48 protein-coding genes and 2 tRNA genes are annotated in these 56,395 nt (G+C 65.3%); 26 read left to right on the top strand and 24 right to left on the bottom strand.

The genetic code is table 11. From position 1 onward, the window contains the following. Positions 1 to 336 precede the first annotated feature (336 nt). Positions 337 to 1,146 (bottom strand): DUF1223 domain-containing protein, encoded by an 810-nt coding sequence (locus tag ACTIFK_RS18720; protein ID WP_439544529.1) that lies wholly within the window; start codon positions 1,144 to 1,146, stop codon positions 337 to 339. Between the two features lie 77 nt (positions 1,147 to 1,223). Beyond that, positions 1,224 to 3,953 carry an aconitate hydratase AcnA gene (gene acnA, locus ACTIFK_RS18715; protein WP_439544528.1) on the bottom strand — a complete coding sequence of 910 codons (2,730 nt, stop codon included), beginning with the start codon at positions 3,951 to 3,953 and terminating at the stop codon, positions 1,224 to 1,226. 215 nt (positions 3,954 to 4,168) lie between these two features. On the opposite strand from acnA, the gene ccmA reads away from it, so the two are divergent. Genes ccmA through ACTIFK_RS18690 form a run of 5 tightly spaced genes read left to right on the top strand, consistent with a single transcriptional unit; the run spans position 4,169 to position 7,115 of the window. Beyond that, on the top strand, positions 4,169 to 4,825 hold the full coding sequence (gene ccmA, locus ACTIFK_RS18710) for a heme ABC exporter ATP-binding protein CcmA (protein WP_439544527.1): 657 nt from the start codon (positions 4,169 to 4,171) through the stop codon (positions 4,823 to 4,825). Continuing rightward, the gene (gene ccmB / locus ACTIFK_RS18705) at positions 4,822 to 5,490 is read left to right on the top strand and encodes a heme exporter protein CcmB (protein ID WP_439544526.1); all 669 of its coding nucleotides are present in this window, start codon (positions 4,822 to 4,824) and stop codon (positions 5,488 to 5,490) included. Before ccmA ends, ccmB begins: the two co-directional genes overlap by 4 nt. Before the next feature lie 54 nt (positions 5,491 to 5,544). Next, positions 5,545 to 6,297 (top strand): heme ABC transporter permease, encoded by a 753-nt coding sequence (locus ACTIFK_RS18700; protein WP_439544525.1) that lies wholly within the window; start codon positions 5,545 to 5,547, stop codon positions 6,295 to 6,297. 4 nt (positions 6,298 to 6,301) lie between these two features. Further along, complete coding sequence (ccmD, locus tag ACTIFK_RS18695; RefSeq protein ID WP_439544524.1) at positions 6,302 to 6,496, top strand: heme exporter protein CcmD; 195 nt, start codon at positions 6,302 to 6,304, stop codon at positions 6,494 to 6,496. Next, positions 6,486 to 7,115: a DsbE family thiol:disulfide interchange protein gene (locus ACTIFK_RS18690; protein WP_439544523.1), complete on the top strand. Its 630-nt coding sequence runs from the start codon at positions 6,486 to 6,488 to the stop codon at positions 7,113 to 7,115. The genes ccmD and ACTIFK_RS18690 overlap by 11 nt, the downstream gene beginning before the upstream one ends. Positions 7,116 to 7,187: 72 nt before the next feature. Here ACTIFK_RS18690 and ACTIFK_RS18685 read toward each other — a convergent pair whose 3' ends face one another. Next, the gene (locus ACTIFK_RS18685) at positions 7,188 to 7,826 is read right to left on the bottom strand and encodes a carbonic anhydrase (RefSeq protein ID WP_439544522.1); all 639 of its coding nucleotides are present in this window, start codon (positions 7,824 to 7,826) and stop codon (positions 7,188 to 7,190) included. A 303-nt stretch (positions 7,827 to 8,129) separates the two neighbouring features. Between ACTIFK_RS18685 and ACTIFK_RS18680 the strand changes: the two genes are divergently transcribed. Beyond that, positions 8,130 to 9,665 carry a SulP family inorganic anion transporter gene (locus ACTIFK_RS18680; RefSeq protein WP_439544521.1) on the top strand — a complete coding sequence of 512 codons (1,536 nt, stop codon included), beginning with the start codon at positions 8,130 to 8,132 and terminating at the stop codon, positions 9,663 to 9,665. A 67-nt stretch (positions 9,666 to 9,732) separates the two neighbouring features. On the opposite strand, the gene nhaA is transcribed toward ACTIFK_RS18680, so the two are convergent. Both nhaA and ACTIFK_RS18670 read right to left on the bottom strand, forming a co-directional pair. Then, positions 9,733 to 10,941 carry a Na+/H+ antiporter NhaA gene (gene nhaA, locus ACTIFK_RS18675; protein ID WP_439544520.1) on the bottom strand — a complete coding sequence of 403 codons (1,209 nt, stop codon included), beginning with the start codon at positions 10,939 to 10,941 and terminating at the stop codon, positions 9,733 to 9,735. 68 nt (positions 10,942 to 11,009) lie between these two features. Continuing rightward, positions 11,010 to 11,792, bottom strand: coding sequence for a bifunctional hydroxymethylpyrimidine kinase/phosphomethylpyrimidine kinase (locus tag ACTIFK_RS18670; RefSeq protein ID WP_439544519.1), 783 nt, complete (start codon positions 11,790 to 11,792; stop codon positions 11,010 to 11,012). Between the two features lie 169 nt (positions 11,793 to 11,961). On the opposite strand from ACTIFK_RS18670, the gene ACTIFK_RS18665 reads away from it, so the two are divergent. The 7 genes from ACTIFK_RS18665 to ACTIFK_RS18635 all read left to right on the top strand — a co-directional run bounded on the left by ACTIFK_RS18665 (position 11,962) and on the right by ACTIFK_RS18635 (position 18,861). Continuing rightward, entirely contained in the window at positions 11,962 to 12,852 is an 891-nt protein-coding gene (locus ACTIFK_RS18665; RefSeq protein WP_439544518.1) for an HpcH/HpaI aldolase/citrate lyase family protein, read from the top strand. 236 nt (positions 12,853 to 13,088) lie between these two features. After that, entirely contained in the window at positions 13,089 to 14,156 is a 1,068-nt protein-coding gene (locus ACTIFK_RS18660; protein ID WP_439544532.1) for a MaoC family dehydratase, read from the top strand. Between the two features lie 162 nt (positions 14,157 to 14,318). After that, positions 14,319 to 15,293, top strand: a complete 975-nt coding sequence (locus ACTIFK_RS18655; protein ID WP_439544517.1) for an NAD(P)/FAD-dependent oxidoreductase — start codon at positions 14,319 to 14,321, stop codon at positions 15,291 to 15,293. Between the two features lie 140 nt (positions 15,294 to 15,433). Further along, positions 15,434 to 15,868 (top strand): succinate dehydrogenase, cytochrome b556 subunit, encoded by a 435-nt coding sequence (gene sdhC / locus ACTIFK_RS18650; RefSeq protein WP_439544516.1) that lies wholly within the window; start codon positions 15,434 to 15,436, stop codon positions 15,866 to 15,868. Further along, positions 15,868 to 16,248, top strand: coding sequence for a succinate dehydrogenase, hydrophobic membrane anchor protein (gene sdhD / locus ACTIFK_RS18645; protein WP_439544515.1), 381 nt, complete (start codon positions 15,868 to 15,870; stop codon positions 16,246 to 16,248). The genes sdhC and sdhD overlap by 1 nt, the downstream gene beginning before the upstream one ends. Before the next feature lie 7 nt (positions 16,249 to 16,255). After that, the gene (gene sdhA, locus ACTIFK_RS18640; protein ID WP_439544514.1) at positions 16,256 to 18,112 is read left to right on the top strand and encodes a succinate dehydrogenase flavoprotein subunit; all 1,857 of its coding nucleotides are present in this window, start codon (positions 16,256 to 16,258) and stop codon (positions 18,110 to 18,112) included. Between the two features lie 149 nt (positions 18,113 to 18,261). After that, positions 18,262 to 18,861 (top strand): hypothetical protein, encoded by a 600-nt coding sequence (locus tag ACTIFK_RS18635; protein WP_439544513.1) that lies wholly within the window; start codon positions 18,262 to 18,264, stop codon positions 18,859 to 18,861. 21 nt (positions 18,862 to 18,882) lie between these two features. On the opposite strand, the gene ACTIFK_RS18630 is transcribed toward ACTIFK_RS18635, so the two are convergent. After that, positions 18,883 to 20,262: an ATP-binding protein gene (locus ACTIFK_RS18630; RefSeq protein ID WP_439544512.1), complete on the bottom strand. Its 1,380-nt coding sequence runs from the start codon at positions 20,260 to 20,262 to the stop codon at positions 18,883 to 18,885. 214 nt (positions 20,263 to 20,476) lie between these two features. Here ACTIFK_RS18630 and ppk2 point away from each other — a divergent pair, with 214 nt between their 5' ends. Continuing rightward, a complete protein-coding gene (ppk2, locus tag ACTIFK_RS18625) occupies positions 20,477 to 21,403 on the top strand; it encodes a polyphosphate kinase 2 (protein WP_439544511.1) in 927 nt (308 codons plus the stop codon). Positions 21,404 to 21,489: 86 nt separating this feature from the next. On the opposite strand, the gene ACTIFK_RS18620 is transcribed toward ppk2, so the two are convergent. Beyond that, a complete protein-coding gene (locus ACTIFK_RS18620; RefSeq protein WP_439544510.1) occupies positions 21,490 to 21,930 on the bottom strand; it encodes a hypothetical protein in 441 nt (146 codons plus the stop codon). A gap of 225 nt (positions 21,931 to 22,155) precedes the next feature. Between ACTIFK_RS18620 and ACTIFK_RS18615 the strand changes: the two genes are divergently transcribed. Then, the gene (locus tag ACTIFK_RS18615) at positions 22,156 to 23,442 is read left to right on the top strand and encodes a hypothetical protein (protein WP_439544509.1); all 1,287 of its coding nucleotides are present in this window, start codon (positions 22,156 to 22,158) and stop codon (positions 23,440 to 23,442) included. A 44-nt stretch (positions 23,443 to 23,486) separates the two neighbouring features. Beyond that, on the top strand, positions 23,487 to 24,410 hold the full coding sequence (locus tag ACTIFK_RS18610) for a thermonuclease family protein (protein ID WP_439544508.1): 924 nt from the start codon (positions 23,487 to 23,489) through the stop codon (positions 24,408 to 24,410). A gap of 179 nt (positions 24,411 to 24,589) precedes the next feature. Here ACTIFK_RS18610 and ACTIFK_RS18605 read toward each other — a convergent pair whose 3' ends face one another. The 5 genes from ACTIFK_RS18605 to ACTIFK_RS18585 all read right to left on the bottom strand — a co-directional run bounded on the left by ACTIFK_RS18605 (position 24,590) and on the right by ACTIFK_RS18585 (position 31,395). Next, positions 24,590 to 25,444, bottom strand: a complete 855-nt coding sequence (locus ACTIFK_RS18605) for a CarD family transcriptional regulator (protein WP_439544507.1) — start codon at positions 25,442 to 25,444, stop codon at positions 24,590 to 24,592. A gap of 696 nt (positions 25,445 to 26,140) precedes the next feature. Further along, positions 26,141 to 26,479 carry a ferredoxin FdxA gene (gene fdxA, locus ACTIFK_RS18600; protein ID WP_439544506.1) on the bottom strand — a complete coding sequence of 113 codons (339 nt, stop codon included), beginning with the start codon at positions 26,477 to 26,479 and terminating at the stop codon, positions 26,141 to 26,143. 131 nt (positions 26,480 to 26,610) lie between these two features. Further along, complete coding sequence (locus tag ACTIFK_RS18595; RefSeq protein ID WP_439544505.1) at positions 26,611 to 27,021, bottom strand: RNA-binding S4 domain-containing protein; 411 nt, start codon at positions 27,019 to 27,021, stop codon at positions 26,611 to 26,613. Positions 27,022 to 27,034: 13 nt separating this feature from the next. Beyond that, the gene (locus ACTIFK_RS18590) at positions 27,035 to 30,310 is read right to left on the bottom strand and encodes a helicase-related protein (RefSeq protein ID WP_439544504.1); all 3,276 of its coding nucleotides are present in this window, start codon (positions 30,308 to 30,310) and stop codon (positions 27,035 to 27,037) included. 221 nt (positions 30,311 to 30,531) lie between these two features. Beyond that, entirely contained in the window at positions 30,532 to 31,395 is an 864-nt protein-coding gene (locus ACTIFK_RS18585; protein WP_439544503.1) for a DUF3108 domain-containing protein, read from the bottom strand. Between the two features lie 400 nt (positions 31,396 to 31,795). On the opposite strand from ACTIFK_RS18585, the gene rpmB reads away from it, so the two are divergent. After that, the gene (gene rpmB / locus ACTIFK_RS18580) at positions 31,796 to 32,101 is read left to right on the top strand and encodes a 50S ribosomal protein L28 (protein WP_439544502.1); all 306 of its coding nucleotides are present in this window, start codon (positions 31,796 to 31,798) and stop codon (positions 32,099 to 32,101) included. A 105-nt stretch (positions 32,102 to 32,206) separates the two neighbouring features. Here rpmB and ACTIFK_RS18575 read toward each other — a convergent pair whose 3' ends face one another. The 3 genes from ACTIFK_RS18575 to ACTIFK_RS18565 all read right to left on the bottom strand — a co-directional run bounded on the left by ACTIFK_RS18575 (position 32,207) and on the right by ACTIFK_RS18565 (position 33,847). Then, positions 32,207 to 32,704, bottom strand: a complete 498-nt coding sequence (locus tag ACTIFK_RS18575) for a VOC family protein (RefSeq protein WP_439544501.1) — start codon at positions 32,702 to 32,704, stop codon at positions 32,207 to 32,209. Positions 32,705 to 32,825: 121 nt separating this feature from the next. Continuing rightward, positions 32,826 to 33,170, bottom strand: a complete 345-nt coding sequence (locus ACTIFK_RS18570) for a hypothetical protein (protein ID WP_439544500.1) — start codon at positions 33,168 to 33,170, stop codon at positions 32,826 to 32,828. 431 nt (positions 33,171 to 33,601) lie between these two features. Then, complete coding sequence (locus ACTIFK_RS18565; protein WP_439544499.1) at positions 33,602 to 33,847, bottom strand: GlsB/YeaQ/YmgE family stress response membrane protein; 246 nt, start codon at positions 33,845 to 33,847, stop codon at positions 33,602 to 33,604. 344 nt (positions 33,848 to 34,191) lie between these two features. Here ACTIFK_RS18565 and ada point away from each other — a divergent pair, with 344 nt between their 5' ends. From ada to ACTIFK_RS18550, 3 genes are all read left to right on the top strand, one after another. Then, the gene (ada, locus tag ACTIFK_RS18560) at positions 34,192 to 35,277 is read left to right on the top strand and encodes a bifunctional DNA-binding transcriptional regulator/O6-methylguanine-DNA methyltransferase Ada (protein WP_439544498.1); all 1,086 of its coding nucleotides are present in this window, start codon (positions 34,192 to 34,194) and stop codon (positions 35,275 to 35,277) included. 202 nt (positions 35,278 to 35,479) lie between these two features. Then, entirely contained in the window at positions 35,480 to 37,042 is a 1,563-nt protein-coding gene (locus ACTIFK_RS18555; RefSeq protein WP_439544497.1) for a sensor histidine kinase, read from the top strand. A gap of 276 nt (positions 37,043 to 37,318) precedes the next feature. Next, positions 37,319 to 37,903 (top strand): hypothetical protein, encoded by a 585-nt coding sequence (locus tag ACTIFK_RS18550; protein WP_439544496.1) that lies wholly within the window; start codon positions 37,319 to 37,321, stop codon positions 37,901 to 37,903. A 109-nt stretch (positions 37,904 to 38,012) separates the two neighbouring features. On the opposite strand, the gene ACTIFK_RS18545 is transcribed toward ACTIFK_RS18550, so the two are convergent. Beyond that, a tRNA-Arg gene (locus ACTIFK_RS18545) sits at positions 38,013 to 38,089 on the bottom strand. Positions 38,090 to 38,256: 167 nt separating this feature from the next. On the opposite strand from ACTIFK_RS18545, the gene polA reads away from it, so the two are divergent. Further along, entirely contained in the window at positions 38,257 to 41,292 is a 3,036-nt protein-coding gene (gene polA, locus ACTIFK_RS18540) for a DNA polymerase I (protein ID WP_439544495.1), read from the top strand. Between the two features lie 260 nt (positions 41,293 to 41,552). Next, entirely contained in the window at positions 41,553 to 41,900 is a 348-nt protein-coding gene (locus ACTIFK_RS18535) for a GIY-YIG nuclease family protein (protein WP_439544531.1), read from the top strand. Positions 41,901 to 42,228: 328 nt separating this feature from the next. Here ACTIFK_RS18535 and ACTIFK_RS18530 read toward each other — a convergent pair whose 3' ends face one another. The 6 genes from ACTIFK_RS18530 to trxA all read right to left on the bottom strand — a co-directional run bounded on the left by ACTIFK_RS18530 (position 42,229) and on the right by trxA (position 51,263). Next, positions 42,229 to 45,018: a [protein-PII] uridylyltransferase gene (locus tag ACTIFK_RS18530; protein ID WP_439544494.1), complete on the bottom strand. Its 2,790-nt coding sequence runs from the start codon at positions 45,016 to 45,018 to the stop codon at positions 42,229 to 42,231. A gap of 24 nt (positions 45,019 to 45,042) precedes the next feature. Continuing rightward, positions 45,043 to 47,934: a DNA mismatch repair protein MutS gene (gene mutS, locus ACTIFK_RS18525; RefSeq protein ID WP_439544493.1), complete on the bottom strand. Its 2,892-nt coding sequence runs from the start codon at positions 47,932 to 47,934 to the stop codon at positions 45,043 to 45,045. Positions 47,935 to 48,270: 336 nt separating this feature from the next. Continuing rightward, positions 48,271 to 49,242: a GNAT family N-acetyltransferase gene (locus ACTIFK_RS18520; protein ID WP_439544530.1), complete on the bottom strand. Its 972-nt coding sequence runs from the start codon at positions 49,240 to 49,242 to the stop codon at positions 48,271 to 48,273. Between the two features lie 186 nt (positions 49,243 to 49,428). Then, on the bottom strand, positions 49,429 to 49,653 hold the full coding sequence (locus ACTIFK_RS18515) for a Trm112 family protein (protein ID WP_439544492.1): 225 nt from the start codon (positions 49,651 to 49,653) through the stop codon (positions 49,429 to 49,431). Between the two features lie 7 nt (positions 49,654 to 49,660). After that, on the bottom strand, positions 49,661 to 50,338 hold the full coding sequence (locus tag ACTIFK_RS18510; protein ID WP_439544491.1) for an LON peptidase substrate-binding domain-containing protein: 678 nt from the start codon (positions 50,336 to 50,338) through the stop codon (positions 49,661 to 49,663). A 16-nt stretch (positions 50,339 to 50,354) separates the two neighbouring features. Then, complete coding sequence (trxA, locus tag ACTIFK_RS18505) at positions 50,355 to 51,263, bottom strand: thioredoxin (RefSeq protein WP_439544490.1); 909 nt, start codon at positions 51,261 to 51,263, stop codon at positions 50,355 to 50,357. 347 nt (positions 51,264 to 51,610) lie between these two features. Here trxA and ACTIFK_RS18500 point away from each other — a divergent pair. Beyond that, a tRNA-Gly gene (locus ACTIFK_RS18500) sits at positions 51,611 to 51,685 on the top strand. A gap of 127 nt (positions 51,686 to 51,812) precedes the next feature. On the opposite strand, the gene ACTIFK_RS18495 is transcribed toward ACTIFK_RS18500, so the two are convergent. Together ACTIFK_RS18495 and ACTIFK_RS18490 are read right to left on the bottom strand one after the other, a co-directional pair. Beyond that, complete coding sequence (locus ACTIFK_RS18495; protein WP_439544489.1) at positions 51,813 to 52,745, bottom strand: ParA family protein; 933 nt, start codon at positions 52,743 to 52,745, stop codon at positions 51,813 to 51,815. A gap of 252 nt (positions 52,746 to 52,997) precedes the next feature. Then, complete coding sequence (locus ACTIFK_RS18490) at positions 52,998 to 53,576, bottom strand: hypothetical protein (protein WP_439544488.1); 579 nt, start codon at positions 53,574 to 53,576, stop codon at positions 52,998 to 53,000. A gap of 234 nt (positions 53,577 to 53,810) precedes the next feature. Between ACTIFK_RS18490 and ACTIFK_RS18485 the strand changes: the two genes are divergently transcribed. The 3 genes from ACTIFK_RS18485 (at position 53,811) to ACTIFK_RS18475 (ending at position 56,271) form a co-directional block, all read left to right on the top strand. Continuing rightward, positions 53,811 to 54,434: a LemA family protein gene (locus ACTIFK_RS18485; protein ID WP_439544487.1), complete on the top strand. Its 624-nt coding sequence runs from the start codon at positions 53,811 to 53,813 to the stop codon at positions 54,432 to 54,434. Positions 54,435 to 54,606: 172 nt separating this feature from the next. After that, on the top strand, positions 54,607 to 55,545 hold the full coding sequence (locus ACTIFK_RS18480; RefSeq protein ID WP_439544486.1) for a TPM domain-containing protein: 939 nt from the start codon (positions 54,607 to 54,609) through the stop codon (positions 55,543 to 55,545). A gap of 99 nt (positions 55,546 to 55,644) precedes the next feature. Next, positions 55,645 to 56,271, top strand: a complete 627-nt coding sequence (locus tag ACTIFK_RS18475; RefSeq protein WP_439544485.1) for a TPM domain-containing protein — start codon at positions 55,645 to 55,647, stop codon at positions 56,269 to 56,271. Positions 56,272 to 56,395 lie beyond the last annotated feature (124 nt).

Raw genomic sequence — 56,395 nt, 5'->3', positions numbered from 1 at the left:
GCGTGTTGTGGTGTTTTTTTAACCTGTCCCTGGGTCTCCGGTGTTTTGCCCCCCCCCCGGGGGGGGGGGGGGGGGGGGGGGGGGGGGGGGGGGGCCCACGCCAGAAAACAACGTTGGCTTTGTATCTCCCCCCACCCCTAACCCCTCCCCGCTAGGGGGAGGGGGAAAGCGCTGCGATTCCGTATGATCGGATTTGCCGTGCTTCTTACCGGACACGTTGCTGGCATGGCTTCGCCATGACCGGTTCCCACTTTCCGGAAGCACTGTAAGCACAAGGCCGGATGAAAGTAGAGGTTGTCGCTCGTCCGGAGAGATGGCCGGCGGATTGCTACAGCCTCAATCACCCAATCGGGCGGCGCCGATGATGGGGCCGGAGTCGGGTTCCTGAATGAGCACGATCAGGTCTTCACTCTCCGGGCGCATGATCGCGGCGCGCGCCAAGCGTATCGTGGCGGGACGGCCATTCCACAAGCCGACGGGTGTCAGCTCGCGCACGACGTTGTAGTAGGTCAGCGTCTTGCCCTTGTTCTCGCCGCCCTTGATCGTCACGTTCACCGACTTCTGCACCACCGCCAGCCAGATCGTCGATTCCTTGGGTTCGGCATCGCGCGGGGCTGAGCCGGTCTCGATGATGATCGCGTTGCCGTAGTGCCAGAAGTGCAGCGGCACGCGGCTGCTGGCGAGCGCCGTGCCGGTGGCGCTGATGGCGCGCTCGATCTCCGACGGGCTGGACCCCAGAACTTCCGCCGCGCCGTTGACGATGGCCTGCGGCGTGTAGACGGTGCCGGTGCCGAGGCGTTGGGCGTATTGGCGCTGGCGTTCAGCGTTGCGCGGCGCGGCGAGCGTGTCGCTCCAGCCGAGATAGTCCCAGTAGTCGACGGGAAGCGTCAGCCCGACGATGTTTTCCTTGTCGAGATAGTCCTTCAGAAGTGCATCCGCCGCCGGACAGTCGGCGCATCCCTGGCTCGTGAACAGCTCGATGACGGCGCGGGGAGGATCCGGCCGGAGCGACGACTGGGGGGACGCCCCGGAGGGCATTGTGTTGTCTTGAGCGGCGGCGCTGAACGCCACAATGGCAAGCCCCGCCGCCACGGCGAGCGTGCGGCTGAGGACGGCGATGGCATTCCACGCGTGTGCTTGCTGCATGATCCCGCCGAAGGAAGCTTCGGAGCGAGTCATAGGATCAGCCCGCCGCGCGGTCCAGTCCAGAGGCGCCCCTCCGGTTAAGCGGCGAGGTTGCGGAGCACATACTGGAGGATGCCCCCGTTGCGGTAGTATTCGAGTTCATCGAGGGTATCGATACGGCAGATCAACGGCACGGTCAGGCTGCTGCCGTCCGCTTTTTCGATCTCGGCCTCCACGATCTGGCGCGGCCGCAAGTCGGCGAGGCCCCGGAGCGTGATCTTTTCGCTGCCGTCGAGCCCCAGCGCCTCCCATCCCGAGCCCGCCTGGAAGACGAACGGAATGATGCCCATGCCGACCAGGTTGGAGCGGTGGATGCGCTCGAACGACTGGGCGACGACCGCCTTTACGCCGAGCAGGTTCGTGCCCTTGGCCGCCCAGTCGCGCGACGAGCCGTTGCCGTATTCGATGCCGGCGAAAACGACGAGGGGAACACCCTCCGACGCATAGCGCTGCGCGGCGTCATAGATGGCCAGGCGCTCGCCGGTCGGCTGGTGGATCGTGTAGCCGCCCTCGACGACGTTGCCGGAGGCGTCGCGCACCATGTGGTTCTTGATGCGGATGTTGGCGAACGTGCCGCGCATCATCACTTCGTGGTTGCCGCGGCGCGTGCCGTACTGGTTGAAGTCGGCCGGCTGGACGCCCTCGTCGAGCAGGTACTTGCCGGCGGGAGACGCCGCCTTGATGGAGCCCGCGGGCGAGATGTGGTCGGTCGTGATCTTGTCGCCAAAGAGCGCGAGCACGCGCGCGCCCTCTATGTCCTTAAGAGGCACCGCCGTTTTCGTGATGCCCTGGAAGTAGGGCGGGTTCTGGACGTAAGTGGACTTGTCGTCCCAGCCGTAGGTGAGGCCGGTGCTGGTGCGGATGGTCGCCCACATGTCGTCGCCACGGAACACGTCGGCGTACCGCGCCTTGAAGAGATCGCGCGTGATGTTCTCGGCGATGAACTGCTGCACCTCCTTGTTCGAGGGCCAGATGTCTTTCAGATAAACCGGATTGCCATCGCTGCCGGTGGCGAGCGGCTCGGTCGAGAGATCGCGGACCACGGTGCCGGCGAGCGCGTAGGCGACGACGAGCGGCGGCGAGGCCAGATAGTTCGCCTGCACGTCCGGGCTGACGCGACCTTCGAAGTTGCGATTGCCCGACAGAACGGCCGCCGCGACGAGGCTATTGTCGTTGATCGATTTCGAGATCTCGGCCGGAAGCGGGCCGGAGTTTCCGATGCAGGTGGTGCAGCCGAAGCCGACGAGGTTGAAGCCGACCTTGTCGAGGTGCTTCTGCAGGCCCGCCTTTTCGAGATAGGCCGCCACGACCTGGCTGCCCGGCGCGAGCGAGGTCTTGACCCACGGCTTGGCCTTGAGGCCCTTCGCGGCGGCGTTGCGTGCCAGCAATCCAGCCGCGATCAGCACCGACGGGTTCGACGTGTTGGTGCAGCTCGTGATGGCGGCGATGACGACGTCGCCGTGGCCGAGCTTGTAGCCGTGGCCATCGACGGGGACGCGTTTGCCCTGCTCGTTCGGCTTCTTGTATTCGGTTTCGAGCGCGGCCAAGAACCCCGCCTTGACGTCCGGAAGCGAGATGCGGCCTTCGGGGCGCTTCGGGCCGGCGACGGACGGCACGACGGTCGCGAGATCGAGTTCGAGCGTATCGGTGAACACAGGATCGCCCGCTTCCTTGGTGCGGAACAGGCCCTGCGCCTTGGAATAGGCCTCGACGAGGGCGATGCGGGCCGCCTCGCGGCCGGAGATCGTGAGGTAGTTGAGCGTCTCGCCATCGACCGGGAAGAAGCCGCAGGTGGCGCCGTACTCGGGCGCCATGTTGGCAATCGTGGCGCGGTCGGCAAGCGTCAGATGGTCGAGGCCGGGGCCGTAGAATTCGACGAACTTGTTGACCACGCCCTTCTTGCGCAGCATCTGCGTGACGGTGAGCACGAGGTCGGTCGCGGTGACGCCCTCCTTCAATGCGCCGGTGAGCTTGAAGCCGATCACTTCGGGAATGAGCATCGACTGCGGCTGGCCGAGCATGGCCGCCTCGGCCTCGATGCCGCCTACGCCCCAACCGAGGACCGCGAGCCCATTGACCATCGTGGTGTGGCTGTCCGTGCCGACCAGCGTATCCGGATAGGCGAGGGTGTCGCCCTCCGGTGTGACCGCCGTCCACACCGTTTGCGCCAAATATTCGAGGTTCACCTGGTGGCAAATTCCCGTGCCCGGCGGCACGACGCGGAAGTTCGCGAACGCATCCTGGCCCCACTTCAGGAACACATAGCGCTCGCCGTTGCGCTCGTATTCGAGCTCGACGTTCTTGGCGAAGGCATCGGCGTTGCCGAACGCATCGACGATGACCGAATGGTCGATGACGAGATCGACCGGCACGAGCGGGTTGATCTTCTTGGCGTCGCCGCCGAGCGTCAGCATGCCGTCGCGCATCGCCGCCAGATCGACAACCGCGGGCACGCCGGTGAAGTCCTGCATCAGCACGCGGGCGGGACGGAAGCCGATTTCCTTTTCGGCCTTGCCCGTGTTCGTCAGCCACTCCGACATGGCGACGATGTCGGCCTTGGTCACCGAGCGGCCGTCCTCGTGGCGCAACAGGTTCTCCAGCAGCACCTTCATGGAGTAGGGCAGCTTCGAGATTCCGGTGAGACCGTTCTTCTCCGCCTCGGGGAGGGAGTAGTAGACGTACGCTTGGCCGTCGACAGAGAGCGTTTTGCGGCACTTGAAGCTATCGAGGGATGCCGGCGCAGTCGTCACAGTCGTCGGAGCGCTCACGTTTGTTCTCCATGAGTCAGATTGAATTTGAAAGACTACGGACGTGGGACCATGCCATCCGGCATGCCGCGACGCAGAAGACTACTCTCGCTCATTTTTTGCAGTAGCGAATTCGGAAGCAAGCAAATTATATAGGCGACTAAAGTTCAGAACGGCGCAGCACTGCTCGTTGGTTTTGCACTTTTCTTTTCTGTCGCAGGCGCAGCTACGCGCCGTTGCACGCGGTCCAGTCCTTGCTTCTCCATGCCGACAATCTGACCGTCGAACGCGGGACACGACCCGTGATTTCGGCACTGTCCTTCACGGCCAAGGCCGGGGAAGCGCTGTTGTTGGTCGGTCCGAACGGCGCCGGAAAGACCACGCTTATCCGCACCATCGCCGGTTTCATTCGTCCATCGAGCGGACACGTTGCGCTCAAAGGCGACTCCGAGGATCGGGATGTCGCACAGAGCTGCCATTACGTCGGGCATCTGACCGGCGTGAAGGCGAACCTGACCGTGACACAGAACCTCGCGTTCTGGGGCGCCTATCTTGCCGACGGTGCGGGCGGTCGCGACGGCCTCGCGGACAGGGTCGACGACGCGCTCGAACAGTTCGGCCTGTCGCGGCTCGCGGATTTTCCGGCGGGCCTGCTGTCGGCCGGGCAGAAGCGGCGACTGGGACTGGCCCGGCTCTGCGTCGCGGCGCGGCCGATCTGGCTGCTCGACGAGCCGACCGTTTCACTGGATACGGCGTCGACCGAACTTCTGGCGCGCCTGATCCAAGCTCACACCGCAGGCGGAGGGATCGTCATCGCCGCCACGCATCTGCCGCTCGGCCTCGAACAGCCAAGGTACCTTCGGCTCGGCGCGAGCCCGGAGGCGCCGGCATGAGCGGCTTTCTTGCTCTTCTCAAACGCGATCTCACGCTTGCCGCGCGCGAAGGGGCGGCGCTCGGCACGGCGCTCGGCTTCTATCTCGTCGTCGTCGCCATGCTGCCGCTGGGACTCGGGCCCGATCTCAAGCTGCTCTCGCGCATCGCCCCCGGCGTGCTCTGGATTGCGCTGCTGCTGGCGGCGCTGCTGTCGCTGCCGCGCATGCTCGAAGCCGACCACGAGGACGGGTCGCTGGAAGTCATGGCCACCGCGCCCCTCCCGCTCGAACTCGCGATCGGGGCGAAGGCGCTGGCGCACTGGATCACGACTGGAATCCCATTGGCGCTGATGGCGCCCGTGCTCGGGCTCATGCTCAACCTCGATATCGGGCTGACGCCGATGCTCGTCGCGACCATGCTGGCCGGAACGCCGGCGATCAGCTTCCTCGGCAGCATCGGCGCGGCATTAACGCTGAGGTCGCGGCGCGGCGGGCTGCTGCTCGCCCTCCTGGTGCTGCCGCTTTATATCCCGACCCTGATTTTCGGCATTTCCGCCATCGGGTTCGCCAGCCTCGGGCAGGATGGCGCCGGCGCGTCCCTGCTGATCCTGACGGCCATCTCGCTCGCCTCGATCGCGGCCGGGCCGTTCGCGTCGGCGGCCGCCCTCCGCCTTCAAATGTCCTAACGACGGCGTTAGGGGCGAATTGCAGGACAGACCGCGAACCGTTACATGGGGCCCATGCAAACACTCACTCAACGCCTCGCCAACCCCACCCGCTTCATGGAGATCTCGCGCGCGATCCTGCCGTGGATCGCCGGGGGCGCGGTGCTGTTCATCGCCTATGCGATGTATCTCGTGTTCTTCGTCGCGCCGCCGGACTACCAGCAGGGCGAGACCGTGAAGATCATGTACATCCACGTGCCGTCGGCATGGCTGGCGATGATGGGCTATTCGATCGTCGCGCTGTCGAGCTTCGGCCTGCTCGTGTTCCGCCATCCGCTGGCCGACGTTTCGGCCAAGGCCGCGGCGCCGATCGGCGCTGCGTTCACGCTCGCCGCACTGATCACGGGCTCGCTCTGGGGCAAACCGATGTGGGGCACCTACTGGGTGTGGGATGCGCGGCTGACGTCGGTGCTGATCCTGTTCTTCCTCTACCTCGGCCTGATTGCGCTGCGCTCGTCACTCGAGGACGAGGCGCTGGCCGGGAAGCTGACGGCGGTTCTCGCCCTTGTGGGCGTCGCCATCCTGCCGATCATCAAATTCTCCGTCGACTGGTGGAACACGCTGCACCAGCCCTCGACCGGTTTCACCTCGACGGTGGACGCGAGCATGCGGACGCCGCTGCTGCTGTCGGCCGTCGGGTTCACGCTGCTCTTCATCGCCCTGCATCTCAAGAGCATGCAGACGGAGATCCTGCGGCGTCGCGTCAAGACGATGCGGCTTGCCGAAGTTGAGCGTGGCGACCGGCTGTTTTCGGCGCAGGCGGAGTAGACACATGGATCTCGGACCGCACGCGGCCTTCATCTGGGGCTCCTACGGCGCCTTCGTGCTGATCGTGGGATTGCTGATCGGCTGGACTCTGTTCGACGCCCGGCGGCAAGCGAATGCGCTGGCCGACGCGGAGCGCCGCGGGCTCAAGCGCCGCTCGGCCGACGCGCGCCCGGATGTGCGAGGCAATCATGGCGCGTGACCCGTTGGCTGGCGACGGAGCCGCTGCAAACACTGCCGCTCCGCCCCGCCGGGGCGCCGGCTGGATGATGGCTCCGGTGCTGATCTTCGTCGCGATGGTCGGTCTCTTTGCCTTTGCTCTCAAGACCGGCGATCCGAGCAAGCTTCCTTCGGCGCTGATCGGGCGCCCTGTGCCACAGACGGACTTCCCCGCCCTCGAAGGCTTGCTCGACAACGGCCAGCCGGTGCCGGGCTTCCATGCCTCCGATCTCGCCAAGGGACACGTATCGGTCGTGAACTTCTGGGCGTCGTGGTGCGTGCCGTGCATCGAGGAGCACCCGCTGCTGATCGAGCTCAAGGCGCGGTCCGGCGTCGATATCTACGGCGTCAATCACAAGGATCAGGTCGAGGCCGGCCGCCGCTTCCTCGGCCGTTACGGCAATCCGTTCACCGCCGTCGGCACGGACCGGACGGGGCGCAGCGCCATCGAGTGGGGCGTCTACGGCATGCCGGAGACGTTCGTGATCAACGGACGCGGGCAGATCGCCTACAAGCACGTCGGGCCGATCTCAGAGGACAGCCTCAAGACCAAGCTGCTGCCGGCCATCGCCGCCGCGCAAGCCGCGCCCGCCACCCCATAAAAAAACGCCCACCCTAACTTCCGTTGGGGTGGGCGCCGGTTTCCGTACGCGTAGATCGCGAACGCTTCGCCGCTAAAGCGGGATGAACTCGCCCTTCGAGTGGTTGAGAACGCTCAGCGTGCCGGAGGCGATGTCGAAGTAGGCGCCGTGCAGCGACAGCCGTCCCTTGTCCTCGACCTGCTTGACGAACGGGAACGTGCGCAGGTTCTTGATCGACGTCTTGATGCCTTCCAGCTCGAGCATTTTCAACTTCTCGGCCGCAGGCGCCATCTGGTGCGAGGAGAGGACGCGCAGGCGCGCGTCGTCCAGCATCGACATCCAGCGCGATATGAACATCGCCTCGGTCTGGATCGCCGCGCTCTGGTCGAGGGCCGCCTTGATGCCACCGCAGCCCGAATGACCCATGATGATCAGGTGCTTGACGCGCAGGTTCATGACCGCGAATTCGATCGCGGTCGAGACGCCGTGATAGCGCCCGCCGGTCTCGTAGGGCGGGACGAGGTTGGCCACGTTGCGGACCACGAACAGCTCACCCGGCATGGCCGTGAAGATGGTTTCGGGGTCGACGCGGCTGTCGCAGCAGGAAATGACCATGACCTTGGGATCCTGCCCATAGGTCGCAAGCTCCTCGTACTGATCCGCGTTGGGGACAAAGTGACGATGCTTGAAGCGGCGGAAGCGGTCCGTAAGTTCTTCGGGGAAGCTCGACATTTTGGAGGGATCCTCGCGCGACGGTTGTTGATCCGGCGTCCGCAAGACCCAGAACGTGCCCCGCCGGTTGCCCAAAGTTTTAGCGCAGGCGCGGCGCAGCGCTACTCTGCAATCGTCGCACCGCGCGGGATCATCGGCATTGCGCCCCGACTCAACAGCCGGGGTTAAGGATCGGGACGGCCTGCGATTTGGTTGCGGGAGGCAGGGCCAGCCGCTATCGTCCCGCGGCTTCGGGCCGCATGGGCCGTATGCCGCAGCACACTCCAGGGGGCGCCGAGCGTTGAAAACGCGGCGTAATACTGCATGACCACGCAACCCATTTCGGACACCATCGGGCGCGATCTGCTCGCGTCCGTCGTCGTCTTCCTCGTCGCTCTGCCGCTTTGTATGGGCATCGCGATCGCATCCGGCATGCCGCCGACGGCCGGCATCATCACCGGCATTATCGGCGGCCTCGTGGTCGGCTCCATCGCCGGATCGCCGCTGCAGGTCAGCGGACCGGCCGCTGGCCTCTCGGTTCTGGTGCTGCAGTTCGTGCAGGCCAACGGCGTCGAGATGCTCGGCGTCGTCGTGCTGTTTGCAGGCCTGATGCAGTTCGCGGCCGGCACCTTCAAGCTCGGCCAGTGGTTCCGAGCTGTTTCTCCTGCTGTGATCCACGGCATGCTCGCCGGAATCGGCGTACTCATCCTGGTCGCGCAATTTCACGTCATGCTGGACGGCAAGCCGATCGGCACCGGCATCCAGAACCTGCTCGGCATGCCGGGTGCGCTGATGGCCGCAATCGAAGCCGGCGATCATCGCCTCCAGGCGGGCGGCATCGGCCTTCTCACCATTCTTGTGATCATCGGCTGGTCCTATGCGCCCAAATCCTGGCGCGTCATGCCTGCCCCGCTCGTCGGCGTCATCGTCGCGGTTCTTGCCGCTTTCCTGCTTGGCCTCACAGACATCACCTATGTCAAAGTGCCGGACAACATCTGGTCCACCGTCGCGCTGCCCACGCCGGACAATCTGATGCGCATCTTCGAGGCCCCGATCCTGATCGGCGCCATCTCGATCGCCTTCATCGCCAGCGCCGAGACGCTGCTCTGCGCCACGGCCGTGGATCAGATGCACAGCGGTCCGCGTACGAAGTACGACAAGGAGCTGACGGCACAGGGCGTCGGCAACACGCTCTGCGGCCTCCTCGGCGTGCTCCCAATGACCGGCGTGATCGTGCGCTCGGGCGCCAATGTGGAAGCGGGCGCCGTGACGCGCGCCTCCGCGATCCTGCACGGCGCATGGCTGCTCTTGTTCGCGAGCGCGATACCGTTCACCCTCAACTACATTCCGATCTCGGCGCTCGCAGCCGTGCTCGTCTACACGGGCTACAAGCTGGCCTATCCGAAGATCGTGCCGACGCTCATGAAGTATGGGCGGAGCGAAGTCGCGATCTATTTCATCACCATCGCAACCATCGTCGCCACCAATCTGCTGGCCGGCGTGGTCACCGGCCTCGTGCTGTCGCTGCTCAAGCTGCTGTACGCGTTCTCGCATCTCGAAGTGCGCACGGTGGAAGATCCGGCGAACAACCGCGTCGACGTCCACCTCAAGGGCGCCGCTACGCTTATTCGCCTGCCGCTGCTTGCGAGCGAACTCGAGCAGCTGAAGCCGAACAGCAACGTCCACATCCACATCGGCGATCTCGACTACATCGATCACGCCTGCATCGACCTGCTGACGAACTGGGACCGGCAGCACAAGATCAGCGGCGGCTCGCTCGATATCGAATGGGATGGGCTGACGCAGAAGTACCAGAACCGCAGCAGCCTCAAGGCGCGCGCGGAGGCGACCGGCCGTTAGGCCGACTGGAGCACGGACCTGAGATCATGAAAAAGGCCGGAGCTTGCTCCGGCCTTTTTTGTATCCGTCAGTCGCGGCGCGTTGGCACCGGAACAGGATGGGCCGGCTGCATCCGGCTCAGCATCAGGTAACCGATCACGGCCGCGCAGATCGATCCGGCAAGAACGCCGATGCGGATGTCGGCCGCGTGCTCCGGCTCCGGGAAGGCGAGCATGCCGATGAACAGGCTCATCGTGAAGCCGATGCCGGCAAGGATCGTCACGCCGAAGAGCTGGCCCCAGGAGCTGCCCTCGGGGCGCGTGCCGAGGCCCATCGCAATCGCCGCACGCGCGAACGTGAAGGCGCCAATCGGCTTGCCGATCAGGAGACCGAGCGCAATGCCCAGCGGGATCGGCGCGAACAGCTGCTCGGGCGTCAATCCTTTTAGCGAGACGCCGGCGTTTGCAAACGCGAACGCGGGCAGGACGCCGAACGTCACCCAAGGATGCAAAGCGTCCTGCAATTTGACCGCCATCGAAACGGGAACTCCGCCGCCGTTGGGGATGCGCGTCAGCGGGATGGCGAAGGCCGTCACGACACCGGCGAGCGTCGCATGCACGCCGGATTTCAAGACGCAGAGCCAGATGAACGCCCCGACCAGCACGTAAGCGGCGGTGCTCGTGACGTTGCGGAGGTTGAGGGCGATCAGCGCAAGAACGCCCACGGCCGCAAGCGAGAGCGCGGTGAGCGACAGATTGGCGGTGTAGAAGACGGCGATGATGAGAATCGCGCCGAGGTCGTCGATGATGGCGAGCGCGAGCAGGAAGATTTTCAAGGATACCGGGATGCGCGATCCGACGAGCGCCAGCACACCGACCGCGAAGGCGATGTCGGTTGCCGTCGGGATGGCCCAGCCGCGCAACGCGACCGGGTTGTCGGAGTTGATGGCGAGGTAGACCAGCGCGGGGACGATCATGCCGCCCAGCGCTGCGATGGCGGGCAGCGCCGCCTGCTTGACGCTCGACAGCTCGCCTTCGACCAGCTCGCGTTTGATTTCCAAACCGACGTGGAAAAAGAAGACGACCATCAGGCCGTCGTTGATCCAGTGGAGAAGGGTCTTGTCGAGCCCCATCTCGCCGACCTGGACGGAAACGTGGGTGTGAAGCAGCGCGTCGTAGGTCGACGCGAGGGGCGAATTGGCAAGAAGCAACGCCACGACGGCGGCGATCAAGAGAATTATCCCTCCTGCGGCCTCGTGGTGAATGAACTTCAACGCGCCCTGGAGTCGTCCAGCCATCTGCCTCGTATCCCTCTGCGAATGCTGGGAGCCTTTTTGCGGCAATGCCGGGAGGGGGTCAATTCATGTTAGCCGGCGATGTCAGTCAGGGCCGGGACGTCCGAGGCTTGCCACGCCGCGGAGTCGGCGAGTTGCAATTCGCTGTGGCCGCGGCTGGCGGCAATCATCCGGCCCGCGCCCGCGACGGCACGAGACGCGCTTTCGAACGCGTCGCGGCCGGCGGCAAGGTGTCCCGTGAGAAGCGCACCCAGAATATCGCCGGTGCCGCGTGGCACGCCCTCCTCGCGCCCGACCGAGGCGTATGCGGCGCGGCCGGCCGTGACGACCACATTGGCAAGGGCCCGATCGCCATGCGGGATCGAACTGGCGAGCACCACCGGCCGGTTGAGCGACCGCGCGGCGCTGACGGCCTCGGCGGGGGTCGTGACAGGGCGGCCTGAGAGATAGGATAGCTCGAAGCGGTTCGGCTTCACCACGTCGGCCAGCGGCAGGAGCCGGTCGCGGACGGCTTCGGCGACGCTCTCAGGGAGAAACAGCCCGCTGGGATCGTCGCCAAAAACGGGATCGCAGACGACGAGGGCCTCCGGCCGCCGGTTCCGGACCCGCGAGATGAGATCGGCCGCGGCGGCGACATGCGCGGCGGAGGGCAGGTAGCCCGTCAGCACGGCGTCGACGTCCGCCAGCAAGCCATTGGCGTCGAGCGCGGCGAACATTTCGACCAAAACTTCGGGCGCGACAGCGCGTCCCGCGCATTGGGGATACCGCGGATGATTGGAGAGGACGATGGTGGGGCATGACACCGTTTCGTGGCCCATCCGTTCGAGCGCGGCCACGATGACTCGCAAGCCCACGGCACTCCGGGCAACGTGTGAGGACAGTGCTACGACAGTGGCCATCTCAGTCTCATTTTCTTCCGCAGAGGAAAAGCCGGACCTTGAACAATCGTCGCGTTGGTGACGCAGGCCATTTGATCTATTTTTGCATCGCAGCAACTACGACGAACCGACGAGGCACCCCGGCATGGCCCCCATCCGTCCCCGACGCAGCGTTCTCTATATGCCCGGCGCCAACGAGCGTGCACTGGAGAAATCGCGATCGCTGCCGGCCGACGCCCTGATCCTCGATCTCGAGGACTCGGTCGCGCCCGACGCCAAGGTCGAAGCCCGGCAAAAGGTCTGCGCGACGGTCAAGGAGGGCGGGTATGGCCGGCGCGAGGTCATCATCCGGCCGAATGCGCTCGAATCGGCCTGGGGGGCTGCCGACATCCTGGCGGCTGCGAGCGCGGCGCCGGACGCCATCCTGATTCCCAAGGTGCAGCATCCCGGCGACATCATCAGCGCTGCGAAAATCCTGAAGTCGGTCAACGCGCCGGAGAAGACCAAGCTGTGGGCGATGATGGAGACGCCGCACGCCATCCTGCACGCCGCAGCCATCGCCGCCGTCGGCGCCGATCCGGAGAACCGGCTGGTGTGTCTGGTGATGGGCACCAACGATCTCTTGAAGGAAAGCCGGGCGCGGGCGCTGCATGACCGCTTCGCGGTCGTTCCCTGGCTCGCCATGGCGGTCGTTGCGGCGCGCGCCTACGGGCTCGATATCATCGACGGCGTCTACAACGACTTCAAAGACGAGAAGGGGTTCCGCGACGAGTGCGACCACGGCCGCACGATGGGCATGGACGGCAAGACGCTCATCCATCCCTCGCAGGTGGCGCCCTGCAATGAAATCTTCTCGCCCTCGGACGAGGAGGTCGCCTGGTCCAAGAAGATCATCCGCGCCTTTGACGAGACGGAGAACGCCAACAAGGGCGTCATCACGGTGGACGGCAAGATGGTCGAGCGCCTGCATCTCGTGCAGGCCAAGCGCACGGTCGCCATCGCCAACTCGGTGAAAGAGATCGAGGACTGGTTTTAGGGTTATTCCCCTCCCCCTTGTGGGGAGGGGTTAGGGGTGGGGGGAATCCCAACCGCCGATGTTCTGGAATCCCCCCCTCCTAGCCTCCCCCACATAGGGGGGAGGAACGCCGTAGCGAATTTCACAACGGTTTAGTGTTTCGCTTCGAGGGAGGCAGGTCAGGGGCGCGCCGATGGCGAGCGAATTGGCGCACTCGCGCCGGCGTGACAAAAATGGCATAGGACGCTCCAGATCAAATTTGGACGCGAGCGATGACCAAGACCAACCCAGGCAATTTCTTCGAAGATTACAGCGTCGGGCAGATCCTGAACCACGCGACGCCGCGTACGATTACGCTAGGTGACGTGGCGGTCTACAACAGCCTTTACGGCCCACGTTTCGCGGTTCAATCCTCGGACGAATTCGCCCGCGCCATCGGCTACCCGAGCTCGCCGGTCGACGACCTGCTGCTGTTCCATGTCGTGTTCGGCAAGACGGTGCCCGACATCTCGCTCAACGCCATCGCCAACCTCGGCTACGCCGAAGGGCGCTTCCTGAAGCCCGCCTATCCTGGCGACACGCTGTCGACCGTTTCGGAAGTGATCGGCCTCAAGGAGAATTCCAACAAGGAGACGGGCACGGTCTATGTGCGCTCGACGGGCCGCAATCAGACCGGCGAGATCGTGCTCGAATACACGCGCTGGGTGATGGTGCGGAAGCGGGACAAGGCTTCGCCCGCGCCAGTAGCCGTCGTTCCCAAGCTCTCCGATCGCGTCGATCCCAAGGACATCGGCGGCGCGGTGCCGATGCTCGACATCGGCGCCTACAATTTCGCTCAGGGCGGCGCTCCCTACCGCTGGGGCGACTATGAAGTCGGCGAGCGCATCGATCACGTGGACGGCATGACGCTCGAGGAGGCCGAGCACCAGATGGCGACGCGCCTCTACCAGAACACCGCCAAGGTGCATTTCAATCAGCACACGGAGTCCAAAGGCCGGTTCGGCAAGCGGATCGTCTACGGCGGCGTCCCGATCTCGCTCGCGCGCGCCCTGTCGTTCAACGGCTTGAACAACGCCTTCCACATCGCGGCGATCAACGGCGGGCGGCATGTGGCGCCGCTGTTCGCGGGCGACACGGTCTATGCTTGGTCGGAAGTGCTGGAAAAGGCTGAGCTACCAGGACGTTCCGACGTCGGCGCGCTCAGGACCCGCCTCGTGGCGGTCAAGAACCAGGACTGCGCGGCGCTGCCGTTCAAGAAGGACAGCGGCGAATACGAAGACGGCGTGATCCTCGATCTCGACGTCTGGCTGGTGCTGCCGAAGTAGCATTGGCTACGGGGTAGCTGTTGCCGCCATTCGAATTCGCGCTAAGAATGACATTATGGCCGTTGCCGAATCAACGATCGACCTCCCTGTCGCCAAACCGTGTATTCTGCCGATTGAACACTCTTCACCCTTGGAGGGGCGGCCGAGCCGCCGACGAATGCGTTGACTCACAAGGTGGCTGTCATCGGAGCGGGGCTGGCCGGGCTGTCGTGCGCGTCGTACTTGCGGCGTTCAGGCTGTTTCGTGGAAGTGTTCGAACAGGAGCGCACGCTCGGCGGGCGCGTCGCCACGCTGCGCAACGGCCTCGTCGCCTATGACACCGGCGCCCAGTATCTGACCGCGCGATCGGACAAATTCCGCTCCTACATCAACGAACTCGTCGCCTCCGGCTACGCGGCGCGCTGGGACGCGAAAATGTCGTCGGGCGAGACCAAGGGCGTGCAGCTCCACACTTGGTACGTCGGCACGCCCGGCATGAGCTCGATCGTGCGGCCGCTGGCCGAGAGCGTGCGCGTCCACACCGGCAAGAGGGTTCACACCCTCACGCAGACCGACAAGGGCTGGACGGTGTGGTTCGAAGACCAAACGAACGTCGGGCCGTTCTCCGCGGTGGCCGTCGCCATTCCCGCGCCCGAAGCGCGCCTGCTCGTGGGGCGGATCGAGGGCATGGTCGAGACGCTGTCGCGCGTCCGCATGCTGCCGACCTGGGCCGTGATGGTGCGTCTCGACGAGCGGCTGCTGCCCGACCAGGACGTCTATTCCGACATGTCCGAAGTTCTGCGCTGGATCGCCCGCAACAATTCCAAGCCAGGCCGCGGCGGCAGCGGCGAGACGATCGTGATCCATGCCTCGCCCGCCTGGAGCCGCGAGACCGAGGACGCCGACCCGCAATCCGTCGCCGAAGAGCTGTGGGCCGAGGTCCGACGGCAGCTCAACTTGCCGGACGTGGCGCCCAAGCAGATGGCCGCCCATCTCTGGCGTTACGGTCTCGTCGACCAGTCGCTCGGCGAGTCCTTCATCTTTTCCACGCACTACAAGCTCGGGATTTGCGGCGACTGGTGCCTCGGCCGATTGGCGGAACACGCCTACGAAAGCGGCCAGGGCCTCGGAAAGGCGATTGCCGGCTCCTTAACCTGACCCGCCACATCGAATTTCCGACGCTGACGCTCAGCGCATCTGTTCTGCGGCATTTGTCGAATTGCCCCGCTGCATGGCGCGCGGTAAAACGCCAAAGGCCTCAGGGCCATGAGTGCGTGCATCTGGGGGATTGAAGATCAATGGCCGACGCCGAAGGCGACCCGCGCACGAAAGCAGCCATCAAGGCAGCCAGGCCGCTTTCGCCGCACCTGGAAATCTACCGTCCGGAAGTCAACATGGTGATGTCGATCATTCATCGCATCACGGGCGTCGCGCTCTATGCCGGCACGCTGCTGGTGGCGGCCGTTCTGATGGCGGCGGCGAGCGGGCCCGAGGCCTACGCGACCGCGACGTGGCTGCTCGGCACTTGGCCAGGACTGTTCGTGCTGTTCGGCTATACCTGGGCCCTGCTGCATCACCTTGCCGGGGGCGTCCGCCATTTCATCTGGGACACGGGGCACGGCTACGACCTCGCCACGATCGACCTGCTGTCGTGGGGCACGCTGGCCGTCTCGCTCGCGGGCACGCTCGCGATCTGGGGCTATATCGTGCTGACGCGCGGGGGAGCTGTCTGATGAGCATGCGCACGCCACTCAAGGACGTCCGCCGCCTCGGCTCGGCCAAGGAAGGCGCGGATCATTTCTGGACCCAGCGCATGACGGGCGCGGCCAATCTCGTGCTTTCGCTGTTCGTGATCGGGCTCGTCGTCTCGCTTGCCGGCGCCGGCCATGCGGCCGTCGCCTCGACGCTCAGCCACCCCCTGGTCGGACTCGCTCTCATTCTCTTCATCTGCTCGGCCGCAATCCACATGCGCATCGGCATGCAGGTGATCATCGAAGACTATATTCACGGAGAGGGCGCGAAAATCGCGCTGCTGATGCTCAACACGTTCTTTGCGATCGCCGTCGCCGCCGCGAGCGTCTTCTCCATCCTCAAGCTCTCCTTCGGAGGCTAGCGCCACGATGACTGCGAAGAAGACCAACGGAAAAGGCCCGGCCAAGCCGGCCAGCGGAGCGGCCCTGATCGGCGCGGCCTATCCGACGCAAGACCATACCTACGACGTTGTCGTCGTGGGCGCGGGCGGCGCAGGACTGCGCGCGACGCTCGGCGCTGCCGAGGCGGGGCTCAAGACGGCCTGCATCACGAAGGTCTTTCCGACGCGCTCGCATACGGTTGCGGCACAAGGCGGCGTCGCGGCGTCGCTCGGCAACATGGGGCCCGACAACTGGCGCTGGCACATGTACGACACCGTCAAGGGATCCGATTGGCTCGGCGACCAGGACGCCATTGAATATCTCTGCCGGCATGCACCGGACGCCGTCTACGAGCTCGAGCACTACGGCGTTCCGTTCTCGCGCACCGAGGACGGCAAGATCTATCAGCGTCCGTTCGGCGGCATGACGACGGAGTTCGGCTCAGGTCCACCGGCACAGCGCACGTGCGCCGCCGCCGACCGCACGGGCCATGCGATGCTGCATACGCTTTACGGCCAGTCGCTGCGCCATTCGGCCGAGTTCTTCATCGAGTATTTCGCGCTCGATCTCTTGATGGACGAGGAAGGCGCCTGCCGCGGCGTGATCGCGCTGTCGATGGAAGACGGCACGCTGCATCGCTTTCGGGCCAAGCGGACCATTCTTGCCACGGGCGGCTACGGGCGCACCTATTTCTCGTGCACGTCGGCGCACACGTGCACGGGTGACGGCAACGCCATGGTGCTGCGCGCCGGGCTGCCGCTGCAGGACATGGAATTCGTGCAATTCCATCCCACCGGCATCTACGGCGCAGGCGTGCTGATCACCGAAGGCGCGCGCGGCGAGGGCGGCTATCTCACCAACAGCCAGGGCGAGCGCTTCATGGAGCGCTACGCACCACACGCCAAGGATCTCGCCTCGCGCGACGTCGTCTCGCGCTCGATGACGGTCGAAATCAGCGAAGGACGTGGCGTCGGTCCCGAGGGCGACCACATCTACCTTCATCTCGATCATCTCGATCCGAAGATCCTGGCCGAGCGCCTGCCCGGCATTACCGAAAGCGCCAAGGTGTTCGCCGGCGTCGACCTGACGCGCCAGCCGATCCCGGTGTTGCCGACGGTGCATTACAACATGGGCGGCATCCCGACGAACTATCACGGCGAGGTGCTGACGCTGCGCGGTGGCAACCCGGATCACGTCGTGCCCGGCCTGATGGCTATCGGCGAAGCGGCCTGCGTCTCGGTGCACGGCGCCAACCGGCTCGGCTCGAACTCGCTGATCGATCTCGTCGTGTTTGGGCGCGCGGCCGCGATCCGGTGCGCCGAGACGATCGAAAAGGGCGGGACGCAGCCGGATTTCGCACGCGCCTCGACCGATCAGGCGCTGAGCCGCCTCGACCGCTTCCGCTACGCCAAGGGCAGCGCGCCCACGGCGGGACTGAGGCTGCGCATGCAGAAGGTCATGCAGAAGAACTGCGCGGTGTTCCGCGACGGACCGCTGCTCCAGGAAGGCGTGAAACAGATCTCCGAAATCTGGAAGGCGTCCGACGACATCGCCGTCACGGACCGCTCGCTGATCTGGAATTCGGACCTGATCGAGACCCTGGAATACGACAACCTCATCTCGCAGGCGGCCGTCACCGTCGTCGGCGCGGAACACCGCAAGGAAAGCCGCGGTGCGCACGCGCGCGAGGATTTCCCCAAGCGCGACGACGCCAACTGGATGAAGCATACGCTCGCGTTCGCGGACTGCGAAAAAAAGTCGGTTTCGCTCGATTTCCGGCCGGTGCACACGAACACGCTGACGAACGAGATCTCCTACATCGAACCCAAGGCGCGGGTGTACTAGCCTATCGCGCCGTCTTCTGGACAGACTGGCGTGCTCCATGCTGCGCGTGCGTAGCGGAGCCCTTGCCACGGACAACGGCAGCGTAAATGTTGTGCCTCATTCGCCCCCCGCTTTCGACGCAGGCGGGCGCAGGCACCAGAAGGTGAGCATTGGCCAAAGATCCCGGACACACTGCGGGCGACGAGAGCGACTCGCGCATCGCGCCGGACCCGTTCGCGGCCGTTCTGCCGGCCATCGCCGCGCTCGGCACCATCGCATCGATCGCGACCATCAACTGGGCCGCTCGCGAACGCACGACCGATCGCATGCGCCCCAAGCGCAAGGCCGTCACCGCGCTGCGCGAGCTCGAGACCTGCTGCTTGCACCTCACCGAGATCTTCCGGCGCTTCCAGCGCAATCCGAAGCTGTTCGCGGGCGAGGGTGCGCAGGGGTCGTCGCCGCTCAAGTTCGGGGTGCACGGGCCGCGCGTCGGGCTGGACGCCGCCAAGCTCTATCAGCAGTCGATCAACGACGTGGCGTCGATGCTGGTGCTGGCCTCGCAGAGCGCATTCGAAGTGATGTGTGCGGTCGAGGACGGCACGATCGAGGCGCCGGAGGAGATCTTCTTCGGGTTCGGCGAATGCCAGGACCGGCTCAACAAGCTGATCCAGAACCGCGCGACGCTGAAAGCCTCCGTCGATACGGGGACGGAGGTCGCCGACAAGCTCACCTCTCTCGTGCGCGACCTGAAAAAATACCGCACGGATTAGTGCCGAAGCTGAAACGGCTTGTCAGGCCCGCGTGCCCAATTCGTCGAACAGCAGCGAGAACGTCGAGCCGGTGCCGACGACGCTCGTGATCCTCAGCTCGCCGCTGTGGCGGATGACGATGTGCTTGACGATCGCGAGGCCCAGGCCGGTGCCGCCCTTGTCGCGGCTGGCCGCCGCGTTGGCGCGATAGAAACGCTCGGTCAAGCGCGGCAGATGCTCGGGCGCGATCCCCGGCCCGTCGTCGGCGATGGCCACCAGCGCCCGCGGTTGCGGCGGGGTGCCGTCGAGCACACGCGAGACTGCGACCTCGACGCGGCCGCTTTCCTTGCCGTATTTGATCGCGTTGTGGACGAGGTTCTGGAGCACCTGAACGATCTCGTCGCGATCGCCCCGGATGCGGATCGGCGACTCGCTCCTGGTGACGACGATCTTGATCTTCGACGCAAGCGCGAGCGGCTCCAGCGCCTGGGCAATGTAGGCCGCGACTTCATTCAACTCGACGATACCGCGCGGGCGAAGATGGACGCGCATCTCGACGCGGCTCAACGACAGGAGATCGTCGATCAGGCGCGTCATGCGGTTCGCCTGGCTCGACATGATGCCGAGAAAGCGCTCGCGCGCCTGGGTGTCTTCGCGCGCCGGGCCTTGCAGCGTCTCGACAAAACCACGCAGCGATGCCAACGGCGTGCGCAGCTCGTGGCTGGCGTTGGCGATGAAATCGGCGCGCATCTGGGCGAGCTTGTCCTGCTCCGACATGTCGCGCAGCGAAATGATAAGAAAGGGCAGTCCCGTCTGCCGGCTGTCGCGGCCGCCAAGACGCGAGACGGTGGCCGAGATCCGCCGCTCGACGGGCACGCGCTCGAACACATCGACGATGACGGGCTCTGACGCGGAGACGGCGCGCTCCACCGCTTCGTTCAGTTCCGGATTGCGCGAGACGTGGCTCAAAGGTTGCTGGAGCCGCGCCCTGGGAAAGAGGTCCTCGAACATGGCATTGAAGTGCATCACGACGAAGTTGTGATCGAGCGCGACCACGGCGTCGGGCATGGCGTCGACGAGAGGCCGCCAGCTCGTGTCGTCGCCCGATGCCCGCCGCGACGCGCTCCCTGCGCCGCTCGCGTCTTCGCCGAGTTCATCGTCGCCGCCGGACGGGCCCTGCTGCATGATGACCATGGCCATCGCCGCGAACCCCGCGATCGTCACCCAGCCGGAGAGGCTGCCGGCGCCCATCAAAATAAGAAAGAGAACGGCGGTGATCGCCAGAGCCCAACTGCGCATGCGCGCGCGGCGGCCGACGGCGCGGAGCGCGGCCTGGGTTTGCCCGAGCCTCGACGTGAGCGCGGGGAGAAATCTTGAGAGCGGCTGGCGATCCGTCATGGGAGCGCATAATGCCTCGATCATCGCGGCCGCCTCAACCCTCACGGTGAGCGGGCCACTTACGGTGAACAGCCCTGGCGGCCTTGGCGATTCATACCCTGTCGCTATGATGCTCATCGACGTCCGCCTTGAGGGATTGCCCCATCGCAATCCGGCGACCCGATAAACAACACTTGTGTGACAGTTCATCCGTGGCGTCGGGTGACCATCACGGCGGTGACCAACCGAGGACTGATGCATGGGAAAAGCCAAGGACGAGGGGAAAGCCAAGGACGAAAAGCCGGACAAGGCCGGCAAAGGCGGGAAGGCACGCCCAACAGCGGCGTTCGATATCGACAACCCTGTCTTCCCGGACGACCTCGACGAGCGGGCGCTGAAATCGGGCGGCTACCCTTACGACGACAAGCTCAAGCGCGGCGCCTACGAAGAGCAGCTGCAAAAACTGCAACTCGAATTCATCAAGTTACAAGGCCACATCGAGGCGAAAGGCGAGCGGCTCGTCGTCGTGTTCGAAGGGCGCGACACGTCGGGCAAGGGCGGGTGCATCTCACGCATCCTGGAGCGGATCAATCCGCGCCATTCGCGCTCCGTGGCACTGTCGAAGCCAACCGACGCCGAGCGCGGTCAATGGTATTTCCAGCGCTATATCAGCCACTTGCCGACCAAGGGCGATTTGGTGCTGTTCGACCGCAGCTGGTATAATCGTGCCGGCGTCGAGCGGGTGATGGGTTTTTGCACCGAGGAGCAGGTGGCGCGCTTTCTGCGCGACGCGCCGGAATTCGAGGCGCTGCTGGTGCGCGACGACATCCGCTTCTTCAAGATCTACCTGACGGTCGGCCAGGAAATGCAGCTCAAGCGCTTCCACGAGCGCCGGCACGATCCGTTCAAGCAATGGAAGGTGACGGACATCGACCTCGCGGCCATCAGCAAATACGACGACTATTCGCGCGCGGAAGCCGAGATGCTGCGCCACACGCACACGGCCGTCAGCCCGTGGACAGTCATCAACGCCAACGATCAGCGCCGGGCGCGACTCGAGGCGATGCGGGTGGTCCTGAACCGGCTCGACTACGCTGGGAAAGACGCGGCGGCGATCGGCGTGATCGATCCAAAGATCACCGTCTCCGGGGCGGAGTATCTCGACCGTCTCAAGACGAAGGCGTAAGACGCCTGGGACTCAATAAAACGCCCGGCCGTGTTGCGGCCGGGCGTTGTTTTGACTCACGTGAAATCAGGCGGCATCCGCCCCGATCAGGGGAGGCGGCAGCCCGACGACAGGAAGCCGTAGAGCCAAGCGGTCACGGCGCCAAAGCCCGCTCCGGCCACCAGAAACGGCCAAATCAGGTGGATGTCCTGGCCAAGAAACAGGGGCTCGTTCTTGATCAGGGGAACCAGCACCAGCGCGCCGAGCACGCCCGGGCCGATCACGCCCAACAGCGCGCCGCGCAGGGTCATCGAGCCACGCGGAACCACACCCAGGATCAGGGCGAACAGCGCGCCCCAAATGCCGCCCAAGACGGCGTCGGTCGCAATCTGCGGATAGCCGGTCAGGATCGACGGCTCCATCGACCATGGCACGCGCGTGGTGTATTCGTGAATGTACAGCCATTGGCCGATCAACTCGTGCACCGTCACCATGGCGATGGCGCCGGCAATAAAGCCGAGCAGCAGCGATTTCAGCACGGATCCCATCCTTGTCGTCTCCCCTTTTTGTGGCTGGCCTTTTTGTGGCTGGTGCCAAGTCATCCGCATTGTTTTTGGGCAGTATTGACCCGTTCGAGACCGATTGAATAGGACGCGCGCACCACAACCGCGGCCTATCTGATTGGGTCTGGCTGAGCCAAAGCCTCGACGATGTGACGATTATTCAACCTTTGGTTGTTATCATGGGTTCGATGTCACATATCGGAGCGTGCAATGAGTTCCGTCAGCGTGGAGCGCGTGCCCGTCAAGGCCTTGGGCCTCGGGCGACTGGGGTTCGACCACCTGCAGATCGTGTTCGAGACCGGCTTCCAATCGCTGAAATCGCCGCAAGACGGCTGGTTCGTGATCGAAGGCCTGCGTGAGCCAGGAGCGGACGGCATCGTGCTCGGCGTCGAAGGCTGGGACGGGGGGACGACGCTGTCGGAGGCCAACGGCGGTCTGACCGGTGACGCCCTCGCGGACGAAATCGGGCTCTCGCCGGCGCGGGGGGCGCGAACGATCGCGGCGGGCCCTGGAAGCATCGAAGCCTGGGCGACGCTCGTCTCCTATGCGGCGGATATTGCCGAGCAACGCTTCCCCTACATCGCAGCATCGCTGGCCGGGTCACCGCTCCCGACCATCAATTCGTCGTCGCTGGTCGCGTCCCTTCTCCATCACGCCGGGATCGCCGTCGAGAACGCGCTTCCGTTCGGGACCCAGCTCACGCCGGGGATCCGCACGCTGCTCGGCACGTCGCGCGACGACACGCTGACGGTCGGGGACGGGTTCACGACGCTGGTCGGCGGCGCGGGCGACGACGTGCTGGCCGGCGGCGACGACCCGAACCAGACCGACAAGCTCTACGGTGGGCGGGGCAACGATGTGATCCGCTGGTCGCACGGCAACAACATCGTCCACGGCGGGCAGCCGGGGCTTCCCTACGACCAGGACGGCACCGACACCGCGGACTATTCGGGAGCGGGCGAACTGCGCATCGAGGTGGCGCCTCACAGCGCGCACCACGCCACGCCGCACGTGACGCCGGACTTCATCGTCACCCATGCCAGTGGGCAGGACTTTCTGTTCTCCATCGAGGAGATCATTTGGGATGCGAGCCGCGACCGCGTCGTGCTCGGTCGCGGCGTGGGGCTCGGCCCGGCGGCCACGTTGCCCGAGGCGGCCGCGTTCGATGCCGCCAACGAGACCGGCCCGGCGGCTGGCGCAGGCCGGGTTCCGGCTCAACTATCGCCGGACGCGCCATCGTTGCCGAACGAGCCCTTGTCGCCGGATGAGGGAGGCCACGCCAGCGACGGCACGCCCGGGCCGCTGTCGCGGATCGATCCCGGGCCGGATGTCGACAGAGATATGGCCGCCGATATAACGCTCGCCGATCTCGGCGCGCTCATCGATCTTGCCCTGCCGCCGCTGTCCGGCGCGCCGTTCGATCCCGAGATCGACGAGCTCTTGGACCCAACGGCTATCGTTCCCGCCGCCGATATGATGATCTTGAGTTTGACGTGAACGGCCGCGACAGCACGGTCCAAACAGATCCACCGAGACACACCATGGCGCCTCGCATCGGTCTCATCGCTGGTATCGGTCTCCTTCGTCTGCGTTTGGCCCTCGCCCTGACACTGGCTTTTTTCTCCTCCCCGGCCGCGGCCGACATCGCCTGTGCGCCAGAGACCGGATCGACCCACCATGTGGCCCGCGTCATCGACGGCGACACGGTGCTGCTGGACGACGGCCGCGAGGTTCGCCTGATCGGAGCGCTGGCGCCAAGGCCCGACCTCAGCCTCGGGGCAACGGACGACTCGGGTTCAGGAGAAGACTGGCCGCCCGCGACCGCCAGCCGTCGCGCCCTCGAGGCCCTGGTTGCCGACCGGCAGGTCACGCTGCGCTTCTCGCGCCGCAAGGCCGACCGCTACGGGCGGGTGCTCGCACAACTGTCGGTGGCGCAGCCGGCCTCCGTCACGGACACAGCCAGGGAGACGTGGGTACAGCAGCAGATGATCCGCGAGGGTCGGGCGTGGGCTTACGCCCTGCCCGGCGACGCGACCTGTCTCACCGCGCTCATCCAGGCCGAGGCGGAGGCGCGGCTCGCCCGGCGGGGCCTTTGGAGCGATGACCGGTTTCCGGTTCACGACACAGCAGACACCAAGCGGCTGTTGCGGCTGACAGGGCGGTTCGCGATCGTCCAAGGCACGGTGCGGACGGCCGCGCGCACGAAGGCGACCACCTACATCAATTTCGGCGACAACTGGCGCCAGGACTTCACCGCGAGCCTGCCCACCGCCGTCGTCGACCGTGCGGGCGCCGAGGCCGCCAAGCGGATCGCGGGGTTGGGCGGACGCAAGATCCGGGTGCGCGGCTGGATCGAGCGGCGCAACGGTCCGATGATCCTGCTCAGCACCGTGGACGAAATCGAAATACTCGACGGCCCGGTTTCAGGCGACGCGACGTCCGGAGATCGAATTGGGGGAGATTAATTCCAATCCAGCAGTGACGGGAGTTTGCGAAACCTTCCGCCAGGGAGATTAAGTCAGGCGCCACGTCGTGGCCGCGCTCAACGAAGCGAGGGGAAACTGAGGGAGGAAAAAGAAAACGCCCCGCCGGTGAGGGCAGGGCGTTTCAGATTTCAACCGGCCGATGGGTCCGGATCTGACTCTCAGGCGGCTTTCACTTCGGCGTCGGCGCCTTCGGCCAGACGGCGGCCGCGGGCGCTTTTCGACAGGACCTCAACGATGCGCTGCACAGCACCGCGATCGTCCAGTTTTTCGACGGCGGCGAGTTCGCGCGCCATACGGTCGAGCGCATCCTCGTAGAGCTGGCGCTCGGAGTAGGACTGCTCAGGCTGGGCCTCGGAACGGTACAGATCGCGCACGACCTCAGCAATCGAGATCAGGTCGCCCGAGTTGATCTTGGCGACGTATTCCTGGGCGCGGCGGCTCCACATCGTGCGCTTCACGCGGGCGCGGCCCTTCAGCGTCTCCATCGCCTTCTTGACGACACCGTCGTCCGCGAGCTTGCGCATGCCGACACTATCGAGCTTGCCGGTCGGAACGCGAAGCGTCAGCTTTTCCTTGTCGAAGGTGATGACGAACAGTTCGAGCGACATGCCCGCGATTTCCTGCTCCTCAATGCCGACGATGCGGCCGACGCCGTGGGCCGGATAGACGATGAATTCGTTCGTCTTGAAGCCATGGCGGGTGTTGACCGGCTTCTTCTGTGCCTGAGCGGCGGCGACGCGTGCGGCAGCCGCCGTCTTCTCGGCGATGTCCTTGGGAGACGCCGGTTGGACAGGCGCCGTCAGCTTCTGGCCGCCGGACTTCGAAAGAGCTGCGGCCGCGCGGGCCGGGGTCACCGACGGGCGCACGGCAGGACGGGCAGCGGCAACCGGTGCCGCGGCAGCCTTCTTGGGCGCAGCAGCGGCAGCCTTGGCGGCCGGGGCGGGCTGAGACGAGGGGACAACGGTCTTCAACGTCGGCTTCTTGGCGTTGGAGGATGCCGTTGCTTTCTTCATCTCAATTCCTTTCGGGGATGTTTTCACGACAGTCTTGGCCACGGCCGCTTTCGCTGCGCCGGGCTTCTTGGAATGGCTTGACGAGGCAACGACAGGCTTTTTCGCAGCAGGCTTGGCCGATGCTTTCACAGGCGCGGCGGCTTTCACGGGCGAAGACGGGCGGGCCGATTTGGACGAGGGGGCAGATTTGGACGTGCGGGCCGGTGCTTTGTTTTTCTGAGCCATAGGCTTCGTCTCACTCTTTCGTATCACGAACACTCAACCCCGGGTGGGTTAAGCCATACTGTACAACCGGACTTTGCCCGCCGTCCGCCGAGTCACACACAAACCCCGACCGGCGGCACGTTTCTTTGCCACCATCTCAGGGCATCCCTCCTATGTCGGATCGCAATGCGGAATTTGCTAGCCAGTTCACTTCGCGTTAGACGAAAGGTCTCAGCCCGCGACGCATGCGCCTTGACATGCCACAACAATCCATCACGAACAGGGGGGTGCGTCCGCGAAGGGTGCTGCGTTGGGCTAGTTTTGTTTGCATTCCGTTCTACAATCACCGAGCATTACTTATAACATAAATTCAGTGATTATTGAAGGGCGCGCCCGAATATAGGTGATCTAGGGCTTAAGGAACTTGCTTAAGTCACCATTTTGGTGCAATGCACATTTCGAGGCTTGGAGCGTAGTAGGCGCAGTCAATCGCTAGTCGCCAGCACCGGGCTCCGAAGAAAAATATTTATCAAACTTGTCTTTTTCATCTCTGTACTGGTCCGCTTCGGCCAGCGCAGGCTTTTTCGAAGTAATATTGGGCCACTTGTCTGCGTAGTCGCGGTTAACTTCCAACCAACGCTCCAAACCTGGCTCCGTATCCGGCTTGATTGCGTCAACGGGACACTCCGGCTCGCAAACGCCGCAGTCGATGCATTCGTCGGGATGGATGACCAACATATTGTCACCCTCATAGAAGCAATCGACCGGACACACCTCCACGCAGTCCGTGAACTTGCACTTGATGCATTTTTCGTTGACGACGTAGGTCATTGCTGACGTGTCCGGATCACCATGCTTGAGCGCTGCGGCGCGCTGGCCTTGGGGTGTGCCAAAAGCCGGACCCCATAGCAAGCCCCGCAACGTCACAACCCGTCAGCAGCGGACTCTCGTCCAAAACCTTCTCAGCCCTCGTCGTTGAAGGCGTCAATTTTGCGCCGTTCGCGCTTGGTGGGGCGGCCGGATCCGGGCGCCCGTTCAGCCCAGGCACTCGACGGCGCGGCCTCGCTGCGCGGTAGGACAGGCGGGCTCATGTCCTCGTACAGCAGGCGCGCCTCGGGGGCGGGGCCGCGGCGCGTTCCGGGCGCCACGACGCGCAGCACGCGGATGTTCTTCGAAATGCGGGACGTGATGACGTCGCCCGGCTTGATCGGATGGCTGGCCTTCGTCACCGTTTCCCGGTTGACCTTGATCTTGCCGCCGATCACCGCGGCGGAGGCCACCGTGCGCGACTTCGTCACCCGCGCGAACCACAACCATTTGTCGAGCCGTTGCCCGCTTTCGCTCAGGCCACCGCTCGACACAGTCTCCGTCATCTCGGGGGCTCCGTCATGTCGGATTTTTCTCCCGCGCCTGCTTGGCGAGCGCCTCGCGCAGCGCGCCGAGCTGAGCGAACGGCGAATCCGGATCCACGCCGCCCTTCTTCGACGGCGGACTTGCCGAGCGCATCATGGCAGCCTGGCGGTCGTCCGGGCGGCGGCGGTCGTCACGACGATCGTCGCGGCGGTGGTCATCGCGGCGGCGCTCGCCTGGACCGCTGCCTGCCTCGCGCCCGTGCTGCGGACGCGGCCGGTTGCGATCGTTGTCGCGGGGGCCGCGATCACGGCCCCGGTCGCGATGCTGCGGGCGGCCGCCTGCGCCTGCCGCGTCGGCTGCGGCGGGGGTGGCGCCCGGCGGCGGCGCGCTGCCGTCACCGGTTGCAGCCGGTGCGGGTGCGACGCCTGGGCGGTCGTTCGTCTGCGGCGCGCCGTTGCGGCGGCTCTGGTGGCGATTGCGGTCGCCGCGCGCATTCCGGTCGCCGCGTTCGTTGCGCGCAGGGTCACGGTTCGCCGCGGCGTGGTCGCGGGCCGGGCGGTCCTCGTGACGGCGCTTCGGACGCCAGATCTCGATCACAGACGGTGCGGCCGCTTCGGCGCCTTCGGCGGCGGCCATCGCAGGCACAGCCGGCGTTTCCAAGGACGCGCTCGCGGCGGCGGCCGGCGCGGCAGCGGCTTCTTCGGCCGGCGGCGCCACTTCAGGAGACGGCGTGACGTCAGGCTCGGAGGTGGACTCGGATACCGGCACTGGCGCCTCGCTCGCGGGCGCGGCGTTCTCTTCGCCTGCTACAATGGCCTCTTGCGGTGCGGCGGCGGATGCCACGACCGGCGGCGTCACCGTCTTGCGATCGAGACGGAAGCCCAGCGCCTTCAGCACATGGCTCAACTCGTCGGGCGAGCAGCCGAGGATCGACATCATCTCGGGCGTGACAACGAACCCGCCGTCGCCGGTCGAGCCCTTGGGCGGCTGCATCGGATTGTCGGGCTTGGCGCGCCAGGCCAACAGCGGGCGGATGAGATCGGCGAGGCGCTCGAGAATATCGAGACGCACGGCGCGCGGTCCGCAGAGATGGAAGCCGTAGACGCGATAGAGCGCTTCGGGCGTGGCCGGATTGGCGGGCGCGGAGGTGAGACCGGCGCGCGGGAGATCCGGAAGCGCATCGAGCGAGAGGCCGTTGGCGGTCGCGTTCTTCAGCGCCCACAGGGTGGCGGCAAGCTCCGCCGGGGCCGGCTTCAGCAGCGACGGGAAGTAGATGTTGAAGGCCCCGAAGCGGACGCCGTACTTGCGAAGCTGGGCGCGCGCCTCCTGATCGAGGTGCTTCATCATGTCGGTGATCTGTTCGCGCTTCAGCATGCCGAAGCTTTCGGTCAAACGAAACGCGATGCCGCGTGCGAGGCCCGTTACGTCTTCGGCCTTGGCGATGTCGACCAGCGGCTTCAGGCGCTCGGCAATGATCTCGTCGCGCCAGGTTTCGAGGCGGGCCTGCACCTTCTCGCGGTCCGGAGGCGACAGATGCTCGTCGGCGAGCACCGCGACCTGCGGCTTGAGTGGATCTTCGGACGCTTCGAGGGCGGCGATCTCCTCGTCGCGCCACAAGATGCGCGCTGAGCGGGAGAGCTTGAACGCCTCCGATTTGGCGGCGGCGACGCGGCGGGCACGCATGCCGAGTTCACGCGACAGCACTTGCGTGGCCGCATTGCGGGCGGCCTTGGCGTTGATGCCTTCGGTCTGCGTCTCCGGCGAGAAGCGGAAGCCCTTCAGGCTGCCGATGTTGTGATTTTCGACGTGGATGGCGCCGTCGTCGCCGATCTCGGCGGCGAGTTCTTCCTTGTCGCGCATGCCCTTCATGAGCGCGCTGGTGCGGCGGTCGACGAACCGCTGCGTCAACTGCTCATGGAGCGCATCCGACAGGCTGTCCTCGATGGCGCGCGTGCGGCCCTGCCAGTGGCCCGGATCCTTGAGCCAATCGGCGCGGTTGGCGACGAACGTCCAGGTGCGGATGTGGGCGATGCGGTTGGCGAGGGTGTCGATGTCGCCGTCGGTACGGTCGGCGAAGGCGACCTGCTTGGCGAACCAGTCCTCGGGTACGCGGCCTTCGCCGCTCATCAAGTAGCCGTAGAGCGAGGCGCACAGCTCGGCGTGGTTTTGCGAAGAGATCTTGCGATAGTCGGGGACCTGGCAGACATCCCATAGCCGTTGCACGGCGGCCGGCGAATTGGCGTAAGCCGCGAGATCGCCGATGTTCGACAGGGTCTCGAGGGCCACCACGTCGTCCGCCATGCGCGCGCGCGTCAGACGCGGCTCGTTCGGCATTTCGCGCAGACTGTCGCGCAGTCGCTCGAGCGTCGAGAAGTCCAGGCGGCGGTTGCGCCACTGCAGAACGCGCACGGGGTCGAAGGTATGCGTTTCGAGACGCTCGACCAGATCTGCATCGAACGCCTCGCAGGTGCCGGTCACACCAAACGTGCCGTCGTTCATGTGGCGGCCGGCGCGGCCGGCGATCTGGCCGATTTCGTTGGCGGTCAGGTTGCGGAAGTTCTGGCCGTCGAATTTGCGATTGGCGGAGAAGGCGACGTGATCGATGTCGAGATTGAGGCCCATGCCGATGGCGTCGGTGGCGACGATGAAGTCGACGTCGCCGGATTGATAGAGCGCGACCTGCGCGTTGCGCGTCCGGGGCGAGAGCGCGCCGAGCACAACCGCAGTGCCACCGCGCTGGCGGCGGATCAGCTCTGCAATGGCGTAGACTTCGTTGGCGGAGAAGGCGACGACGGCCGAGCGGCCGGGCAAGCGGGTGATCTTCTTCTCACCGGCGTACGTCAGCTGCGAGAGGCGCGGGCGCGAAATGAAGTTGGCGCCTGGAATGAGATCCTGGATGGCTTCGCGCATGGTTTGCGCGCCGAGGAGAAGCGTTTCCTTGCGGCCGCGCGCATGCAGCAAGCGGTCCGTGAAGACGTGGCCGCGTTCGGGATCGCCGGCGAGCTGGATTTCGTCGATGGCCAGGAAGTCGACGTCGACGTCGCGCGGCATCGCCTCGACCGTCGCCACCCAGTAGCGGGCGCGCTCCGGCTTGATCTTTTCTTCGCCGGTGATGAGCGCGACCTTGTCGACGCCGATGCGGGCCGCGATCTTGTCGTAGACCTCGCGGGCGAGCAGCCGCAGCGGAAGTCCGATCATGCCGCTCTCGTGACCCAGCATGCGCTCGATCGCGAGATGTGTTTTGCCGGTATTGGTGGGGCCGAGAACCGCGGTCACATTGCGAATGCGCGCTTCGAAATCACTCGCCATACGCGAAATCTCCATTACAGAAGCCCCTGGCATTGCATTGCGGGCAAGCGAGATCAAGCGTTTCGTTTCAAGGGCCTGCGGACGTGCAGGGGTCCGGGCCGCGCCAAGGGCTTGCACGCGGCAGCGTGGCCGCGATGGACGGACCCGAGACGGCGAAACCTGAAGCGACAAAAAGGGCGCCGTTCGGGCGCCCTTTTGTAAATCCTGCACTCGGTGGCGAATTACTGTGCAGACGCCAACTGCCCGTTCGGCACTTCGATATTGACGCTCTGCAGATCGATGCGCGCCTGGCCGGCGGCCGTCGGCAGGGTCATCGACTGAGGGATCATCAGCTTAGCCGACGGAACCATGCGGAAGGCGATCTCGATGCCGTTGGTCGCGGCCAGATCACGGGTCTCTTCCGTGGGCCGATAGCCGGCGATGGGGATATATTTCACCCGGCAGACGATGGCCGTTTCACCCGCGATGCCGGCGACGGCTTCCTTGCGGGCAAAGCGCAGATCGATGTCGAAGCGCTGCTTGCCGTCGAAAACCGCCACTTTACGGCCGCACGGCGTGGCCGCGCTGCTGTGCGTGATCGCCAGGATCGCGCTCAGGGGATCGACAACATTCTTCAGGTGCGCGCGGGTCAGGGGCACGGTGTCCGGGGCCTCGGCGGTCGCCGGCAGCACGGAGAGCGTCTCGAGGCCATCCTGGCCGAAGCCCATGGCGACCGAGCCGTTGCGCACGGAACTCTCATAATCGAAGCGGAAGGCTTCGGGCTTGGGCGCCTTGGCGGCGAACGTGCCGGTGGAGCGCGTCACGCCTTTCCAGCGAAAGACGCCAAGCAGAGCCGAGATCTGGACATCGGTGTCGAGCGTGTAGCTCGTACGGCCGACATCGGATTTGAAATGGAAATCGCCGAGCTCGAACCCGTTGAGCGAGATCTTGTAGGCCGCCTGGACCTTGGCCGGAGACACGGCCGGAGTCATGGTGGGGGCGGGCTGCTGGGCCTCGGCCCGGAGCGGCGTTCCGGCGACGAGAGCCATGGCCCCCAGTGCAGCACTCAACTCACGGACGCGACGATACGATACTTGAACCATCATCTTACTCACTACCCCCCACCCCGGCGGCAACTACCGCACAAAGTGCTAAAGCGGGTTTACGATGTCGAACACACGAGGCCATCTTGACGCTCAAGGTTTAACAATTCGCTCAATGCTGCGCCGGACTGACACGGCATCTGGCCTCAATAATCCCCAAATCTTCTATTCCGTTCCGTAGCCGGATTTTTTATCTGTGTGCCCGGCACGCCGCTGACCGGAGCCGGCTTGCGCGGCCTGAGGCCGACGGCCCGCTTGACGCCCTCGCGGCGGCTCGCGTATAGAAGGCGCCAACGGTCCCGCCGGTGCTATCTGCGGGCTTTTTTCATTGAATTTCCCCGAGATTTCCGGTTCGCCCTGCGGGAGCGGATGGAAGCCGGGCGGCCGAGGTAAGGATTTCGATATGACGAGGCGCTGCGAGTTGACGGGCAAATTGCCGCTTTCCGGCAATAACAGAAGCCACGCCGAGAACGCCACGCGGCGTAAGTTCCGGCCGAACCTCGTCAACGTGACGCTGATCAGCGACGCGCTTGGCCGCCAGTTCAAGCTGCGCATCACGGCGCATGCCCTCAAGACGGTCGAACATCGCGGCGGTCTGGACGCATTCCTCGCCAAGGCCAAGGCCGACGATCTGTCGCCGGATTGCCTGAAGCTGAAGCGCGATGTCGCCAAGGCGCTGGCCGAGAAGGCCGCTGCAGCCGCCGCTTAAGGCTCGGCGCCCAGACTCAATCGACGAATTTGAACATGCGCCCGCCGGGAAACCGGCGTGGCGCATGTTTCGTTTTAGGGCCTTTGGGTTGTCGGTGTGCGTGGATCAGGCTGGCGCGGCGGCCGCGAGGTCCGCAAGATCGAGGCGCGCATTCGACATGGTGAGGGAGCCATCCGCTGCGCGGGGCCATTGGTCCGATGGCTTGTCCCAGTAGAGTTCGACGCCGTTGCCGTCCGGGTCGCTCAAGTAGAGCGCTTCGCTGACGCCGTGGTCGCTCGCGCCCTCGAGCGGAATGCCGGCCGCGGCCAGGCGGCGCAACGCGTCGGCTAGGGCGGCGCGCTCCGGATAGACGATAGCGACGTGATAAAGACCGGTCGTGCCGCGCGGCGGGGGACTGCCGCCCAGGCTCTCCCACGTGTTGAGCGCGATATGATGGTGGTAGCCGCCGGCCGACAGGAACACGGCCTGGCTGCCGTAGCGCTGCGTGATCTCGAAGCCCAGCACATCGCGATAGAATGCGAGCGCGCGATCGAGGTCAGCCACCTTGAGGTGGACGTGGCCGATGCGCGTCCCGGGATCGATGACCTTTGAGAGTGCCGACACGACGAAGCTCCTTCAATCCAGGCTGGGAGTTGCGCCGCGTTCGGCGCAGTCATTCTTGCGTTAGAAGTGGCGTTGCGCACGGCGCGACGCAATGCGCGACATGGAACGGGATCGTCGCCGTTCAGGCACCGGTGCCGCGCGCGGCGCGGGCGAGGCTCCGGCCTGCCATGACGATCGCAGCGCCAATCGCGAGATCGACCACGAGCGCCTTCGGAGCGATGAGATCCCAGCGGGCATGAGCGGCCGCCAGCGCGACGAGCGCGAGTGTGAGGCACACCGCCACCGTGAAATAGACGATGCCGGCGATCTGGATCACCTGCCCGGCTGTCAAGGGCCAGGGCTCGGTGTTTCGCTTGCCCAGGACGACGCGATAGACGAGCGCCACGATCGCGACGCCCAGGAAACCGCCGAGCACGGGGCTGAAATAGTAGAGGTTCGACAGCATCGCCGCGGCGGCGGGGGACACTTCGGGGGCCAGCGACCTGGGGAAGGATGAGTTGGACGAACGCGAGCCACAGCGGCGTTCCCGCAAAGCCGCCCAGGGTCCCGGCAAGAATGTCGAGCGCCTTGCGCCATCCCGCGTGGCCGCGGACGCTCGCGGTGACGAAGCCAACCAGCGCGCCGCCCAGCAGCACGACAAAGATGAAGGTGACGTCGACCATGACCGGACCTGTCTCCAGCGCGGGTGCGCACGCTTGGCGCACACCTTTTGCGCACAGGCGCGAGCGGCGGGCAGGGGTGCGGGCATAGCGCGCTGCCCGCTATTTGCGCGGCTAGAGCACGTTCGCTTGCCGGTTCTCAAGATGGCACGTGCGAACGTGCTCTATTCCATTGCTTTAGAGTCTGAGTCACGTCCTCGCTGCGAGCGCGATGGCCCGCATCGCGAACGAGCAGGCTCTAGCGCGAGACCATTCTGACCAGGAAAATCACCAGCACGGCGCCGATGGTGGCGTTGATGATGTCGGCCACAACGCCGCCACCGATGTGAAGCCCAATGCGCGGCAGCAACCAGCCCGCAACGACGGCGCCGACGATGCCGAGTACGATGTCACCGACAAGCCCAAATCCGCCGCCCTTCATGATCTGGCCGGCGAGCCAACCGGCGATGGCGCCGATGATGAGCCAAATGATAATGCCTTCCATGTTTCGCTCCTGAGGTTCGACGCGCACGACAGACCCGCTTCCGCGCCGGTCCCGTGCCCCTCGGCCGAACCTTGTGGCGCTGGAAGCTCCGGCGACGTTACGTGTGTTCGGGGCAACGCGAAACCGGCTTGGTGTGCAGGTGCTCAGTCGCGTGTGCTCAGTCGCGCGGAGCGCTGCTTGCTCAGGGCGCTTTCACTGGGTTCGCGCGTGTTTTGACGCCCGTTCGACCGGCCGCACCTCGCGGTTCGCGCTTCAATTATTCTGAGTTTGAGCGCAAGGAGCGGAGTGCGCAGCCGGCGGTGGCCGCCTATCTTAGGGGTATGACAGGAGCGAAAGCAGCGATCATGACCCGCGCTCTCAATAAAACCATGTTAGACCGCGACGGCTCCGAGGAGACGTATTGGGCGGCCGTCAAAGCGCGCGACCGCAGCTTCGATGACACGTTTTATTACTCCGTCGCCACAACCGGCGTCTTTTGCCGCCCGTCCTGCGCGGCGCGCCAGGCCAATCGCGAAAACGTCGCCTTCCACGCGACGGCTGCGGAGGCCGAGGCGGCCGGCTTCCGCCCCTGCAAGCGGTGCAAGCCCGATCAGCCTTCGCTGTACGCGCGTTACGCGACGACCGTGGCCGAGGCCTGCCGCACCATCGAGGCGGCCGACGAGCCCCCCACGCTGCACGTACTGGCGGAGCGGGCGGGCCTCAGTCCGTTTCACTTTCACCGCATCTTCAAGGCCATCGCAGGCGTGACCCCCAAGGCCTACGGGAACGCGCATCGCGGGAAGCGCCTGCGCGACACGCTCGCCAAAAGCCGGACCGTCACCGAGGCCATGCATGACGCGGGGTTCAATTCCAGCGGGCGCTTCTACGCCAACTCTTCCCAGGTGCTCGGCATGACGCCCTCCGACTTCCGCGCCGGCGGCAGCAATTCCGACATGCGGTTCGCCGTCGGCCAATGCTCGCTTGGCGCGATCCTGGTCGCGGCCAGCGCCAAGGGCATTACCGCGATCCTGCTCGGCGACGACGCGCAAGTGCTGGTGCACGATCTCGAGGATCGCTTCCCGAATGCGACGCTCGTCGGCGGCGATCGCGATTTCGAGGACGTGATGGCCAAAGTCGTCGGCCTCGTGGACGCCCCGCAAACGGGGCTCGCCTTGCCGCTCGATCTGCGGGGCACGGCGTTCCAGCATCGCGTGTGGGACGCCTTGCGGGACATTCCTGCGGGGACGACCGCGACCTACACCGAGATCGCCGAGCGGATCGGCATGCCCAAAGCCGTGCGCGCCGTTGCGGCCGCGTGCGCGGCGAACAAGATCGCGGTCGCCATTCCCTGCCATCGCGTGGTGCGCACCGACGGTTCGCTCTCGGGTTATCGCTGGGGCGTGGAGCGGAAGCGCACGCTCATCGAACGGGAAGCGGGCGGGACGGACTGACCCGCGCCCTGCGGATGCGTCCGGAGCCGACCTGGACGGCTTCAGCGCGATACCCGTGAGGTTGGCGGACCTCGGATCGTGAGCTCGACTGCGTCCTCGCCCGGTACGACGCCAGGACCAAGGCCAGGACCAAGGCCAGGACCAAGGCCAGGACCAGAGCGGGCCAAACAGTTTACCATTTTCCAAGTCGGACGGGTGTGGCATGCAGGGGACCGTAACCTGCGAGCGAACCTCTGTGGATGTCCCGGACTATACCTTCGACAAAGCCAGGCTCGATGCGCTTGGCAGCTACGATATCCTCGATACGCCTCCCGAGCCTGGTTTCGATGACATCGTAAGCTTGGCCGCAAACTTGTGCGAAGCGCCCTTCGCCCTGGTCAGCTTGGTGGCCGGCAACCGGCAGTGGTTCAAGGCGAAGGTGGGGCTGGAGGCCTGCGAGACCGGCTTAAACAGCTCGGTCTGCGCGCACGCCCTGGTCGAGCCGGATCTGCTCGTCATTCCGGATCTGACAACGGATCCTCGGACCCGCGACAACCCACTCGTTACCGGTGGGCCGCATATCCGCTTCTACGCCGGCGCTCCGCTGCGAACATCGCATGGACACGTGCTGGGAAGCCTCTGCGTGATCGATGTCTTGGCGCGCCCGGGCGGTTTGACGCCTAGCCAGGCCGCGATGCTGCGCGCGCTCGCGCGGCAAACGATCAGCCAGCTGGAGTTGCGCCGGGCGATCCTCGATCGCGACCGCGCCATTGTGCTCCAGCAGGAGCATGAAGCCCTTCGAGTCGGACGGGAGCGGGAATTCCGGCATCTGTTCGACGCCATCGACGACGGCTTTTGCATCGTGGAAGTGAAATTCGACGGGACGACGCCTGTTGACTACCGGTTCGTCGAAACGAACAGCGCGTTCACGAGGCAGACCGGTCTCGCCGATGCCAACGGGAAGTGGATGCGGGATCTGGCCCCGGATCATGAGCAGCATTGGTTCGATCTCTACGGCCAAGTCGCTTTAACCGGCGAGCCTGCGCACTTCGAGAACCCGGCCCGAGAGCTCGGAGATCGCTGGTACGACGTTCATGCCTTCCGGATCGGCGATGCCGCCGCCCGGCATGTCGGCATCCTCTTCAACGACGTCTCCACGCGAAAAACAGAAGAGCTCATTCGCCAGAGAACGGAGGCCTTGCAGAAAACGCTGAATCAAGAGCTCAGCCACCGCATGAAGAACATCTTCGCGATGGTTCAGGCCATTGCGACGCAGACGCTGCGTACGGCGGCTGACCAAGAACCGGTCCAGGCATTTACGGCTCGCGTGCTCGCGTTGTCCAAGGCCCACGACGTCTTGCTCCAGCAGAGTTGGAACGGATCCGAAATCGGGGAGCTGGTGCGCACCATCCTGACTTCGCTCGCCCCGTTGGAGCGTTTCGACATCGCCGGGCCAAGAGTGCAGCTCGGCGCCCGGTCGACGTTGTCGGTGACCATGATTTTGCATGAGTTGAGCGCGAATGCGCTGAAATATGGAGCCCTCTCGAACGATGCCGGCCGCATTTCCATTTGGTGGGCCATCGAGCGGGAAGGTGAAGAAGACATGCTGACGCTGGAGTGGCGTGAGGCGGGCGGCCCGCCGGTCGAGCCCCCTGGGACGCACGGTTTTGGCTCAAGGCTGATTCGGACCGGGCTAGCGGGAACCGGTGGCGCCGAAGTGCACTATCGCCAATCGGGCTTTGAAGCCCGGTTTGTCGCACCGATCGCCCAGGTGCAAAGTCTCTAGGGCGGCGGACGAGACGGTCTGAGCGGCCCGCGGACGGCCAGCAGCCTCAGAAGCGGAAACCCTCGGCTTCTCACATGCCGATTCAGGATTGGCGCGCCGGACAGGAAGAAACTGGGCACCGTTACATAATTGTTGTGACGACGGATTTCTGAACCGGCGTGGCCGAGGTCCGTCAAGGGCAAAGCGGCGACTTGTCGTGCCGATATCGAGGTCGTAGCGGCCGGCAAAGATTGGATACTATTATAACAGTGTCCTGTCTTGGAAAGTGACGCCTCCATGGGTTTCGCCATCAGTGCAGCGACTAACACAGAGGCATCGCGGGTCATCGATGTTGTCTCGGAGGCTTTTCTCGACGATCCGACCTGGTCTTGGGCATTTCCCGATCCGGCAGCTCGCAGGAGTTGGTGGACGCTCTGCATCCAGGAGGCACTTCGCTATCCCTGGACATTCAAGACCGAAGGATACGAGACAGTGTCCGTTTGGATTCCCCCAGACGGGACCGAACTCTCGTATGAAGCAGAACTCGGCGTGCCCGACCGGCTAGTCGACCTCGTCGGTTCTCGGGCAGCGGAGGTTGGCGAACTGTTAGACCGCTTCGGTCGTGCCCATCCGAGACATGAACCGCACTACTATCTGAGCCTTCTGGGGACCAAGAACGAGCACAGAGGGCAGGGCCTTGGCATCGCGCTTCTTCAGGAGAATCTAACCCGGATCGACGTCGAACATATGCCGGCCTACCTGGAGTCCAGTAATCCAAACAACAATCATAGATACGAAAGCGTTGGGTTTGCCGCCGTAACGGCTTTTCAAGCACCGGGCAATGGACCGACGGTAACAGGAATGTGGCGCAACAGACGATGATATGCTCGCCCGTGGGCTCGGCCGACGGCGAACGAACCCAAGCCAGGAATGTCTTCCTCAGGTCAGAAGCAGACTCAGTGCCCAGCTTTGTTCTGGACTGGTCGAAATTTGGCGCACCCGGCAGGATTCGAACCTGCGACCTCTGCCTTCGGAGGGCAGCACTCTATCCAGCTGAGCTACGGGTGCATTTCCACTTGAGGCCACGAACGCGCCGGGCCCGACGGGCCTGAGGCGGGGATCGTGGCCTGGGACGCCCCTGATAGCGCATTCCGCCAACGGGGGCAAACACCCGATGGACAAGGCCACAGACAAGGGCTGACCGCGGCGGCGCGCCGCCCTATATTGCGCCCGCCATGAGCGAAAACACCCCCCAGAAATCTCCCCGCCCCGCCGCCGCGTGCTCCGTTCCCGACGGCGATCCGGTGCCCATCATCAAGGGCAGCCACGTCTATCTGGTCGACGGCTCGGGCTACATCTTCCGGGCCTTCCACGCGCTGCCGCCGCTGACGCGGCCGTCGGACGGATTGCCGGTCGGCGCCGTGCACGGCTTCACGGCCATGCTCTGGAAGTTGCTGGTGGAAACCAAGGCCTCGGAGGCGCCGACGCATCTGGCCGTCATTTTCGACGCCTCGGAGAAGACGTTCCGCAACGAGATCTACCAGGCCTACAAGGCGCACCGGCCGCCTGCGCCGGAAGAACTCGTGCCGCAGTTCCCGCTGATCCGTGAGGCGGTGCGCGCCTTCAACGTCGCCTGTCTCGAACAGCTCGGCTACGAGGCCGACGACCTGATCGCGACCTACGCCAAGCATGTCGTCGACGCGGGCGGCAGCGTGACCATCGTTTCGTCCGACAAGGACCTGATGCAGCTGGTGCGGCCCGGCGTCGTCATGTTCGACGGCATGAAGAACAAGAAGATCGGGCCGGACGAGGTGTTCGAGAAGTTCGGCGTGAAGCCGGAGAAGGTCGTCGATGTGCAGGCGCTGGCGGGCGACTCGACCGACAACGTACCGGGCGTGCCGGGCATCGGCGTCAAGACGGCGGCCGAGCTGATCACGGAATACGGCGATCTCGACTCCTTGCTCGCGGCGGCGGGATCGATCAAGCAGCCGAAGCGGCGCGAGAAGCTGATCGAATTCGCCGAGCAGGCACGCATTTCGCGCGATCTCGTGCGGCTGATGGAGAATGTGCCGGTCGAGATCCCGGCGGATCAGCTCGGCGTGCACGATCCCAAGCCCGATGCGCTGCTCGGGTTCTTGCGCCGCATGGAATTCACGACGCTGACGAAGCGGATTTCGGAAAAGCTCGGTGTGGACGCGTCCGCTTCTCCTGGTGGAGTGGGGTCAGGGGTGGGGGGAATCCCTACGCCTGCTGCGGAGTCCCCCCCTCCCGGCCTCCCCCACGTCGTGGCGGAGCCGCGCCTTCGGCACGAGGGGGGAGGAGCAGTGGGCGGGCCCGGCACGCCCGCGGCGGGGGCGGCGGTTCATGCGGCCCGCATCGCGAAGGTCCCTTTCGACCGCTCCACCTACGAAACGGTCATCACGCTCGAGCGCCTGCAGTGGTGGATCGCGGCGGCGCGCGAGGCCGGGCGTTTCGCGTTCGATCTCGAAACCACCGCGCTCAACTGCATGACGTGCGATCTCGTCGGCTTCTCGCTGGCGATCGCGCCGGGCCGCGCCTGCTACGTGCCGGTGGGCCATCGCCCGCCGACCGGCGGCTTCGATTTCGGCGATGCCGCCAGCCTGCCGCAAGCGCCGTTGCGCGAGACGCTGGCGCTGATCAAACCTCTGCTCGAAGACGCGTCGCTGCTCAAGATCGGCCACAACATCAAGTTCGATGCGCTCGTACTGATGCGGCACGGCGTGCGCCTCGCGCCGCTCGAGGACACGATGCTGATCTCCTACGTGCTCGACTGCGGGCGCGGTGGACACGGCATGGACGATCTCTCGCTGCGCCACCTCGGGCACACATGCATCCCGTTCGAGAAGGTGCTGGAACTCGCGCCCGGCAAGAAAGCCGAGAAGTCGTTCGCGCAGGTGCCGATCGAGAAGGCGGCCGAGTATGCGGCGGAAGACGCCGACGTGACGCTGCGCCTCTGGCATGTGCTCAAGCCGCGGCTGATCGCGGAACGCCTGTCGACCGTTTACGAAACGCTCGAACGGCCGCTCGTGCCTGTCATCGTGGGCATGGAGAACGCGGGCATCCACGTCGACCGCAGCGTGCTGTCGCGGCTCTCGTCCTCGTTCGCGCAGACGCTGACGCGGCTCGAGGAGGAGATCAACGGCCTCGTCGGGCACAAGTTCAATCTCGGCTCGCCCAAGCAGCTCGGCGAATTGCTGTTCGACCGGCTGCAACTGCCGGGCGGCAAGCGCACCAAGAGCGGGCAGTGGGAGACGCGCGCGGGCCTGCTCGACGAAATGGCCGCGAACGAGGAGATCCCGGAAGACGCGCGCGGGCTGATCAACAAGATGCTCGAATGGCGGCAGCTCTCGAAGCTGCTGTCGACGTATACCGACGCGCTGCCCGGCTACGTCAATGCCGAGACCGGGCGCATTCATACGAGCTACGCGCTCGCCTCGACGACGACGGGGCGGCTCGCCTCGTACGATCCCAATCTGCAGAACATCCCGATCCGCACCAAGGAGGGACGCGCGATCCGCACCGCGTTCGTGGCGGAGACGGGCAACGTGCTCGTGTCGGCGGATTATTCCCAAATTGAGCTGCGCGTGCTCGCGCACATCGCCGACATTCCGCAGCTCAAGCGCGCGTTCGCCGAAGGGCTCGACATTCACGCCATGACGGCGTCGGAAATGTTCGGCGTGCCGGTGCTCGACATGCCGCCCGACGTGCGGCGACGCGCGAAGGCGATCAACTTCGGCATCATCTACGGCATTTCCGCGTTCGGCCTCGCCAACCAGCTCAGTATCGGGCGCGAGGAGGCCGGTGCGTACATCAAGACCTATTTCGAGCGGTTTCCCGGCATTCGCGACTACATGGAGACGACCAAGAAGACCGCGCACGAAAACGGCTTCGTGGAGACGATCTTCGGGCGGCGGATTCATTATCCGGAGATCAACACGCGCAACCCGGGTGTGCGCGGCAACCTTGAGCGCGCCGCGATCAACGCGCCGATCCAGGGCAGTGCGGCCGACATCATCCGGCGCGCGATGATCCGCATGCCCGGCGCGCTCGACGACGCGAAGCTCGCGAGCGCGCGCATGCTGCTGCAGGTGCACGACGAGCTCGTGTTCGAAGTGGCCGAGCGCGAAGCGGCGGCGCTGATCACCGTCGCGCGCGCCGTGATGGAAGGCGCCGCGGCGCCGGCCGTGCATCTCAGCGTACCGATCCATGTCGACGCGAAATCCGCGGCGAACTGGGAAGCGGCGCATTAGGCGCGGTGGCCCACCGAAAAGCGTCGCGCCAGTTGCCGACTTGCGTGGGTCCTGGCCGTCCATGTGAAGCATGGCTCCGCCATGACACCGGGATGACCGATCGTTTGTGCGAGCCGTCGCAGTTGACCGCAATCGCTGCCGCTTACGCGTCGCGTCTCAGTTTGCGCCGATAGGTTTTTTTTGACGTCATCCCGGCGCAGGCCGGGACCCACGCAAGCTTGCCAAAAGCGCGCCGCTCGCGGTTTACTCGCCCCCATCCGATGGGGCCAGCTCCGATGAAGCAACCCTGTGTTTATTTTCTTGCCAGCGCCCGCAACGGAGTTCTTTACGTTGGCGTAACAAGTGATCTTGCGCATCGCATGGCCGAGCATAGCCAGGGTTTGATCGCAGGGTTCACGCAGCGCTATGGCGTAAAGCACCTAGTCTACTACGAGATGCACGCAACGATGGACGATGCCATCACGCGCGAAAAGCGGCTGAAGGAATGGCGGCGCGCGTGGAAGGTTCGTCTTATCGAGACGATGAACCCGGAATGGCGCAATCTGTTTGATCGCGAGACAGGCGAAATCAGTCTCGGTCCCGCTGACATCGCGCGCGTACGATCATGACGTCGCGTTAGCTGCGACTTGCGTGGGTCCCGGCCTACGCCGGGATGACGTCAATTAAACTGTTGTCGGCGCAAATTGGGAAGCGGCGCACTAGGTCTTCTCGGAATTTTTTGCACGAATTTCACAACCAGTACGTCATCCCGGCGTCATGGCGGAGCCATGCTTCGCGTCATGGCGGAGCCATGCTTCGCGTCATGGCGGAGCCATGCTTCGCGTCACGGCGAAGCCGTGCTCCGCACGGACGACAGCCGGGACCCACGCAAGCTTGCCACGAGCGCAACTTTTTTGCAGGTTTCCAAGATGCCGGTCGAAGTTTCGGCCGGCTTTTTTATGCGCTCCCGACCGGCGGAGGCCCTTCCAAAATCGTGGTAAGGCGCTGCTTGATGACGGCTTGGCGGGTTTCGCTTTCGATCTTCTTCGAGGTCAGGTCCGTGACGTAGAACACGTCGACGGCCTTCTCGCCGAAGGTCGTGATGTGCGCGGAGCCGATGTCGAGCGAGAGATCCGAGATTGCATTAGTCAGCTCGTACAACAGGCCGGTGCGGTCGCGGCCGGCCACCTCGATCACCGTGTAGGCGTCCGACAGCACGTTGTTGACGTACACTTCGGGTGCGACCGTGAAGGCTTCGGCGCGCGTGGGGATCGGGCGACGCTTTTCCAATAGCTGCTCCACCCAGGTCTCGCCGCGGAGAAGCCGCTCGATGGTGTCTTCGATGCGCTTGGCGCGGCGCAGCTCGTCCTCATCCTGATCGAACTCGCGGGCCAGCAGGAACGTGTCAAGCGCGAAGCCGTCGCGCGTCGTCGTGATGTGCGCGCCGGCGATGTTGGCGCCGTTGGCCGCGCAGGCGCCCGCGAACAATGACAGCAGGCGCGGGTGGTTGGGCGCGAAGACCGTGAGTTCGGTCACGGCCGTGAAGGCATCCGTCTCGTGGTCGGAGGCGAGCGTTTGCCCCTCGGCTTCGGCTTTGCGCAGCAGGCGCGCGTGCTCGATCTGGCGTTTCGGTTCGGTGCGCAGCCAGTAATCCGGATAGTGACGGCCGATGAAGCGGTCCACGTCGGAGGCCGGCCAATCCGACAGGGCGGCGCGGAGCGCATCCTGCGCGTCCTGCACGATCGTGCTGCGCGGAATCTGCGTATGGCCGCCCGACAGCAGTGGCTCCGTTTCCTGATACAGCGTGCGCAGGAGCTGGCCCTTCCAGCCGTTCCATACGCCGGGGCCGACGGCGCGGATGTCCGCCACCGTCAACAGCAGCAGGAGCTTGAGGCGCTCCGGGCTTTGCACGATGTCGGCGAAGTCGCGCACGGTCTTGGGATCGGAGATGTCGCGGCTCTGGGCGACGTTACTCATCGTGAGATGCTGCTCGATGAGCCAGACCACCGTATCCGTCTCGGCCGCCGAGAGGCCAAGGCGCGGGCACAGGGTGCGCGCAATTTGCGCCCCGACGACCGAGTGGTCCTCAATGCGGCCTTTGCCGATGTCGTGCAGGAACGCCGCGACGAACAACACGCGGCGATTCTGAATGGTCTTGATCAGTTCGGTCGAGAGCGGCACCTCGCTGGCGAAGCCGCCGCGCTCGATGTCCGTCAACATGCCGACCGTGCGGATCAAATGCTCGTCGACGGTGAAGTGATGGTACATGTTGAACTGCATCATCGCGACGACGCGGCCGAACTCGGGAATGAACCGGCCCAGGACGCCGGCCTCGTTCATGCGCCGCAACGTCGCCTCCGGATTGACGCGGCCAGTGAGCAACTGGAGGAAAATCCGGTTCGCCTCGGGATCGTTGCGCAGCGTGTCGTCGATCAGCCGGCTCGAATGGCGCAGCTGCCGGATGGCGTTCGGATGCAGGAACGTATTGGTGTTCTCGGCCTGCGCGAAGAAGCGCACGAGGTTGGCGGGATCGCGCTCGAACACGCCGGGGTCGGCGATGTTCATGCGGCCATTGTCGATGCGGAAGTCGGTCTTGTCGCGGATCTGCCGGCGCAGCATCCAGGACATCGGATTGAAGATGTTCTCGAAGACGGGCGAGCTCTTCAACTGCTGCATTTCGAGCGCCGTGCAGAGGATGGTCGTGAGGTCACCCACATCCTTGGCGACCAGGAAGTAGTGCTTCATGAAACGCTCGACGCCACGCAGGCCGCTCTTGTCCTTGTAGCCGAGACGGTGGGCCAGCACGGGCTGGATATCGAAGCTCAGAAGTTCTTCGGCGCGGCCGGTGTAGAAGTGCAGATAGCAGCGCACGGTCCAGAGAAAGTCTTCGCATCTCCGGAAGGTCGCGGCTTCTTCCCTGGTGAAGATGCCCTTGGCGACACTCTCGGGCCCGACGTCGTGGCCGAGCAGATATTTCGACAGCCAATGCAGGGTGTGGAGGTCGCGCAGGCCGCCCTTGCCGTCCTTGACGTTCGGTTCGACCCTGTAGCGGCTTTCACCGGCGCGCCGGTGGCGCTCACTGCGCTCGGTCATCTTGGCGTCGATGAAGGCGCGCTCGGACCCGCGGATCACCTCATTGCGAAAGCGTTGCTCGAGCTCCGCATAAAGCTGCGCGTCGCCGTGGATCAGCCACATGTCGAGAAGCGACGTGCGGATGGTCGTGTCTTCGTTGGCGAGCTTGACGCACTGGTCCACGGTGCGCGTGGCATGCCCGACTTTGAAACCAAGGTCCCACAGTAGATAGAGCATGTACTCGGCGACGCTCTCGCCCCACGGCGTCTGCTTGTACGGCAGCAGGAACAGGAGATCGATGTCGGAGCCGGGCGCCAGCATCTCGCGGCCGTAGCCGCCGGTGGCGACGACGGCCATGCGCTCGGCGTCGGAGGGATTGGTGGCGCGATAGACGTGGGCGACGGTGTAATCGTAGAGGAGCCGCACCAGCTCATCCTGGAATTTGGCGAGCCCCTTGGCGCAGCGCCGCCCGTTGCCGTCGGCTTCCAACTGCAGGCGCGCCGTGCCGCGGGCCGCCTTGACCAGAAATTTCAGCCGCTCGACGATGGCCGGGCGCGCCTCGGCCGGATTGCCGCTGGCGTTCAGCAGCGCCGTCAGCGCGTGGCGCATTTCCTGCGGATCGAAATACGGGGCAGGCGGGAATTGGGATGTGTCCATCGGATTACTGTAAGACATGACAAGCGTCACCGCGAAGGGGCGTCATTGGCGCGGGCCACCGGAGCGGAGCTGTTTCAACCGGTAGAGCGCCTCGAGCGCCGCCTTCGGCGACAGCTCATCCGGACTCAAATCATCGAGGGCGGTTTCCAACGGACTTGGGCCGGCAGGCGCCGGCTTTTCAACTGGCCGGGCGGCGGCGAACAGAGGCAGCTCGGTAAGCGCACCTGTGCCCTGCACGCGGCGCCGATCCGATTTTTCGAGCAGGGCCAGCACCTCGCGCGCCCGCTCGATCACCGGCATCGGCAGGCCGGCCAGCTTGGCGACCTGGATGCCGTACGAACGATCCGCCGCGCCCGCCTTCACGCGGTGCAGGAAGACGATCTCGTCCTGCCATTCCTTGACGTCCATGGTGACGTTGGCGACCGAGCCGAGGCGTCCCGCGAGCGCCGTCAGCTCGTGATAGTGGGTCGCGAACAGCACGCGGGCGCAGGTGCGTTCGTGCAGGAACTCGACCGCCGCCCAGGCGATGGAGAGACCATCGAAGGTGGCCGTGCCGCGGCCGATCTCGTCCAGGATGACGAGCGAGCGGGCCGTCGCCTGATTGAGGATGGCGGCCGTCTCCACCATCTCGACCATGAACGTCGAGCGGCCGCGAGCGAGGTCGTCCGCCGCGCCGACGCGGCTGAACAGGCGATCGACAACGCCGATGTGGGCCTCGGCCGCGGGCACGAACGAACCCATCTGGGCCAGGATCGCAATCAGCGCGTTCTGGCGGAGAAACGTCGACTTGCCGGCCATGTTCGGACCGGTGACGAGCCAGATGCGCGCGTCCGGCATCTCATCGAATCCGGGCGGCCGGTCGGCAAGGGCGCGGCCCAGCGTGCAGTCGTTGGCGACGAACTGCCCGCCGTGGGCACGCTTCAGCGCGTGCTCGACGACCGGATGGCGGCCGCCGCGAATGTCGAAGGCCTGGCCCGCATCGACGACGGGGCGGACGTAGCGCTCGTGATGGGCGAGATGAGCGAGCGCGGCCGTGTGGTCCAGCTCGGCAAGCGCGGCCGCGATGTCCGACAGCACGCGCTCCTCGCGGGCCACGGCTTCCGACAGCTCGACGAAGATCTCCTGCTCGATGGCCAGCGCGCGGTCGGCCGCCGAGGCGATGCGCCCTTCGATGTCCTGCAGCTCCTGCGTGGTGAAGCGCATCGCGTTCGCCATCGTCTGGCGGTGGCGGAACGTGTCGCTGAGGGGAGCTTCCGTAAGCGGCTTGGCGTTGCCTTGCGACACCTCGATGAAGTAGCCGAGGATATTGTTGTGGCGCACCTTCAGCGTCTTGACGCCCGACTGCGCGACGTAACGCGTTTCGAGTTCGGCCATGACGCGGCGGCTGTCGTCGCGCAGCTGCTGGGCTTCGTCGAGGGCGGCGCGGAAGCCCGCACGCACGAAGCCGCCGTCGCGGCGCAGATGCGGCGGCTCGTCCACGAGGGCGGCGGAGAGCAGGGCCAGCAGCTCGTGTCCGCGGCCGTCGATGCGTTCCGAGATGCGCGTGATATCGGCCGGAACGCCGATCGGGCTTTTGTTGGCGCGCAGGTGCGCGACGGCCGCTTCGGCAGCAGAGAGACCGGCGGCGATCCCGGCGAGATCGCGCGGGCCGCCCCGGCCGAAGGCCAATCGCGAGACGGCGCGCGCCAGATCGGGGGCGCCTTTGAGAGCTTCGCGCACCGCGCCGCGCAACGGCTCGTCGTCGACGAAATAGGCCACGGCATCGAGCCGGGCGTCGATGGCTCCGGCATCCGACAGGGGCGCGGCCAAACGCGCGGCCAGCTCGCGCGCGCCCGCGCCGGTCACCGTGCGGTCGATCGCATCGAGCAGGCTGCCCGCCTTGTCGCCCGACGTCGAACGGACCAGTTCCAGGCTGGCGCGGCTCGCGGCATCGATGATCAGCGCTGCGCCCGCGCCCATCTTCCGGGGCGGGCGAACGACCGGCTTCTTGCCGATCTGCGTCAGGTCGACGTAGCGCAGCACCGCGCCGATAGCGGCCAGCTCGGGACGCGAGAACGTGCCGAACGCGCCGAGGTCCGCCACGCCGAGATGGGCCTTCAGGTCGCGGTCGCCGGCAAGGCTGTCGAACGACGCCGCCGGCACCGGCGTTGCTGCCGCGCCGGCGCGACCGATCCACGCCTTGAGTTCGCCGTCCGCGAGAAGGGTATCGGGCGCGATGACTTCGCCCGGAGCCAGACGCACCAATTCCCCTGGCAGATCGTGACCGCGCACCTCGCCCACCTCGAACTCGCCGGTCGAGATGTCGAGCGAGGCCAGCGCGAGCGTCGTCTCGGGTGACAGGGCGGGCGCATCGGGAGCTCCCGGCGCGCGGAACAGCGCCGTCAGGTAGTTGCGCGCGCGCGCGTCGAGGAGCGCTTCCTCGGTCAGCGTGCCGGGCGTGACGAGGCGGACGACATCGCGGCGGACGACGGCCTTGGCGCCGCGCTTGCGGGCTTCGGCCGGATCTTCGAGCTGTTCGCAGACGGCGACGCGGTAGCCGCGCTTGATGAGGCGCTGCAAATAGTCGTCGGCGCGATGGATCGGCACGCCGCACATCGGGATGTCCTGCCCGAGATGCTTGCCGCGCTTCGTGAGAACAATGCCGAGCGCCTCCGAGGCAACGACGGCATCCTCGAAGAACAGCTCGTAGAAATCGCCCATCCGATACCAGAGGATGCTGTCCGGATTGGCGGTCTTGATTTCGAGGAACTGCGCCATCGAGGGCGTCGCATCGCCGAAGGCGGTTGCAGGCTTCGGAGACTGGTCGGTTGAGGGTTCTGGGGTCGCGGGGTCTGGGGACGAGGCAGCAGACGCTTCGGGCACATCCCCACGCGCTGGCGCGGTTTCGCGGCCGCGGCCCGTCTCGTCCTTGCGATTGGTCTTCAGTCCCGCCATTCCGACGCCGCCTGCCCCCGGTCCTGATTACAGGGGCAACGGATAGCCGGTTGGCGACAGAAATGGAAACCCCGAGGTGGCCAAACCCAAGACTTTCGCGGCCAGGCGGGCCTCGCAGGTGCGCTAGCGCATTTTCCGATCAGACGGATCCGCCAGCTTTATGCCCTCCCCTAGACGGGGAGGGTGGCATCGAGTGCAGCGAGATGCCGGGTGGGGTGACGGGCTTTGGATGCCGCTTCAAGATCATCCCCCCACCCCTAACCCCTCCCCGCGTCCATGCGGAGCATGGCTTCGCCATGACGAGGGAGGGGGAGGCGTTGCGCTTTCGTCAGAAAGCTAAACCTCGACGGCGATGCGGCTTCTCACCTCGTCCGGCGCGCCGAAATGATCGAAATAGCGCGGGTCGATGTTTTCAACCGGCAGGATGATGAACACGTCGGTCGTGCCGAACTGACGGTCGATCACGGCGCCGTCGCCCACGAACGCACCGAGCCGCAGGTAGCCCTTGATCAGCGGCGGCAGGGCCTTCAGCGCGGCCTTCGCGTCGATCTTGTCGGGGGCGATCCGGTTCATCGGCACATGCAGGCGATCATGCGCGCGGCAGCGCCACTCCGGCGGGGCCAGCGCATTCGCGTGGAGGAAGCTCAGCGCCATGGCGTGGGCGTCGGGATCCGTACCCTCGAAGCTTGCGCATCCGATCATGACGTCGACGCGGTGCTCGCGGATGTACGTCCAGAGGCCGTGCCACAGCAGCTCGACCGAGCGCTTGGTGCGGTAGGGCTGAAGCACGCAGGACCGGCCCAGCTCCATGAAACGATAGCGCGGCGACTTGGCCGCAATCATCGGCCCGATGTCGTATTCGCTGGCCGTGTAGAAGCCGAGCGAGCGTTGCGCCACTTCCTGGCGCAGAACGCGATAGGTGCCGACGACGTGCGGCTTGCGCGTGCGCACCCAGGCTTCCGGCTCGAAGGCCTGATCGAGGCTGCGATCCTCGACGAGGAGATGATCGCAGATGGAGTCATAAGGATCCTGATCGAGGCGGCGCATGCCCGCGATCACGCTCGGGGTGGCCGACATCTCCTCGTAGAACACCTCGTAGCGCAGCCGCTGGGCGCGCTGGATGTCCTTGCGCCCCTGGGCGAGGCGGACCTCAAGATTGCCGATGCGGCCGTAAACCTTCGCGGGCGGCTTGCGGATGAAAGGCAGGCCCTTCGTGCGGGCCTTTTCGTTCAGCTCGCGCAGCGCGAGCAGGCCGCGCGGAGCGGCCGAGAGGAGAGGATTGCTTTGCCACCGGCCGGCGATGTCCATAGCCATCCGCCGCATCTTCGCCTGCCGTTCGATGGTCATTTCAAATCCGTCCGCATTCCAACCGAACTCGCCGTCGGCGTAGCGCAATCAATCACGAGTCGGAGACAATTTTGCGACGGTTCAAGAGCCCCGAGGGTTAACCCCTCGCCTGCGGCGGCCTTTTAGCGCTTCGCCTTCGTCGACCCCTTAACTCTTCGCCGGCGGGGGCAGGTCCAGCGAGCGGGCGGCTTCCGCGGTCATGAGGGGAACGCCATTGCGGATCGGATAGGCCAGGTTGGCCTTGGCGCTGATCAACTCGCGCGCCGCCCGATCGTAGGTCAGCGGACCCTTGGTGACGGGACAGACAAGAAGCTCGAGCAGCTTCGGGTCGGGCTCCTCGGCGGACGGTTCGTGCGGGGCATGTTCGCTCATGGTGTGCTCACTGCAAGGTGCCGCCGGATCCGCCGCGCGCCGCAAGGTCCATCTCGGCGAGAGCGACGAGGACTTCGGCGCGCGTCTTGAGATCGCTCGCTTCCAGCAGCGCCTGCTTCTCCTCGGGGCCATACGGGCACATCACGCACAGCGCGTTGATGAGATACTCGCTCGGCGCGCGATCGATGACGGCCCAGTCGGTCTGGAGATTGTTCTCAGTCAGGTACGAGCGCAAGACGCCGATCAGGCGCACGCGATCGATGCGCTCTTCGCCGAAGCCGCGCGTGAGATCGCTGGCGAAGCGGTCGTAGCTGACGCTGGCGGCGCGATACGATTTGCCGGTCTCCGCTTCACCCACGATTTCGAAACGCGAGATGCCGGTCACGGCAATGGCCAAGCGTCCGTCGTCGAGTTCCTGATAGCTCGTGATGCGGCCCGCCCCACCGATGCGGCGCAGTTCGACTTGGCGCTCCGGCGGGCTCTCCTGTGCGTCAGATCCGACGGGCTGGATCATGCCCAGCATGCGCGAGCCGCTCATCACGTCTTCGATCATTTCGAGGTAGCGTGGCTCGAAAATATTGAGCGGCAACGTCGATCCCGGCAGCAGGATTGCGCCGCGCAACGGAAACAGCGGAATGCGCGGCGGCAAATCGGCAGGACGGCGGTAGCGGTCGGCGAGAGACACCATTTTCTCCTCGGCCTTAGCGGAACAGGATCGACGACAAGCGCCGGCGGCCATCGATCGTATGTTCGTCCTTCGGACCCCACGCGTCGAAAAGCTGGACGAGCTGCTTGCGCGCGGCTTCGTCGTTCCAGGCGCGATCGCTGCTCACGATGTCGAGCAGATGCGTGAGCGCGACATCCTTCTTGCCGCGTGCGGCGAGGGCCACCGCAAGATCGAAACGCGTTTGATGATCGGCCGGGTTGGCGGCGAGGCGCTGCTCCAGCTCGGCGCTGTTGTCGGACTTGCCCGCCAGCTTGGCGAGTTCGAGCGCGGCGCGCGCGCTTTGCACGGGCGCACTCGTCTGCTTGTCGGGCGGCACGAGGCTCAACGTCTGCTCGGCGCGTGCGGGATCGCCGCTGATCAGGTAGCAGCGCGCCAGCCCGGCGAGGGCCTGGACGTTCTGCTGGTCTTCCTGCAGCACAGCCGCGAACGCTTCGGCGGCGCCCTGCAGATCGCCCGCGTCGAGGGCTGCCTCCGCCGCTACGATCACGGCCGCTATATCGCCTTCGCCGTCGTCACCCAGGGCGCGATCGATGAAGGCGCGAACCTGGCTCTCGGACTGAGCGCCCGTGAAGCCATCCAGCGGGCGGCCGTCGCGGAAGGCGTAGACGGTCGGCAGCGACTGGATGCGAAGCTGGCCCGCAATGGCGGGATGGGCATCGGTGTCGATTTTGACGAGGCGGACCTTGCCGCCGTAGCTCTTGACCACTTTCTCGATGATCGGGGTGAGCTGCTTGCAGGGGCCGCACCAGGCCGCCCAGAAATCGACGAGCACCAACGCGTCGCGCGAGGCCTCGATGACGTCCTTGCCGAAGCTCGCCGACGTGCCGTCCTTGATCAGCCCAGCCGACGCTGCCCCGATGGGCTTCAAAGCTCCCAAATCCATTCCGTCACTCCTCGAGAGGTTTGCGGTCGTGCCCGCTCCGGGCGGCGCGCACGGACACTGCGCCCGCTATATAGGAAGCAGAACGAAGGTGTGCGAGGCCGCACGAAGCAGCCGTGGGAGACTCAACCGCAATTGGCCGCGGCTTGCAACGAGTTCAGGACCATCCGTGCGCATCCCCGAGCTTGTGCCGGACCGGCGGACCGCGGCCGGGCTTGTGAAACGCTCTGCGTAGGCCCGAAATTCAGGCGTCCGGCGCGGGCTTCAGGAAGACGCTTGCAAAGCCCGGTCGGTTGAGCAATAAGACCGGGCGCACCGCTTTGCGGCGCGCACTTACCCCATTTCCGGACGCGGGCGTAGCTCAGGGGTAGAGCATCACGTTGCCAACGTGAGGGTCGTGAGTTCGAATCTCATCGCCCGCTCCAATCTTCTCAATGTTCTTCGAAACGCACCGCCTGGGCTTAACGGCTCCGGGCGTTTTTGCGTGTCTGGAGCACGTTTCTCTCACGTCTTCGGTGCGAGCGCGAACGCTCGCATCTCAACCATCAGGCTCTAGGACGCGGCCGACGCCGCCGGGGCACTGTTGGAGATTCCGTCCGGATCGGCGGGTTTCGGCGGCGCGGGCGCAGCGGCCGCGGGCTCGGCCGTCGCGGCCGGCGCCGGCTCCAGGCGCGCCAGAATCTCTTCGCTCAATTGCCGAAGAGCCTTGCCGGTCTCTCCCGGGTACTTGGCGAAATAGGAGCGGTCCGGCGCGTGGAAGCGAGCGCATTCCTGCATCGCCACGGCGCGCGGGACGACCTGGTTGAAGCACCGGTTGTCGGGGTTGCTCAAAAGCCAGGCGTGGTAGTCCTCCTCCGTCGGCGAGGACATGTCCTTCATGTTGACCAGCACGCCGAGATTTTCGGCGAACCCCATCTCCGGGTTCAGGGCCTTGAACCGGCGAAACACCTCGAGGCCGCACACCGACACGTAATCCGCCTTGGTCGGCGAGATGTGATAGTCCGCCTCGCGCAGCCAGCTTTCCGTCAGAACGGACAATCCGGGCGGGCAATCGATCAGGATCACGTCGAAGACGCGGCGCGCATCGGCCAACAGTGCGCTGATGACATTGCGCAGGCGGCTGTGCAGGCTTTCCTTCGAGACCTCGCGCTCGAACAGCGTGAGCTGCATGTCGCTCGGGATGAGGAATACGGTGCGCGCGTCGTCGACGTCGGACACGTTGCGGACGACGTAACGCAGCCAGTCCGCCTCCGCATCCTGCAGCACGCGGGCGACCAGGAAATCCACCATGGTCAGGCCGTTCTGCTGCAACCGGTGCAGGTTCGGCACCGTCATCAGCATGCTCGACACGGAGGCCTGCGAGTCGCTGTCGATCACCAGCACGTTCTTGCCGTGATAGGCCGACAGGGTTTCGGCCAATGCGAGCACAAGCGTGGACTTGCCCACGCCGCCCTTGGTGTTCATGACAGCGATGGTATTGCGCATAGTGATCCGAGCCCTCCCCGGCTCCGATGCCGCACCGTTCGCGTCATCCGATCTGCGTGCTCCGCACTCTCCGACGTGCGTACTGCGCACGACCCGATTTGCGTGCTCCGCACGACCGATGTGCGTCCGGAATGTGGCGGTCTCGCGAACGATGTCCGATTTCACCGGCACATTCGCGCAAGCAACACCGGTCTTAGCAAAAGTTTGCGTCTCTCGCGTCAAGAGACTTTGCGGCCGAAACCGATTGTAAGCCTACCAGCGCGTGTCGGCACGCACCCAGGCTGTGCCGCCGCGGCGGGCCAGAACGCGGGTGCGTTCGTAGGCGATGACCGGCGGACGATCGACAACATAGCGTTGCGCGGGACGGACCGCGACGGCGCGGTTCTGAATGCCGTAGACGGGCGGCTCGACCATGCGGACGCGGCGACCGGGATGGACGAGGATCTCGCGCGGGACGACCTTCACTTCGGCCGGAACCGCCACTTTGCAGCGCCGTTCGCCGTAGGGCCCGTAGGTGCGTTCCCAGCGCCAACCGGCGCGGCGCACCACGATCTCCTGGAAGACCGTGCGCGTGACGGGCGGCGTCATGGCGTAGGTCACGCGCGGCGGCTGGAGCATCACGCGCTCCTGGCGGACGACAACCGTGGGGCGCGTTTCATAAACGTCCCGATAGCCGCGCTCGACGACCACGGGGCGCTCGACCGTGCGATAGACGTCGGGATAGCTCACCCTGTCGTAGCACTCGCCACCGCCGCGGCAGGCCAACGCCGGCGAAGCAGCCGACGCAACGATGAAAAGACTGGCGACGGCGACACGACCGCGTGACAACATAAGACATTCGCTCCGGAGCAAGACCTGCATGAGATTAAGTCAGCAGCGTCGCCTGCGCGCGGGGAACGTCGCGAGTTGGTTAAACTCAACACATTGAGTCAATTACAGTTTTAATAGGTTTGATGTTTTTTCTTCGGCTCTGCCCGCGCGGCCAATTTCCCGGCGCACCGCCATCTGATAAACGTGGCATCTGATAAATGTCGTCGCCCACGCCCCCTCACGAGGATCCGTCTCATGACCCCCGCCCCCTCCCTCCCATCGTTTCGCCCGCTCGCCCTGGTCGCCACACTGCTCGCGGCGCTCTCTCTCGGCGGTTGCGGCGTCAACAACATCCCGACCTATGAGCAGAGCGCGAAGGCGGCCTGGGCCGAGGTGCAGAACCAGTACAAGCGGCGCACCGACCTCATCCCGAACCTCGTCGAAAGCGTGAAAGGGTTCGCCGAGCAGGAGCGCAAGGTGCTGACCGACGTGACGGAAGCCCGCGCGAAGGCGACCAGCGTGCAGATCCCGGCCGACATCCTCACCAACCCCGCGGCTATGAAGCAATTCCAGGACGCTCAGAACACGCTCGGCGGCGCGCTGCGCCAGCTGCTCGCCGTGGTCGAGCGCTATCCCGACATCAAGTCGGGCCAGAACTTCCTGGCGCTGCAGAGCCAGATCGAAGGGACGGAGAACCGCATCTCGATCGCGCGGCGCGACTACATCCAGTCCGTCCGCCAGTACAATACGGAGATCACGACCTTCCCGGGCCGGCTCTGGAAGTCCTTCATGTATCCTTCGGCCCAGGCGATGGCGACGTTCGACATCCCGGCTGAAGAGCAGAAGGCGCCCAAGGTCGATTTCGGCACGAGCAAGTAAGGGAACGGCGCGCATTCATGCTTCCATGAGCGCACCTCCTTTTCTTCCACCCTGCCCTGACGGGGAGGGTGGCGCGCAGGCGCCGGATGGGGCGATGACACACAACCGACTTGAGTTTCTTGACGCCCCCTCACCCTGTCCCTCTCCCCAAGGGGAGAGGGAACGCAAGGCCATGCCGTTTGCGCCATCAGGCTCCCTCTCCTCCCGGGGAGCGGGTTGGGGTGAGGCGGCTCCGAGCCCCTCAATAAAGAACGAAAACACCGCGCCAATCGTCCTGAGCAAAAAACGTCATGCAACGGCGCGGCTCGCGGCGGCGACGTGCGTCGCGCTCGCAACCGTCGTGCTTGCGTTCGCCTTTCTTGGGTTAGGGCCCGCGCTCGCCGCGCCGACGTTTCCATCGCTCACAGGGCAAATTGTCGACACCGCCAATCTGCTGACGCCCGAGGACCGGGCGGCGGTCGAGGGTGAGCTCAAGGTGCTCGAGGAAAAGTCCACCGACCAGTTCGTCGTCGTCACGGTGCCCTCGCTCGAAGGCTACGAGATCGAGGACTACGGCTACCAGCTCGGCCGGCACTGGGGCATCGGGCAAGCCGGCAAGGACAACGGCGTGCTGCTCATCGTGGCGCCCAACGAACGGAAGGTGCGGATCGAGGTCGGACGCGGGCTGGAGCCCATCGTCACCGATCTCATGAGCCGCATCATCATCGAAAACGCCATCCTGCCGGAGTTCCGGCGCGGCAATTTCAGCGGCGGCATCCGGGCCGGCGTGCGCGACATCAAGGACACGCTGCTCGGCGACGCGGAAGCGGTCAAAGAGCGCGCGCGCGGCCTCAACGGCAACGACGAGCCTGATTGGATCGGACTTCTGATGATCGCGTTCTGGATCGCGGTCGTCGTCTACATCATCTACGCGCAGTCGCGCTATGCCGCGCAATCCCCGCAGACCGTCGGCCGCGATCCGCAGCGGCGCGGCCGGCGTGGGGGCGCTCCCATTATCATCCCGGGCGGCGCGTCCGACTCGTGGGGTGGAGGATGGTCCGGCGGCGGCGGAGGCGGGTGGTCTGGCGGCGGTGGAGATTTCGGCGGCGGCGGCGGATCCGGCAGCTGGTAATTTGATCGATGTCGCACTCAACAGCACTCTTTTGTTTTGTCGTGCTTCTTTTCGGAAAATCGGCTTCCACTTTTCCGGAAGCACTCTAAGGACGACGCCATGCGACTGACGTTTTCGGAAACCGACGAGCACCGGATCGCGGAAGCCATCACTAAGGCCGAGCGGAAGACCTCGGGCGAGATCGTTGCGGTCGTGTCGGCCGAAAGCAGCACGTATCTCTACGCGCCCTTCCTCTGGGCCTCGGTCGCGGCCCTGCTGACGCCGTGGCCGCTGATCCTCTGGACATGGTGGCCGGCGTCGTGGGTCTATCTCGCGCAGGTCGTGGTGTTCGCAGCCGTTCTGCTGCTTACGCTGCCGCGGCCCATCCGCTATCGCCTCGTGCCGGCGCGGGTGAAGCGCGCGCGCGCGCACCGGCGCGCTGTGGAACAGTTCGTGGCGCAGAACCTGCACACGACGGCCGGGCGCACGGGCGTGCTGATTTTCGTTTCGGTGGCCGAGCGGCACGCGGAGATCATCGCGGACACCGCCATCGACGATCGCGTTCCGAAGGGCACGTGGCAATCCATCGTGAAACGCCTGACGACGGCATTTGCGCAGCGGCAGCCGGTGGAAGGTTTCGTGACCGCCATCGAGGACGTGGGCACCCACCTGGCGACCCATTTTCCGCCGGGCTCCTGCGACATGAACGAGCTGCCCGACCACCTGATCGTGCTGGACGGGGTGTGATCGCCGGGCGGTTCCCGCGCTGACATTGAGGTTGTTCGCGCCGCTTCTCAACGTCATCCCGACGAAGGTCGGGATGTGGATTCACATTCGAAGTGCAACAGTTGAGCAAGAAAGATCTCGGCTG

Source organism: Hyphomicrobium sp., assembly GCF_051860585.1.
Taxonomy (GTDB): Bacteria; Pseudomonadota; Alphaproteobacteria; order Rhizobiales; family Hyphomicrobiaceae; genus Hyphomicrobium_C.
The sequence above is the reverse complement of the archived record's forward strand: the minus strand, read 5'-3'. Positions and strand labels throughout refer to the sequence as shown.

What these genes read in the sequence shown, in the direction of transcription:
- ACTIFK_RS18720 (WP_439544529.1), bottom strand. Translation starts at nt 1,146, where the DNA reads ATGCAGCAAGCACACGCGTGGAATGCCATCGCCGTCCTCAGCCGCACG.
- ccmB (WP_439544526.1), top strand. Translation starts at nt 4,822, where the DNA reads ATGAGCGGCTTTCTTGCTCTTCTCAAACGCGATCTCACGCTTGCCGCG.
- ACTIFK_RS18700 (WP_439544525.1), top strand. Translation starts at nt 5,545, where the DNA reads ATGCAAACACTCACTCAACGCCTCGCCAACCCCACCCGCTTCATGGAG.
- ccmD (WP_439544524.1), top strand. Translation starts at nt 6,302, where the DNA reads ATGGATCTCGGACCGCACGCGGCCTTCATCTGGGGCTCCTACGGCGCC.
- ACTIFK_RS18690 (WP_439544523.1), top strand. Translation starts at nt 6,486, where the DNA reads ATGGCGCGTGACCCGTTGGCTGGCGACGGAGCCGCTGCAAACACTGCC.
- ACTIFK_RS18685 (WP_439544522.1), bottom strand. Translation starts at nt 7,826, where the DNA reads ATGTCGAGCTTCCCCGAAGAACTTACGGACCGCTTCCGCCGCTTCAAG.
- ACTIFK_RS18680 (WP_439544521.1), top strand. Translation starts at nt 8,130, where the DNA reads ATGACCACGCAACCCATTTCGGACACCATCGGGCGCGATCTGCTCGCG.
- nhaA (WP_439544520.1), bottom strand. Translation starts at nt 10,941, where the DNA reads ATGGCTGGACGACTCCAGGGCGCGTTGAAGTTCATTCACCACGAGGCC.
- ACTIFK_RS18665 (WP_439544518.1), top strand. Translation starts at nt 11,962, where the DNA reads ATGGCCCCCATCCGTCCCCGACGCAGCGTTCTCTATATGCCCGGCGCC.
- sdhC (WP_439544516.1), top strand. Translation starts at nt 15,434, where the DNA reads ATGGCCGACGCCGAAGGCGACCCGCGCACGAAAGCAGCCATCAAGGCA.
- sdhD (WP_439544515.1), top strand. Translation starts at nt 15,868, where the DNA reads ATGAGCATGCGCACGCCACTCAAGGACGTCCGCCGCCTCGGCTCGGCC.
- sdhA (WP_439544514.1), top strand. Translation starts at nt 16,256, where the DNA reads ATGACTGCGAAGAAGACCAACGGAAAAGGCCCGGCCAAGCCGGCCAGC.
- ACTIFK_RS18630 (WP_439544512.1), bottom strand. Translation starts at nt 20,262, where the DNA reads ATGATCGAGGCATTATGCGCTCCCATGACGGATCGCCAGCCGCTCTCA.
- ppk2 (WP_439544511.1), top strand. Translation starts at nt 20,477, where the DNA reads ATGGGAAAAGCCAAGGACGAGGGGAAAGCCAAGGACGAAAAGCCGGAC.
- ACTIFK_RS18620 (WP_439544510.1), bottom strand. Translation starts at nt 21,930, where the DNA reads ATGGGATCCGTGCTGAAATCGCTGCTGCTCGGCTTTATTGCCGGCGCC.
- ACTIFK_RS18615 (WP_439544509.1), top strand. Translation starts at nt 22,156, where the DNA reads ATGAGTTCCGTCAGCGTGGAGCGCGTGCCCGTCAAGGCCTTGGGCCTC.
- ACTIFK_RS18610 (WP_439544508.1), top strand. Translation starts at nt 23,487, where the DNA reads ATGGCGCCTCGCATCGGTCTCATCGCTGGTATCGGTCTCCTTCGTCTG.
- ACTIFK_RS18605 (WP_439544507.1), bottom strand. Translation starts at nt 25,444, where the DNA reads ATGAAGAAAGCAACGGCATCCTCCAACGCCAAGAAGCCGACGTTGAAG.
- fdxA (WP_439544506.1), bottom strand. Translation starts at nt 26,479, where the DNA reads ATGACCTACGTCGTCAACGAAAAATGCATCAAGTGCAAGTTCACGGAC.
- ACTIFK_RS18595 (WP_439544505.1), bottom strand. Translation starts at nt 27,021, where the DNA reads ATGACGGAGACTGTGTCGAGCGGTGGCCTGAGCGAAAGCGGGCAACGG.
- ACTIFK_RS18590 (WP_439544504.1), bottom strand. Translation starts at nt 30,310, where the DNA reads ATGGCGAGTGATTTCGAAGCGCGCATTCGCAATGTGACCGCGGTTCTC.
- ACTIFK_RS18585 (WP_439544503.1), bottom strand. Translation starts at nt 31,395, where the DNA reads ATGATGGTTCAAGTATCGTATCGTCGCGTCCGTGAGTTGAGTGCTGCA.
- rpmB (WP_439544502.1), top strand. Translation starts at nt 31,796, where the DNA reads ATGACGAGGCGCTGCGAGTTGACGGGCAAATTGCCGCTTTCCGGCAAT.
- ACTIFK_RS18565 (WP_439544499.1), bottom strand. Translation starts at nt 33,847, where the DNA reads ATGGAAGGCATTATCATTTGGCTCATCATCGGCGCCATCGCCGGTTGG.
- ada (WP_439544498.1), top strand. Translation starts at nt 34,192, where the DNA reads ATGACCCGCGCTCTCAATAAAACCATGTTAGACCGCGACGGCTCCGAG.
- ACTIFK_RS18555 (WP_439544497.1), top strand. Translation starts at nt 35,480, where the DNA reads ATGCAGGGGACCGTAACCTGCGAGCGAACCTCTGTGGATGTCCCGGAC.
- ACTIFK_RS18550 (WP_439544496.1), top strand. Translation starts at nt 37,319, where the DNA reads ATGGGTTTCGCCATCAGTGCAGCGACTAACACAGAGGCATCGCGGGTC.
- polA (WP_439544495.1), top strand. Translation starts at nt 38,257, where the DNA reads ATGAGCGAAAACACCCCCCAGAAATCTCCCCGCCCCGCCGCCGCGTGC.
- ACTIFK_RS18535 (WP_439544531.1), top strand. Translation starts at nt 41,553, where the DNA reads ATGGGGCCAGCTCCGATGAAGCAACCCTGTGTTTATTTTCTTGCCAGC.
- ACTIFK_RS18530 (WP_439544494.1), bottom strand. Translation starts at nt 45,018, where the DNA reads ATGTCTTACAGTAATCCGATGGACACATCCCAATTCCCGCCTGCCCCG.
- mutS (WP_439544493.1), bottom strand. Translation starts at nt 47,934, where the DNA reads ATGGCGGGACTGAAGACCAATCGCAAGGACGAGACGGGCCGCGGCCGC.
- ACTIFK_RS18520 (WP_439544530.1), bottom strand. Translation starts at nt 49,242, where the DNA reads ATGGACATCGCCGGCCGGTGGCAAAGCAATCCTCTCCTCTCGGCCGCT.
- ACTIFK_RS18515 (WP_439544492.1), bottom strand. Translation starts at nt 49,653, where the DNA reads ATGAGCGAACATGCCCCGCACGAACCGTCCGCCGAGGAGCCCGACCCG.
- trxA (WP_439544490.1), bottom strand. Translation starts at nt 51,263, where the DNA reads ATGGATTTGGGAGCTTTGAAGCCCATCGGGGCAGCGTCGGCTGGGCTG.
- ACTIFK_RS18495 (WP_439544489.1), bottom strand. Translation starts at nt 52,745, where the DNA reads ATGCGCAATACCATCGCTGTCATGAACACCAAGGGCGGCGTGGGCAAG.
- ACTIFK_RS18490 (WP_439544488.1), bottom strand. Translation starts at nt 53,576, where the DNA reads ATGTTGTCACGCGGTCGTGTCGCCGTCGCCAGTCTTTTCATCGTTGCG.
- ACTIFK_RS18485 (WP_439544487.1), top strand. Translation starts at nt 53,811, where the DNA reads ATGACCCCCGCCCCCTCCCTCCCATCGTTTCGCCCGCTCGCCCTGGTC.
- ACTIFK_RS18480 (WP_439544486.1), top strand. Translation starts at nt 54,607, where the DNA reads ATGCCGTTTGCGCCATCAGGCTCCCTCTCCTCCCGGGGAGCGGGTTGG.
- ACTIFK_RS18475 (WP_439544485.1), top strand. Translation starts at nt 55,645, where the DNA reads ATGCGACTGACGTTTTCGGAAACCGACGAGCACCGGATCGCGGAAGCC.